Origin of the sequence: Variovorax sp. Varisp85, assembly GCF_047304045.1 — a bacterium.
Classification (GTDB): Bacteria; Pseudomonadota; Gammaproteobacteria; order Burkholderiales; family Burkholderiaceae_C; genus Variovorax.
This window is the reverse complement of sequence record NZ_JBGLYN010000052.1, coordinates 1-42763: the sequence shown is the minus strand read 5'-3', so window position 1 is coordinate 42763 and position 42763 is coordinate 1. Positions and strand designations below refer to the sequence as shown.

Sequence of the window (42763 nt, the reverse complement as noted above, 5' to 3'; positions counted from 1 at the left end):
GCTTGGGGCCAATGAGGCCGGGGGCGGGGGTGCTGTCATGGATAATCGATTCTACAAATCCGCCTGGCGCGGCAATCCCCCTTGGCCGGCTTCCGACCGCTGCGGGTTGCTGCCGGCCCCTGCAACCCGCCGGCCTGCCGCGCCGTCTCCCGACGATCCTTCGTTCCGAACCGATGCCTACGACCCAAAGCCCCCACGCTTGGCACCTTGTGCGCTCGCTGCCGCTCTCCCTCGGGGAGTCGGTGGCTTCCCTCGGAACAGCGGGGCGGGTGGCTTGATGCGCCGGCGTGTCGCCCTGCGGCGCTCCACCCCGCCGCTGCCGCTGGCCGTTCTGTCGCTGGCCCTGATGCACGCGCATGGCGCGTCCGCGCAGCAGGCCGGCAACCTCGACGGGCCGCTCACGCTGAAGCGCACGCCGCTGCTGACCGAAACCCTGACGCCCGCGGACCGCAGCCAGATGCCCAGCATCATCACCGGCGACCGCATCTCCGGCCGGCCCGACCTCGAGACCGTGGTCGAAGGCAACGCCACGCTGCGGCGCGGCGCGGTGTCCATCACTGCCGACCGGCTCGAGTACTACCAGCCGGACGACCGCGCCAAGGCCACCGGCAACGTGCGGGTCAACCAGGCCGGCAACGTGTACGAAGGCCCCGAGCTGCAGCTCAAGCTCGAGACCTTCGAGGGTTTCTTCAACAACGTGCGCTACCAGTTCCTCGCGAACGAAGCGCACGGCGAGGCCAAGCGCATCGACTTCGTCGACGCCAACGTGTCGGTGGCCCGCGAAGCCACCTACACCACCTGCCGCCGCGAGGACTTCCCGGGCTGGATGCCGGCCTGGCTGCTCACCGCGACCACGATGACCACGGACACCGAGGAAAACGAGGGCGTGGCCAAGAATGCGCGGCTGAGCTTCATGGGCATCACCACGCCGCCGATTCCGAGCGTGAGCTTCCCGCTGTCGAACGAGCGCAAGAGCGGCCTGCTGCCGCCCACCATCGGCATCGACAACATCAACGGCATCGAGATCGCGCAGCCGTACTACTGGAACATCGCGCCCAACCGCGACGCCACGTTCACGCCGACGGTCATGAGCAAGCGCGGCGTCGATTTCAGCAACGAGTTCCGCTACCTCGAGAAGGGCTACAGCGGAACGATGCGCCTCGACCTGATGGGCAGCGACCGGCTCGTGGGTCAGCGCTACAACGAGCTGCGCGCCAGCCAGCTCCAGCAGCTGGCCAAAGGGGAGATCCAGGCCAAGGACCTGACCCCGGCGCCCGGCAGCACCAAGCGCTGGGGCTTGTGGGCCACGCATCACCAGGACTTCGATGCCAAGGCGCTGGGCCTGGATTCGTTGTCCGCCAATATCGCCATCAACAGGGTGAGCGACAACGACTACTGGCGCGACTTCACGCGCACGCCGTCGCTCACGCAGCGCCAATTGCCCAACGACGCATCGCTCAACTGGAGCAAGGGCGACTGGAGCGGCATGGTCCGCACTCTGAAATACCAGAACCTGCAGTACAACCTGTCACCGATCGTGCCCGCGTACGACCGGCTGCCGCAGGTCACGGCCAACTACAACAAGTACGACTGGCACGGCTTCGACGTGGCGCTCAACCTGGACTACACGCGCTTTCGCGTGAACACGATCCTGGCGGGGCAGCCCGGCTACGACGCCACCCAGCAGTCGCAACCCGACGGCGACCGCGCCTCGGCCGTCGCCTCGATCAGCCGGCCGTTCATCACGCCGAGTTCGTTCGTCATTCCCAAGCTGATGCTGAACGCGGCCTCGTACAACTACTACCTGCCGCAGTCGGACATTCCGAAGCTGACGCTCAACGGGGTCCAGTACGTCAATGGCGTGCCCTACAACGCCAACTCGCTGTATTTCTTCCCGACCTCCAGCAACCGGACGGTTCCGACCTTCAGCCTCGACAGCGGCCTGATCTTCGAGCGCGACGCCAGCTACTTCGGCCGCGCCTTCCGCCAGACGCTGGAGCCGCGCGCGTACTACGTCTACACGCCGTACCGCAACCAGAGCATGCTGCCGAACTACGACTCGGCGGCCAACGACTTCAGCTTCGCGACCATCTACACCGAGAACGCGTTTTCGGGCGGCGACCGCATCTCGGACACCAATGCCCTCACGCTGGGCGTGACCTCGCGCCTGATCGATCCGGCAACCGGCGTCGAGGCCGCACGCTTCGGCATCGCGCAGCGGCTGCGCTTCAGCGACCAGAAGGTCACGCTGCCCGGCGGCACGCCGGTGACCGACCGCAAGAGCGACCTGCTCGTGGGCGCCCAGATCAACTGGACGCCCAAGTGGAGCCTGGATACCGTCGTGCAGTACAACCCCGACACGCGCAAGTCGGAGCGATCGGCCATCAGCGCGCGCTACAACCCCGAGCCGTACCACAACCTGAGCGCGGCCTTCCGCTACCAGGCGCCCAGCACCCCGACCGCGACCGACGGCAACAAATCGATCGACGTGGGCTGGCAATGGCCGATCAACGACCTCTGGGGTGACAAGGGCAAGAACCTCGGCCCCGGCAAGGGCCAGGGCGGCGGCCGCTGGTATGCGGTCGGCCGGCTCAACTACAGCCTGCAGGACAAGAAACTCACGGACGGCGTGCTCGGTTTCGAGTACGACGGCTGTTGCTGGATCGGGCGCGTGGTGCTGCAACGCATCACCACGGGCCAGGTGACGGCGAACACCCGCATCATGTTCCAGCTCGAATTCGTCGGCTTCTCGAGCATCGGCTCCAGCCCCATGCAGGCCCTGCGGCAGAACATCCAGCGCTACGAACCCTTGCGCCAACCGGGCGAGGCGCCGAGCCGCTTCACCAATTACGACTGAGACGACTGAGCGACGCCATGAAATACATCCGTTCCATCATCACCCTGGGCTGCCTCGCGGCAATCGCTGCAAGCTCGGGCGCGCAGGGCTACCGCGCCGGCAGCGGCATCACGGACATCATGCGCGCCGGGCCGCGCCTGGGCCCGCCCGCAGCGCGTGCGCCGGCGGCTGCGCCCGCTGCGGCGCCCGTGCAGCGCTCGGCCGAATACATCGTTGCGCTGGTCAACTCGGAGCCGATCACCAACACCGACGTGCAGACGCGCGTGTCGCGGCTGATCAAGGAGAACCCCGACGCCGAACGCGTCCCCCGCGGCGAGCTCACGCGGCTCGTGCTCGAGCGGCTGATCACGGAACGTGCGCAGCTTCAGCTCGCGAAGGAAGCCGGACTCAAGGTCGACGAAGTGGCCATCGACCAGGCCGAGCAGACCGTGGCGCGCCAGAACGAGATCAGTCTCGTCGAGCTGCGCCGCCGCGTGGCCGACGAGGGCATCGCGCTGCAGGATTTCCGCAACGACCTGCGCGATCAGCTGCTGCTCACGCGCCTGCGCGACCGCGAGGTCGAATCGAAGATCAAGATCAGCGACGCCGAGGCCGACGAATACCTGCGCGACCAGCGCAACCTCGCCGTCAAGAATGCGGCGCTGGAAAACCTCAACCTCGCGCAGGTGCTGGTGGCCGTTCCCGAGAACGCCACCGACGCGCAGGTGGCCGCGGCGCAGAAGAAGGCACAGGACCTCGCACAGCGCGCCCGCTCCGGCGAAGACTTCGCCAAGCTGGTGCGCGAGAACTCCGATTCGCCCGACCGCGCCAATGGCGGCGCCATCGGCATGCGCAGTGCCGACCGCTATCCGTCGCTGTTCGTCGAAGCCACGCAATCGACGGCGGTAAACGGCATCGCCGGGCCGGTGCGCTCCAGCGCCGGCTTCCACGTGCTCAAGGTGCTGGCCAAGGCGCAGATCGGTTCGGGCGACGCGACGGTCACGCAGACTCAGGTGCGCCACATCCTGCTGCTCAACGATCCCAAGCGCACCACGGCGCAGGCGGTGGCACAGCTGGCCGAATTCAAGCGCCGCGTGCAGGCCGGCACCGCCGACTTCGCCGGCCTGGCCCGCGACAACTCGCAGGACGCCAGCGCCAAGGCAGGCGGCGACCTCGGCTGGTCGCGCCCGGGCCAGTTCGTGCCCGAATTCGAGGAAGCCATGGACCGGCTCGCGCCGGGCCAGATCAGCGACCCCGTGGTGTCGCGCTTCGGCGTGCACCTGATCCAGGTGGTCGGCCGCCGCGATGCCAAGCTCAGCCAGTCGGAGCAGCGCGAAGCCGCGCGCGCCGCGCTGCGCGAACAGCGCGTGGACGAAGCCTTCACCACCTGGGTCCAGGAAGTGCGTGCGCGCGCCTACGTCGAATACCGCGATCCGCCCCAGTCTTGATGGCACACCCCCAGGCTGCGCGCACTTCGTGTCGCTTCGCCCACCCCCTTGCAGGGGGCAACACCTGCGGCCCGGCAAAGCCGGTTCCGCGGTGTTCCTGGCGTAACTTCCCTTTTTCCTCGTTGACGGTGGCTTGACGGTATGGCTCAGCACATCGCCAGGAAGCGGTTCGGGCAGCACTTCCTGTCCGACGGGGGGATCATCGATGCGATCGTGAGCGAGATCGCACCGCAGCCCGGCGATCCGATGGTCGAGATCGGCCCGGGGCTCGCGGCGCTGACGCAGCCGCTGGTCGAGCGGCTCGGCCGACTGACGGTCATCGAGCTCGACCGTGACCTGGCCAAGCGCCTGCGCGAGCACCCGCAGCTCGATGTCATCGAATCCGACGTGCTGAAGGTGGACTTCGCCGAACTCGCGGCCAGGGCGTCGAAGCCCCTGCGCGTGGTGGGCAACCTGCCCTACAACATCTCCACGCCGATCCTGTTCCACCTGCTGGGCTATGCCCACCTGGTCGCCGACCAGCACTTCATGCTGCAAAAGGAAGTGATCGACCGCATGGTGGCGAAACCCGCCACCTCGGACTACAGCCGCCTGAGCGTGATGCTGCAGTGGCGCTACGAGATGGAAAACGTGCTGTTCGTGCCGCCCGAGAGCTTCGACCCGCCGCCGCGCGTGGACAGCGCCGTGGTGCGCATGGTGCCGCTGGCCGAACCGCCGGCCGTGGATGCGGCGCGGCTCGGCGAGATCGTGCAGGTGGCTTTCAGTCAGCGCCGCAAGATCCTGCGGCACACGCTGGGCAAATGGCTGGAAACGCACGGCTACACAGGCGAATTCGATGCGCAGCGCCGCGCCGAGGAGGTGCCGGTAGCCGAATACGTCACCCTGGCCCAAGCTGTTCCCCCATGAAAAAGCCCCGCAGAAGCGGGGCTTTTTCAATCCCATGGTGCCGCCGATCCGGCTTTGCCGGTCGGCCAGCACCGCCCCCGGAAGGGGGTAGGCGAAGCGACACGAAGTGCGCGCAGCCTGGGGGGTGAACCGATTACGCGGCGGCGAGCCAGTAGCCAGCGTTGAAAGGGCTGCTCATGCGCAGCGCCAGGGGCGACACGTCGACCAGTTTGTCGGTCGGCATTTTTTCACCGGCCGGCTCGGTGCCGGCGGCGGCCGTTGCGGCGGCGTTGGGGTTCACTTCGATGCCATCGAGGGTTTCAGCGTTCGGCTGAGCCTCGTTCGCCCGTTCTGCTTGGCTGGTAGATGCAGAACGGGCTACAGAAAAGAATAGAAGCACCGGAACGGGACCTTGCGGTCGCCCCAGTAGTCCGAGGCGTCGCGGAAGATGTCGAGCAGCTGCTCGCGCGCTTCCTTGTCGAACTTGGCGTTGGCCGGAATCTGCTCCAGGACGATGACGAAACCAGGCTGTGGGCCCGATTTATGCAACGGGTCCGTCATGCAGTCGTACAGCGCGTCGAAGTTCTTCCCGAAGTGGGCCGGGAACGTGAACTGCTGCGCGATCAGGTCGAGCACGTCCTGCTTGGTCTGGGCGTTGCCCAGGTTGGCGTACAGGAAGTGCTGGCCGGCTGCGTTGGCAGCGTCCTGCAGGTCGCTCACGCGGAACGCGCGGATCGATTGCACGATGTTCGGGCGTACGGCACGAAGGGATAAGGTCATCTCCGCTGGTCTTTCCATAGTCATCATCATTTCTTCGGGGCGCTTCGGGGCGCCGCCCAGGTCGTTTTCATCGCTCATGGCGCAATCCGTCTGAAACTCGCATAGTGATCTGCCGTGTACCAGCAGGCCTCGGGCGCCGTGCGCTGCTCGCCGCCGCAGACGATCCGTTGTGCACCACGATTGCGTGAACCGGGCGTCTGCACCGTGTACTCGCGGTAGTGGCCACGGCGCGCCGGCGGCAAAAGACGCTCGCGATTGCCGAACACGGTGCCGTCCTTGTCATGCCGGAAGGGGCCGCCACTGAGGATGGCCTGGTAGGTTCGCTGGCCTTGCACTGGCAAGTCGGACAGTGCAATTGTTTCCTCGGCGGACGTTTTTCCGGCGCCGAACCATCCGCGGGCCTCGGCCCCCGTCGTCAACGCTGCCAGCATCAGGCTGGTGAGCGCAAACTTTGTGAACGAGGACGTGATCGAGGCGTAAGCCGCCATGGGGCACCACAAGAAAAGAGCGGGGGGTTCGAATCGGCGATCAACGTCGGGGTTAACCCGCAAATTCAAGCCCGCGAGTGTGCACCACGCTGGCGAAAATAGCAAGCGACTGCTCAAAGTTTGAGCAGTCGCAAGGGGAGTGAGTGGTACTTTAAGTTGGCGACCACTCTCGCCAAAGGGCCTATCTTTCGGCGTTTGCGTCAGCCACTGTCAAGGCTGTCATGTTCACGATGCGTCGAACAGTCGCGCTGGCCGTGAGAATGTGCACAGGTTTGGCCGCGCCAAGCAGAACCGGGCCGATCGCGATATTGCCGCCAGCCGCCGTCTTGAGCAGGTTGTACGAAATATTGGCGGCATCGATGTTCGGAAATACCAACAGGTTGGCGTCGCCGGCCAGTGCGCTGTGCGGCATGACGATCGCGCGCTGCTTGCTGTCGAGCGCCACGTCGCCGTGCATTTCGCCATCCACCTCGAGCCAGGGGGCCTGCACGCGCAGCAGTTCGAGCGTCTTGCGCATCTTGATGGCGCTGGGCTCGTTGCTGGTGCCGAAGTTGGAGTGCGACAGCAGCGCCGCCTTCGGCTTCAGGCCGAAGCGCATCATTTCCTCGGCCGCCATCGTCGTGATCTCGGCCAGTTCCTCGGGCGAGGGGTCGTAGTTGACGTGCGTGTCGACCAGGAACACCTGGCGGTCCGGCAGGAGCAGGCCGTTCATGCAGGCGTACACCGGCACGTCCTGCGGCGTGCTTTCGCAGCCGCCAGGACGCTTGCCGATCACCTGGTCGATGTAGTGCAGGTGGATCAGCGTGGTGCCCCAGGTGCCGCAGATCATGCCGTCCACCTCGTCCTTGTGCAGCAGCATCGCGCCGATCAGCGTGAGGCGGCGGCGCATCTCGATCTTGGCGGTCTGCACCGTCTGGCCCTTGCGCTCGGTCATGCGGTGGTAGGTCTGCCAGAAATCGCGGTAGCGGTGGTCCTGCTCGACGTTGACGATGTCGTAGTCGAGCTCTTCCTTCAGGCGCAGGCCGAACTTCTCGATGCGCTGGGCGATGATGGCCGGGCGGCCGATCAGCGTCGGACGCGCAATGCCCTCGTCGACCACGATCTGCGCGGCGCGCAGAACGCGCTCTTCCTCGCCTTCGCAGTACGCCACGCGCTTCTTCGACGCGCGCCGGGCGCTGTCGAAAATCGGCTTCATCGTGGTGCCCGAGGCATAGACGAAGCTCTGCAGCCTGTCGCGGTAGGCGTCCATGTCCTTGATCGGACGCGACGCCACGCCGCTATCCTCGGCCGCCTTGGCCACGGCGGGCGCGATCTTCATCATGAGACGCGGATCGAAGGGCTTCGGAATCAGGTATTCGGGGCCGAAGGACAGCTTTTCACCGACGTAGGCCGCAGCCACGCGCTCGCTCTGCTCGGCCTGTGCCAGGTCGGCAATGGCGTGCACCGCGGCGATTTCCATCTCGTCGGTGATCGTCGTCGCGCCGCAGTCGAGCGCACCGCGGAAGATGTACGGGAAGCACAGGACGTTGTTGACCTGGTTCGGGTAGTCGGTACGGCCGGTGGCCATGATGACGTCGTCGCGCACCGCATGGGCGTCTTCGGGCGCGATCTCGGGATTCGGGTTCGCCAGCGCGAAGATCACCGGGCGCTTGGCCATCCTGGCGACCATCGCGGGCTTCAGTACGCCGCCGGCCGACAGGCCCAGGAACACGTCGGCGCCCTCGATCACCTCGGCGAGCGTGCGCGCGTCGGTCTTCTGCATGTACTGGCGCTTGTCGTCGTCCATCAGCTCGGTGCGGCCTTCGTAGACCACGCCGGCGAGGTCGGTGACAAACACGTTCTCGCGCTTCAGGCCGACCTTCAGCAGCAGGTTCAGGCAGGCCAGCGCCGCGGCGCCCGCGCCCGAAGCGACCAGCTTGACTTCCTCGATCTTCTTGCCCGCCACCTTCAGTCCGTTGACCATGGCGGCAGCCACCGTGATGGCCGTGCCGTGCTGGTCGTCGTGGAACACCGGGATCTTCATGCGCTTGCGCAGCTCGCGCTCGACGTAGAAGCAGTCCGGGGCCTTGATGTCTTCGAGGTTGATGGCGCCGAAGGTCGGCTCCAGCGACGCGATGATGTCGACCAGCTTGGCCGGGTCCTTCTCGTCGATCTCGATGTCGAACACGTCCACGCCGGCAAATTTCTTGAAGAGAACGCCCTTGCCTTCCATCACCGGCTTGGACGCCAGCGGGCCGATGTCGCCCAGGCCCAGCACGGCGGTGCCGTTGCTGATGACGGCCACGAGGTTGCCGCGCGAGGTGTACTTGAACGCGTTGGCCGGGTCCTTGACGATTTCCTCGCAGGGCGCGGCAACGCCGGGCGAATAGGCCAGCGACAGGTCGCGCTGGTTGATCATCTGCTTGGTCGCCGCGATGGCGATCTTGCCGGGCACGGGAAACTCGTGGTACTCGAGGGCTGCACGTCGCAACTCGGCGCGTTTGTCTTCGGGCGTGGGAGTCGATGAGGTCGAGGGGGTCGAATCTGACATGTGCCGTAGCTCCTGGTGGCGCTTCTTCTGGGGGCGCCGATTGTAGACCTCGCTGCGCACCGGCCATACGTCGCATGGCCGGTGGTAGCCATGGCGAAAAGCCGGGTGCGCCGTCAAACCGGTGTGGCAATATGCACGGTTCGGACAAAACCTGAAAAAACGAGGAGCGACCATGGCACTGATGGATTTCATCAAGAAGCAGTTCATCGACATCATCCAGTGGACCGAGACCGGCGACGGCACGCTGGCCTGGCGCTTCCCGATGGCCGAGATGGAAATCCAGAACGGCGCCTCGCTCACCGTTCGCGAATCGCAGGTTGCCGTCTTCGTCAACGAAGGCAAGGTGGCCGACGTGTTCGGCCCCGGCATGTACAAGCTCACGACGCAGACGCTGCCCGTGCTCACGTACCTGAAGAACTGGGACAAGCTCTTCGAGTCCCCCTTCAAGAGCGACGTCTATTTCTTCAGCACCCGCCAGCAGGTCGACCAGAAGTGGGGCACGCCCCAGCCGATCACCATCCGCGACAAGGACTTCGGCGCCGTGCGCCTGCGCGCCTTTGGCAACTACAGCTTCCGCATCGGCGACGCCAAGGCCTTCCACACCGAGATCTCCGGCACGCGCGACATCTATTCGGTGGCCGACCTGGACGGCCAGTTGCGTGGGCTGGTACTGCAGAACATCAGCAACGCCATCGCTTCGAGCGGCGTGCCCTTCCTCGACCTCGCGGCCAACCAGATCCAGTTTGCGCAGGCGCTCGCCGCGCAGCTGGTGCCCGAGTTCGGGAAGATCGGCATCAAGCTCGAGAACATCACGGTGCAGAACGTCTCGCTGCCCGAAGAGCTGCAGAAGATCCTCGACCAGAAGATCGGCATGGGCATGGTCGGCAACGACATGGGCAAGTTCATGCAGTACCAGACCGCGCAGGCCATTCCCAAATTCGCAGAAGGCGCCGCTGGCGGCAGCGGCATCGCGGGCGACGCGATGGGCCTGGGTGCCGGCGTGGCGCTCGGCCAGGTGCTGGCGCAGAACCTCGCGCAGGGCCTGAGCCCGAATGCGGCCGCCCAAGCTGCGGCGACGCAGCAGCAGCCGGCCGTGGCCGTGGTGAGCCCCACCGACGTGATGACCACGCTCGAGAAGCTCGGCGAACTCAAGGCCAAGGGCATCCTCACGCAGGAAGAGTTCGACGCCAAGAAGGTGGAACTCCTCAAAAAGCTCGTCTGACCCCAGTATTGGTCTAACCTCCAGGCTTCGCGCACTTCGTGTCGCTTCTCCTCCCCCCTTGCAGGGGGCAACACCGACGGCCCGGCAAAGCCGGTTCCGTGGTGTTTCCCGCAACTGCATCCGTGGTTACAGCCGTCGATCTCCTGAGCCGCCATGGCTGAGGAAACCGGCAACCAACGCTACTACCGCGCGCCCTGCCCTGGCTGCGGCGCGCCCGTCGAATTCCGCTCGGCGCAGTCGACGCACGCGGTCTGCCCCTACTGCCAGAGCACCGTCGTGCGACAGGGCGACACGCTCGCGCGCACCGGCAAGATGGCCGAGCTGTTCGACGACTTCAGCCCGCTGCAGCTGTTCGCCGCCGGCCGCATCCAGGACAAGCCCTTCACGCTGATCGGCCGGCTGCAGTACACCTACCCCGGCGGCCGCTGGACCGAGTGGATCGCCGCGCTCGACGGCGACCGCACCGGCGTGCTCAGCGAGGACAACGGTGCCTACGTCTTCGCGCTGCCCTTCGACCTGCAGCGCACCGCACCGCCCTGGAACGAACTGCGCGTGGGCGCCACCACCGCCTTCGCGGGCCAGAGCTACGCCGTCACCTCGAACGAGCAGGTTGCGCTGACCTCCGCGCAGGGCGAACTGCCGCACCTGCCCGAGCTCGGCCGTTCCTTCGCGATGGTCGAGCTGCGCAACGACAAGGGCCTGGTCCTCAGCATCGACTACGGCACGCAGCCGCCCGCGAGCTACCTCGGCCGCTCGGTGCAGCTCGAAGACCTGCAGCTCACCGGCCTGCGCGAGGAATCCGCAAAGGACGAAAAGGGCCGCAGCTTCAACTGCCCCAACTGCGGCTCGCCCGTCACCGTCAACCTCGCCGACAGCAAGAGCATCACCTGCCGCTCGTGCAACAGCATCATCGACCTGTCGCAAGGCATCGGCGGCGAGCTCAAGCACGCCACGCAGGACGAGCCCGTGCGCCCGCTCATCGCGCTGGGCAGCATGGGCCAGCTGCAGGGCGCGCAGTGGCAGGTGGTCGGCTTCCAGCACCGCATGGGCAGCGCGCCCGGCGACGACGAGTTGTTCGGCTGGGACGAGTACCTGCTCTACAACAAGAAGCGCGGCTTCAGCTTCCTGGTGGACGCCGAGGACGGCTGGAGCATGGTCAAGCCGACCACCGGCGCGCCCGTGATGGCCGAGAGCGGCAACACCGCCACCTACCTCAACAAGCGCTACCAGCAGCAGTACGCCTACAACGCCGAGACCACCTACGTGGCGGGCGAGTTCTACTGGCAGGTCGAGCGCGGGCAGAAAACCTTCAACCGCGACTTCGCCAGCGGCGGCGCACTGCTGTCGATGGAGCGCTCGGCCAACGAACTCACGTGGTCGTCGGGCAGCAAGCTCGACAGCGGCCTGGTGGCCACCGCCTTCAAGCTCGACGCGCGCAAGGACATGTTCAAGCGCACCGACGCGCTGCCCGTGAGTGCCGCATCCGGCATGGGCTGCGGCACCATCGTCCTCATCGTCGTCGTGATCATCATCGTGCTGATCATCATGAGCACCTGCAGCAGTACCAGCGGCTCCACGGGCGGTTACCGCAGCTCGGGCGGGTCATACGGCGGCTATTCGAGTGGCGGCGGGCACAAATGACCGCCCCCCAGGCTTCGCGCACTTCGTGTCGCTTCGCCTTCCCCCTCACCGGGGGCAACACCTGCAGCCCGGCGAAGCCGGTTCTGCGGTGTTCCCCGACTTGGGGGGCGCCAGTTCTGGCGCGCGTTGTGCGGTGACTGGGTGCAAACTGAATCAACTTTGACTGGAGGTCCTCATCATGGGATTTGAATGGCTGAAACCGGGCGTGGTCCTCGGATCGCTCGTGTATGCGCTGATCGGCGTCCTGGTCTTCTGGCTCTGCTTCCTGATCATCGACAAGATCACGCCGTATGACCTGTGGGGCGAGATCGTCGAGAAGCAGAACGTGGCGCTGGGGCTGGTGGTTGCCGCGATGAGCCTCGGCATCAGCATCATCGTCGCCGCAGCAATCCATTGAGCGACGCGGCCCTGCCCGCGCGCACCCCGGATGCGCGGGGGCCGCAACCCGTGGAGATCGCGCTGCTCGCCAGCGTGTTCGTGGTCGCCGCCTGCGGGCTTGTCTACGAATTGAGCGCGGCCGCGCTGAGCAGCTACCTGCTCGGCGACTCGGTGCTGCAGTTCAGCACCATCATCGGCACCTACCTGTTCGCGATGGGTGTGGGCTCATGGCTCTCACGCTATTTCGAGCGGCAGCTGCCGGCGCACTTCCTTCGCATCGAACTGATGGTGGCGCTGATCGGCGGTGCGCTGCCGGCGATCCTGTTCCTCGCGAATGCGTACGTGCCGAGCGCCTTCCGGCTGCTGCTGTACGGCCTCGTGACGGTCGTGGGCACGCTGGTGGGGCTCGAGATTCCGCTGGTGATGCGCATCCTGAAGCGCAACATCGTGCTCAAGAACCTCGTGTCGCAGGTGCTCACCTTCGACTACCTCGGCGCGCTTGCGGTGTCGGTGGCGTTCCCGCTCGTCCTCGTGCCGCAGCTCGGCATGATCCGCACCGGCCTGCTGTTCGGCTTCATGAACGCGGCCGTGGCGGTGTGGGCGCTGTGGTTGTTCCGGCATGAACTGCGCCGCGTCGGCGCGCATGCGGTCGCGTGCTTTCTCGCGCTGGCCGCGCTGGTCGCGGCCTTCGCCTGGGCCGATCACATCACCACGCTGGCCGAGGACAAGTTCTACCAGGACCGCATCGTCTTCAGTGCCACCTCGCCCTACCAGCGCATCGTCGTCACGCGGGGGCTGCTCGGGCACCGGCTGTTCCTCAACGGCAACCTGCAGTTCGCCGAGCGCGACGAATACCGCTATCACGAGGCGCTCGTGCATCCGGTGATGGCCGCGCAGGGCGCGCCGAAGAAGGTTGCCGTGCTGGGCGGCGGCGATGGCATGGCGGTGCGCGAGATTCTCAAGTACCCCTCGGTCGAGTCGGTCACGCTCGTGGAGCTCGACCCGAACATGACCCAACTCTTCACCGAGCACGAGACCCTGGCCGCGCTCAACGGCCACTCGCTCTCGTCGCCCAAGGTGAAGATCGTCAACACCGACGCCTTCCAGTGGCTGCAGCAGCCCGGGGACACCTTCGACGTCATCGTGGTGGACTTTCCCGATCCGACCAACTTCGCCATCGGCAAGCTCTACACCAACAGCTTCTACGCGCTGCTCGAGAGGCGCCTTTCGGCCAGCGGCTATGCGGTGATCCAGACCACCTCGCCGCTGGTGGCGCGCAAGAGCTACTGGACCGTGGCCACCACCATCGAATCGGTGGGCCTGCGTGCCACGCCGTACCACGCGCATGTGCCGAGCTTCGGCGAATGGGGCTACATCATCGCGAGCCGGCGGCCCTACCGCATGCCCGATGCGCTGCCTTCGGGCCTGCGCTTCCTCTCGCCTTCCACCTTGCCGCTGATGTTCGACTTTCCGCTCGACATGGCGCGCGTGCCGGCCGAAGTGAACCGGCTGTCGAACCAGACCCTTGTCACCACCTACGAGCAGGAGTGGGGCAAGGTGATGGCGCACTAGCTGAGTCATGCAACGGCGCGAATTTCTCGGAATGGCGGCAGGCGCGCTGGCGCTTGCCGGCTGCGAGGCGCCGCCAACGCCCATCGAAGGTGGCTTCACCGGCATCGACATGGCGCGCGGCCACGCGATGCGCGATGGCGCGCTCAAGAGCCAGGCGCCCGCCGTCGTGAAGCGCACGCGCGTGGTGATCGCAGGCGGCGGCGTCGCGGGCCTTGCGGCTGCACGCGCCCTGCGGCTCTCGGGCATCGACGACTTCACGCTGCTCGAGCTCGAGGACACCGCCGGCGGCAACGCACGCGGCGGCGTGGTCAACGGCATCGCCTGCCCGCTCGGTGCGCACTACCTGCCCGTGCCGGGCGACGACGCGCGCGAAGTGCAGGACCTGCTCGAGGAACTCGGCCTGCGCCGCCGCGTGGCGGGCCGCTGGGAATACGACGAGGCCACGCTCTGCCACAGCCCGCAGGAGCGCCTGTTCTTCCGCGGCGAGTGGCAGGACGGCCTGTTGCCCATGCACGGCGTGGGCGAAGGCTCGCTCGCGCAGTACCGCAAGTTCGCGCAGCGCATCGATGCGCTGCAGCACGCGGCGCATTTTGCGATTCCCACGCTCAAGGTCGCCGTCACGCCCGAGCTGCTGGCGCTCGACGCCATCACCTTCGCGGGCTGGCTCGACAGCGAAGGATTCAGCGACGCGCAGCTGCGCTGGTATCTCGACTACTGCTGCCGCGACGACTACGGCGCAGGCATCGAACACGTCTCGGCCTGGGCCGGCATCCATTACTTCGCGAGCCGCCACGGCTTCCATGCGCCCGGCGATCCCACCGGCAGCGTCAACGATTCGAGCCCCGAGCGCGACGGCATCCTCACCTGGCCCGAAGGCAACGGCTGGCTCACGAAGCAGCTGGCCAGGCCGCTCGGCGACCGGCTGCGTACCGGCCAGGCCGTCACGCGCATCGCCGAGGTGCGCGACGGCGTCGAGGTCGACGCGTGGGATGCGGCCACGAAATCGCTCGTGCGCTGGCAGGCCCAGCGCTGCATCGTCGCGCTGCCCGTGTTCATCGCCGCGCGCGTGGTCGAGAACCCGCCGGCCGTGCTGAAGAACGCCGCGGCCCACGTGCGCTACGCGCCCTGGCTCGTGGCCAACATCCACCTGCGCGGCCCGCTGGCCGACCGCCATGGCGCGGCGCCGAGCTGGGACAACGTGATCCACGGCACGCGCGGCCTCGGCTACGTCGACGCGCGGCACCAGTCGCTCGACCCCACGCCGCGCGGCACCGTCCTCAGCTGGTACCGCCCCCTGGGGCCGAGCGGCTACGACGCGACGGACGGTCGCAAGCTGCTGTTCGATCGGCCGTGGAGCGGCTGGCGCGACGACCTGCTCGCAGAGCTGTCGGTGCCGCACCCCGACCTGCCTTCGCTCGCCGCGCGCATCGACGTCACGCGCTATGGGCACGCCATGTCCATCCCCAAACCGGGGCTGCTGGCGCAGATCGGCTCGCAGCGCACGGCACAGGACGCGGCGCACCGCGGCAGCGTCGTCGCGGGACGCCTGTCGTTCGCGCATGCCGACTGGTCGGGCTACTCGATCTTCGAGGAGGCGTTCACGCGTGGGCACCTCGCGGGAACGGGCGCGGCGGCGGCATGAGGCGTCCGAGGTGCAGTCACGCCGACGGGGTGCTCTGCGCAGCGAAATAAAGGAGGAGGCCGCAGGCCGGTGGACATTCGCGGACGGGGCACCCGGTGTCCTTCGCACTCACCCTGAAAAAACACCCAGCAAAGCAAACGCACCATGAATCCTTGAATTGGCCCCGGCGCAGCCCCGTGCAGTTTTCACGCGGACTTCACACACGGCGCCATTGCTTCACAGACGGTCGGCAAACTCGCGAACGCCAACAAAAACATCGGGGGAGCTTCCATGCTTCAAGTCGCCAACAGAAAACTCGCGTCGCTCAGCGACGTGCTCTTCACCGGGCTGGGCCGCGTGCTCGGCTTCCTGCGTCCGCTGGCCCGCGGGCTCATCGGTTCCTGGCGGCCGCCGGGCTGGCTGCGCATTGCCGGCGCCTTCGTGCTGCTCGGATTGCAGTGGCTGCAGCAGCGGTTGGCGTGGCTGGTGCTGCTTCTCCTATTGGTGCTGGCCGGTTGGATGGCGAGCCCCCATGTGTTGAAGTGGTGGCACGGCCTCACGCCCGACCGCGTCGAGCCCGTCGTCGCCACCGCGAAGACCGAGCCGCCGCAGCGCACCCAGATCGAGCTCGACAAGGGGCCGAACCCCTTCGTCATGAACTTCTCCGCCTCGGTCGCGCCCATTGCGCGCGTCGGCCAGGAGGCCACCGGCGTCACCATCGAGCCCGCCATTGCCGGCCGCTGGAGCTGGACCAAACAGAACCGCCTCGAATTCCTGCCCGTGCAGGACTGGCCCATCGGCCAGCCCTACAAGGTGCAGATCGCCGGCAACGCGCTCGCGCCGCACATCGAGATGGCGCAGCGCAAGTACGAGTTCACCTCGCCCGAATTCACAGCCCAGATCGCCAGCGCCGAGTTCTACCAGGACCCGGTGCAGGCCAACGTACGCCGCGCGCTTTTCCAGGTGCGCTTCTCGCACCCCGTCAACACGGCCGAGTTCGAAAAGCGCCTGGTGCTGACCTACGACCAGCCCTGCAGCAGCTCGATCTTCAGCGTCGGCAAGTGCGCGAGCGAGAAGTTCACGGTCAGCTACGACAGGTTGCGCCTCAATGCCACCCTGCAGTCGGAGCCGCTGCCGATTCCCGAGAAGACGCGTCCAGCGATTCTCAGCCTCACGGCTGGCACGGTCGCGCAGAAGGGCGGTCCCGCGCTGCGCAACGACCAGTCCCGCGCGGTCGACATCCCCGGCCTCTTCAGCCTGGCCATCGCCGGCATCGAGCCCACCATCGTCACCGGCGAGAACGGCGAACCCGAGCACGTGATGCACGTCACCGCCTCGATGCCGGTGCACGAACGCGAAATGGCGCGCGTGCTGCAGGCTTGGCTGCTGCCGGCCACGGAAGAAGCCAAGGGCGATCCCGACGACAAGTTCGACTGGTCGGCCGAGCCCGCGAAGATCACCGACGCCGTGCTGCGCCGCGCGAAGAAGATCAGCCTGCAGCCCATCGCCAGCGAGCGCGAAGTGACCGAGATGGTCAGCTTCCGCATGCCGCAGGCCGAGGGCGGGCGCTACCTGCTGGTGCGCGTGGCCAAGGGCCTGAAGACGCCCGGCGGCTACCAGCTCGGCGCGGCGCGCCAGGACGTGCTGCTGCTCAAGACCTTCGCGCCCGAGCTCACCATCATGAGCCAGGGCTCGCTGCTCGCGCTGTCGGGCGAGCGCAAGCTGCCGATCCTGGTGCGCGACCTGCCCGGCATCCGCCTCGAAATCGGCCGCCTGCTGCCGCAGCAGCTGCAGCACCTGGTGACGCAGACCAATGGTGATTTCGCGCATCCGCAGTTCTACGGCGGCCTGCAGTCGGACAACCTCGTCGACCGCTTCCAGAAGGAGATCCCGCTCAGCATCCCCGCCGGCAAGGCGCACTACGAGACCGTCGACTTCGCCGAGTACCTGCGCAGCGACGCGTCCGACCGGCGCGGCGTGTTCCTGCTCAAGGTACAGGGCTACGACCCCAAGGCCAAGAAGAAGCCCGAAGGCGATGCGCAAGCCCAACCCGAGGACGAACAGCAGCAGTCCCCGGACGAGGAAGAAGGCAACGGCGAGGGCGGCAACCCCGAGCAGCAGCTCGACCAGCGCCTCGTGCTCGTCACCGACCTGGGCATCGTCGCCAAGAAGTCGCTCGACGGTACGCGCGACGTGTTCGTGCAGAGCATTGCCAACGGACAGCCCGTGGCCGGTGCACTGGTCGAAGTGTGGGGCCGCAACGGCATGATCGTGGCGTCGCAGGCCACCGACGCGACGGGCGCGGCCAAGCTGCCCAACCTCGCCGGCTACCAGCGCGAGAAGGCACCGGTGGTGCTGGTCGTGCGCAAGGACGGCGACCTGAGCTTCCTGCCCTTCAACCGCAGCGACCGCACGCTGGACATCTCGCGCTTCGACGTCGGCGGCCTGCGCGCGGCCGGCGTGCCGAACCAGATGACGGCCTACGTCTTCAGCGATCGCGGCATCTACCGCCCGGGCGACACGATGCACATCGCGATGATGGTGAAGGCCGGCAACTGGGCCACCTCGCTGCGCGACCTGCCGCTCGAAGCCGAGATCATCGACGCGCGCGGCCTCAGCGTGCGCCGCGAGAAGCTCAAGCTCGGCCCCGGCGGCGCCGCGGAAATCGCCCACACCACGCAGGACAGCTCGCCGACCGGCAACTACACCGTCAACCTCTACCTGCCGCGCGAATCGTCGCCCGGCACGCCCGAGGTCGAAGGCCTGCTGATCGGCAGCACCACCGTGAAGGTGCAGGAGTTCCTGCCCGACCGCACCAAGGTCACGGCCAAGCTCAGCAGCGAAGTGGCCGAAGGCTGGGTCAAGCCCAAGGACCTGAAGGCGCTGATCGACGTGCAGAACCTCTTCGGCACGCCCGCGCCCGACCGCAAGGTGGAAGGCACGCTCACGCTGAGCCCCGGCTTCCCGGTGTTCCGCGCGTTCACCGACTACGCCTTCTTCGATCCGCAGCGCGCTGCCGACAGGCAGGCCGACGATCTGGGCAGCGTGCAGACCAGCGCCGACGGCAAGGCCGAATTCGACCTGCGCCTGTCGCGCTTCGACGCCGCCACCTACCAGGTGCACGTGCTGGCCAAGGCCTTCGAGCCCGAGGGTGGGCGCAGCGTGTCGGCCGAGGCGCAGACGCTGGTGAGCGACATGCCCTACCTTGTCGGCGTGAAGGTCGACGGCGACGTCGGCTACGTGAGCAAGGGCGCCGCTCGCAGTGCCACCGTGATCGCGATCGACCCGCAGGCCAGGAAGACAGCCGTGCCCGGCCTGAAGATCGAACGCGTCGAACGCAAGGTGCTGTCGGTGCTCATCAAGCAGGACAGCGGCCTGTACCGCTACGAGTCGCGCCGCAAGGAGATCGTGCTCGACGAGAAGCCCTTCGCCATCGTTGCCGCCGGCAACACCGTGGCGCTGGACACCGGCGCCCCCGGCAACTTCGCCTACGTGGTGCGCAACGCCGACGGGCTGGAGCTCAACCGCGTGGAATACAGCGTGGCCGGCAACGCCAACGTCTCGCGCTCGCTCGACCGCAATGCCGAACTGCAGCTCACGCTCGACCGCAAGGACTACGAGCCCGGGCAGGAGATCGCGGTGAGCATCCGCGCGCCCTACGTGGGCGCCGGCCTCATCACCATCGAGCGCGACAAGGTTTACGCCCATGCATGGTTCAAGACCGACAAGACCGCCTCGGTGCAGAAGATCGTGCTGCCCAAGGACTTCGAGGGCACCGGCTACATCAACGTGCACTTCGTGCGCGACCCGGCCTCGGACGAGGTCTACATGAGCCCGCTGTCGTACGGCGTCGTGCCCTTCGCCACCGCGCTGACCAAGCGCACCGCCAACCTGCAGCTCACCAGCAGCGAACTGGTGAAGCCGGGCCAGACCGTGAAGATGAAGCTCACCAGCGACAAGCCCACGCGCGCCGTGGTCTTCGCGGTGGACGAGGGCATCCTGCAGGTGGCGCGCTACAAGACGCCCGATCCGCTCAAGCACTTCTTCCAGAAGCGCGCGCTCGAAGTCGGCACGCTGCAGACGCTCGACCTGATCCTGCCGGAGTTCAAGAAGCTCATGCAGGGCGCCGCGCCCGGCGGTGACGGCGAAGGCGAACTCGGCAAGCACCTGAACCCGTTCAAGCGCAAGCGCGACAAGCCGGTGGCCTTCTGGTCGGGGCTGGTGGATGTGAACGGCAGCCGCGAGTTCAGCTACGCCGTGCCCGAGAGCTTCAACGGCAGCCTGCGCGTGATGGCCGTCGCGGTGAACGACGAGACCACCGCCGCCAAGAGCACCCGCACCGTGGTGCGCGGCGACATGGTGATCCTGCCCAACGCGCCGCTCGCCATGGCGCCCGGTGACACGGTCGAAGTGGGCGTGGGCCTCGCGAACAACATCGTGGGCTCGGGCAAGGAAGTGCCCATCGCGCTCACGCTCACCGCCTCCGGCGGGCTCGAAGTGGTGGGCGATGCCACACAGACGCTCAAGGTCAACGAGCGCGGCGAGGCGAGCACGAAGTTCAGCGTGCGCGCCAAGCCGGGCGAGCAGGCCGTGCTGGGTTCTTCGGCGCTGGTGTTCACGTCGACGCACAAGAACTTCAACGCGCGCCTGTCGACCGAAGTGAGCGTGCGGCCTGCATCGCCCTTCGTCACGCTGGTGCAGGCCGGCAGCTTCCAGCGCGCGGGAGAAATCTCGAGCCAGGCCGATCTGTACCCGAACTTCCGCCAGAGCGACGTGGCCGTGTCGGCCGCGCCGTGGTCCTTTGCCACCGGCCTCATGCAGTACCTGGAGGCCTACCCGCACGGCTGCACCGAGCAGATCACGAGCCAGACCTTCCCGGCAGTGCTGCTCTCGGGCCGTCCCGAGCTGGTGAAGGAAATGGCGCGCGGGCGCACGGCCGAGCAGGGTCCGCTGCCCGAGGCGCGCAAGACCTTCGAGCGCTACCTCGTGCAGCTGCGCGCACGGCAGACGGCCGACGGCGGCTTCTCGCTGTGGCCCGGTGCGGGCACCGACGCCTTCGCCACGCTGTACGCCGTGCACCTGCTGGTCGAGGCCAAGGACCACAAGCTGCCCGTGCCGCAAGACCTGCTGCAGAAGGCCAATGCCTACTTGCAGGGCTGGCTCGGCAGCGGCGACGCATCGCTCGACGGCTGGCGCCAGCGCACGCAGGCGGCCTACCTGCTGACGCGCCAGGGCATCATCGCGCCGGCCGCACTGGCCAACCTGCGCGAAGCATGGCGCAGCAAGCAGACGCAGGGCTGGAGCGACGACCTCGGCGCCGTCTACCTTGCCGCGAGCTACCAGCTCGTGAAGCAGGAGCAGGTGGCCAACGAGCTGCTCAACCCGGTGTGGGCCGACCTGCTCGCGCGCACCGAGAAGAAGCAGCGCCGCAACGTCTGGGGCACCTACTACGACCCGCTGGTGCACGACAGCATGACGCTGCACCTCGTGGGCCGCCACTTCCCGTCGCGCCTGAAGACGCTGAAGCCCGCAGTATGGGAAGGCATGGGCGCGATGGTGCGCGACGGCTGGTACAACAGCCTGTCGTCGGCCTCGATGCTGCTCGCGGTCGACTCGTACTTCGAGGCCGTGGGACAGAACGTGGAAGGCAAGCTCACGGCGAGCACTGTCAATGCGCAGGGCCAGGCCGCCGCACTCGCGCTGGGCGCGGTCAACCCGATCACGCGCGCCGCGGTGCCGGCCGGCACCGCCAAGCTGAAGCTGTCGAACGACAGCGACTTCAACCTGTACTACAGCTGGGCCGAACAGGGCTTCGAGCGCAACGTGCCCGCCACCGCGGTGAACAAGGGCCTCGAGATCTTCCACGAAGTGCTCGATGCCAAGGGCAACCCGATCGCCAAGGCGAAGCTCGGCGAGGAGGTCACGGTGCGGGTGCGCGTGCGCAGCCTGGAGCGGGCGAACATCAACGACGTGGCGCTGGTCGACGTGCTGCCCGGCGGGCTGGAGCCGGTGCTGCAGGCCGTGGGCGACGACGACGATGCGAATGCCGACGCGCCGATCTGGAAGAAGCGCCTCGGTGGCGGCGGCTCGTGGAAGGTGCAGTACGCGGACATCCGCGAAGACCGCGTCGTGTTCTACGGCAGCGTCAACAAGGACCTGCTCGAAGTGACCTACAAGGCGCGCGCCACCAACGTGGGCGACTACGTGGTGCCGGCCGCGTACGGCGAGGCGATGTACGACCGGCGCGTGTTCTCGCGCTCGGCCGGTGCGCGCTTCCAGGTGGTGGCGAATTGATCGTGACGCGCTCTTGCCTTGTCCCCTCTCCCGCGTGCGGGAGAGGGTTAGGGTGAGGGTGCGGCGCTTCCTATGACCTCCGCGCTCGATCCATCGCCGATGCCCTCACCCCAGCCCTCTCCCGCAAGCGGGAGAGGGAGGAAGGCCGTCATCGCCCTTGCGGTCTTCGTCGTGCTGCTTGTCCTTCTTCGCCTGTGGCCCCACGCCCCGCTGAGCGAAACCGTCGGCAGCTCGCGCGCCGTCTATGCGCAAGGCGGCGAGCTGATGCGGCTCACGCTCGCGGCCGACGAACAGTACCGGCTCTGGGTGCCGCTGGAGCGCATCTCGCCCACGCTGGTCGATGCGGTGCTGCTGTACGAAGACCGGCGCTTCTACACGCACCCCGGCGTCAACCCTGCCGCGCTGGCGCGAAGCGCGTGGCGCATCGCCAGCGGCGAGCGCCGCCAGGGCGGCTCCACGCTCACCATGCAGCTCGCGCGCCGCGTGTACGGTATCGACAGCCGCACGCCCACCGGCAAGGTCGCGCAGATCTTCGCCGCGCTGTGGCTGGAGGCGCGCTTCAGCAAGCACGACATCCTCGAGGCCTACCTCAACACCGCCCCCTATGGCGGCAACATCGAAGGCGTGCAGGCGGCGAGCCTCATCTACTTCCGCAAGGACGCCGCCAAGCTCAGCCTGCCCGAGGCGCTGACGCTCGCGGTGATTCCGCAGAACCCCGTCAAGCGCATCGCCGAGCGCGGCCGCAACGCCGAGCTGCAATCGGCGCGCGAACGCCTGTGGGCGCTGTGGGCCGAGCGCGATCCGGCGGCGAAGCAGCACGCGCCCGACGCGCAGCTCGCGCTCTCGGCACAGTCGCGCGGCAGCCTGCCTTTTCTGGCACCGCACGCCACCGACATGCTGCTCGCGCAGGAGCGTGGCGTGCAGGAAGTGCGCACCACCATCGACCTGCGCATGCAGGCCACGCTCGAACGCGTGATGGGCCAGTACCTGCGCGCGCATGCCGACGTGGGCATGAACAACGCGAGCGCGCTGCTGCTCGATGCGTCGACGATGCAGGTGCGCGCGATGATCGGCTCGGCCGACTTCCGCAACGACGCCATCTCGGGGCAAGTCAACGGCGTTCTGGCCAAGCGCTCGCCGGGCTCCACCCTCAAACCCTTCATCTACGCGCTGGCGCTCGACCAGGGGCTGTTGCATCCGAAGACCATGCTGAAGGACGCGCCCACCTCCTTCGGCCCCTACACGCCTGAGAACTTCGACCACCGCTTCGCCGGGCCGCTGCCCGCGCAGGAGGCACTGATCCGCAGCCGCAACGTGCCCGCGGTGGCCGTGGCAGCGAAGCTCTCGAAGCCGGGGCTCTACGACTTCATGCGCCTGGCCGGCGTGCAGAAGCTGCAGGGCGAATCGCACTACGGCCTCGCGCTGGTGCTCGGCGGCGGCGAGGTCACGCCCGAGGAGCTGGCTGGCATGTATGCGACGCTGGCCAACGGCGGCATCTCGCAGCCGATCCGCTACACGCAGCCCGCGCCCGGCGAGCGGCCCGTGCAGCCGCTGCGCTTGCTGAGCGAGGAAGCGTCGTTCATCACGCTCGACATGCTGCGCCACACGCCGCGCCCCGACACCACGCTGCCCGCACGCCCGGCCATCGCGTGGAAGACGGGCACGTCCTGGGGCTTTCGCGACGCGTGGACGGCCGGCGTGTTCGGCCGTCACGTGCTGGTGGTGTGGGTCGGCAATTTCGACGGCACCAGCAATCCCGCGCTGGTGGGCGTCGACGCCGCCGCGCCGCTGTTCCTGCGCATGGTCGATGCGCTGCGCGCCGAGCGGCTCGACCCGGGCGAAATCGCATCGCGCCAGCCGGCGGACCTGCGCCAGATCGAGGTCTGCGCCGCGACGGGCGGCCTGCCCGATGCGATGTGCCCGGTGCGCACCATGACATGGTTCATCGCCGGCAAGTCGCCGATCCAGGTCAGCAACCTGCACCGCGCAGTGTGGGTCGACGAAACGACCGGCAAGGTGGTCTGCGGCCCGCAGCCCAATGCGCGCCAGCAGGTGGTGGAGCAATGGGGCAGCGACATGCGCCGCCTGTTCCGCCAGGCCGGACTGCCACGCGCGAGCGCGCCGGCGGACGGCTGCGAGAAGGATGGCGATGCGCCGGAAAGCGCGCCGCTCATCACGTCGCCCTTGCGCGGCGTGCGCCACACGCTGCGCGTGAAAAAGCCCGAGCCGCTGGTGCTGCGCGCCGAGGCTGCCGCGGGCACGCAGGCCATCTACTGGTTTGCCGACGACGCGCTCATCGGCCGCGCCGCGCCCGGCGAAGGCATCACCTGGATGCCCGATCTCTCCGTATCGGGGCGGCGCTATGTGCTGCGCGCGGTCGACGACCAGGGCCGCGCGGAGTCGCGCGAAGTGACGGTGGACGTCGCTCCTTGAAAGGATGTCATGGCCGCGTCATGCCGCCTCGGCATGGTCACGCGTTTTGAACTCGAACGCCTTCCTTTCCATGACGCGCATCGCCTCCCTGTCTTTCATCGCTCTTGCCGCTGCACTCGCGTGCGGCGGCGCGACGGCCCAGACCGCCTTCCCCTCCACGCTCGCCGGCCACGCCGTCCTGCCCGCGCAGAGCTTCGTCGCTGCGCCCAAGGACGCGCCGGCCGACCTGCAGGCCAGCGGCAAGTTCACGACCGGCAAGCGCGTCGAGGCGATCGGCTCGGTCGAAGGCCTGTCGGCCGGCCGCGGCACCGGCGTGTCGCTGCCCTTCAAAGGCCAGCCGCTGCAGGGCCACTCGGGCATCAAGAAGATGGACGACGGCAGCTTCTGGATCCTCACCGACAACGGTGCCGGTACCAAGGCCAACTCGCCCGACTTCATGCTCTACCTGAACCACTACAAGGTGGACTTCAAGAGCGGCAAGTTCAACCGCCTGAACACCATCTTCCTGCATGACCCGGACAAGAAGGTGCCCTTCCGCATCGTCCACGAAGGCACCAAGCAGCGCTACCTGACGGGCGCCGACTTCGACCCCGAGAGCTTCCAGTTCGCCGGCGGCGCGCTGTGGATCGGCGAGGAGTTCGGACCCTTCCTGATCAAGGCCGACCTCAAGGGCAAGGTGCTCGCCGTGCACGACACGCTGGTCGACGGCAAGGCCGTGCGCTCGCCCGATCACCCCGCAGTGACCACGCCAGGCATGCCCGGCGGCGCGGTCGATTTCCAGATCAAGCGCTCCAAGGGCTTCGAGGGCATGGCCTCGTCGAAGGACGCAAGCAAGCTCTACGCGCTGCTCGAAGGCCCGGTGTGGAACGCCGAGGCCAAGGACTACGAACGCGTCGACGGCAAGGAAGCGCTGCGCGTGCTGGAGTTCGATGTGGCCGCCGAGAAGTGGACGGGCCGCCACTGGAAATACGTGCTCGAAGCCAATGGCAACGCCATCGGCGACTTCAACATGATCGACGCAACCACCGGCTTGATCATCGAACGAGACAACGGCGAAGGCACGAGCGACAAGGCTTGCCCCGAAGGCCAGAAGCGCACCGACTGCTTCCACGACATCGCGAAGTTCAAGCGCGTCTACAAGGTCGAGCTGAACGACGCGAACGCGGGTGGCCCGGTGCGCAAGATCGGCTACATCGACCTGCTGAACATCGCCGACCCCGACAAGCTCGCACGCAAGCCGCTGAACGACGGCGTGCTGAAGTTTCCCTTCTTCACCATCGAGAACGTCGACGTGGTGGACGCCACGCACATCGTGGTCGGCAACGACAACAACCTGCCGTTCTCGAGCAGCCGCGAGCCGAACAAGGCGGACGACAACGAGCTGGTGCTGCTGGAAGCGGGCGCGTTGCTGCAGGCGAAGTAAGCGGCGCCTGCCGCGAGGGCATCGGCACCGCCTTGCTGTCTTTCAGGTGTCCGTGCCGCGCTGCTGCACCAAGGTCATCGCGAACTGGCCGTTGCCGACCGACCAGTCCGAGTAATCATTTTCGTGAGTGAAGATGAAAACGTCGGCTGGTGCGATGCCAGCCTGGTGTTCCAGGTTGTGCGCGATCTGGCCATAAAGTGTCCGTTTCATCGCATCGCTGCGCCCCCGGCGCATGGTGATCTCGACCACGATCACGCGATCGGAACGTGCCACGCCATTGAACCTGCGATCGAAAAAGAAATGGTCGGCCCTGTACGGGTTCACCAGGTTGAACAGCTCGTCCTCCGGCATCCCGATACTGCCGACCAGTGCGTCGTGGATGCCTCGCACGATGGCCTGGCATTGGGCGGGAGGCGTGTCTTCAGGGACGGCGGTGCGAATGAAAGGCATGGTGACGGACTCCAGCAAAAGCGATGCATGCCGCCGGACGATTCCGGACAGGTCATGCGCCGTTTGTAGGCGCCGCAAAGCAAAAAACGAACCGATGAATTTGCCGGTGCTATGTGCAATAAAGTCACTTCACCATGAAACAGCATCTTCGCCACATGAACGCGCTGCGCGCCTTCGAAGCGGCCGGCCGTCTGGGCCGCATGACCCTGGCCGCCGACGAGTTGCATGTCACGCCTGGTGCGATCAGCCGGCAGGTGCGGCAACTCGAGGATGCGCTCGGCGTCGTGTTGTTCGAAGGGCCGAAGAACCGGCCCGTGCTGACCGTTGCCGGCAAGTACTTGCAGCCGACCCTGTCGGCGGCCTTCATGCAGATCGAACAGGTGGTGGATGCCATGCTTGAGCGGCAGCACACGACATTGGACGTCTCCTGCCTCAGCACCTTCACGATGCGCTGGCTCATTCCGCGGCTCTACGATTTTCATGCGAGCCAGCCGGACATCGGCGTGCGGCTCAAGGCCACGGACCAGAGTGCGGCAACGCCGGTGTCGCGCAGCGACGTCGCGATCTCGGTGGTGCAGGACGAAGACGAGGAGGCGGCGCCTGCCGATGTGTTCCTGTTCGACGAACTGCTCGGCCCCGTGCTGGCTCCCGGCCTGGCCGACCGGTTGCGGCTCGGCGAGCCGGCCGATCTCGAGAATCGGGAGATCCTGCAGACGCGCACGCGGCGCAATGCCTGGTCGATGTGGAGCGCATCGGTCGGCAGCGCGGTGCGAGTTTTGCCCGGCACGGAGTTCGAGCACTACTACTTCACGCTGGAGGCTGCGATCGGCGGCCTGGGCATCTGCATCGCGCCCTGGCATCTCGTGATGGACGACGTGCGGGCGGGACGATTGACCGCGCCCTTGGGCTTTCATGCCAGCGGCTACCGCTATGTCGCCAGGCGCAACGGCACCCGGGACGAGGCGGCGCGACTGTTTTGCGACTGGCTTCAGGCCCAGGCCATGGCGATGCCACAGCCCGGGCCGCTCGGCCCGCGGGCCGTCAGGCCCGCATCAGCGCCTCGATCTCGTCCGCCTTCACGGGCACGCCGCGCGAGATGAGCTCGCAGCCGGTGGCCGTGACGATCGCGTCGTCCTCGATGCGGATGCCGATGCCGTGGAACTGCTCCGGTACGCCGTCGGCGGGCCGCACGTAGATGCCGGGCTCCAGCGTCAGCACCATGCCCGGATGCAGGATGCGGCTCGGGCGGTTCTTGATGACCTCGTTCGACAGCGGATCCTTGCGCTCGCTCACCTCGCCAATCTGCGTGGGCTCGACGTAGCTGCCGCAATCGTGCACGTCCATGCCGAGCCAGTGGCCTGTGCGGTGCATGTAGAACTGGAAGTAGGCGCGCGAGTCGATCACGTCGTCCACGCCGCCCACCTTGTTGGCGTCGAGCAGGCCGAAGTCGAGCATGCCCTGCGCCAGCACCTTCACCGCGGCGTCGTGCGGATCGGTGAAGCGGTTGCCGGCCTTGGTGACGGCGGCCGCGGCGTCCTGGCTGGCCAGCACGAGGTCGTACAGCGCGCGCTGCGGGCCGGTGAACTTGCCGTCGGCCGGGAAGGTGCGGGTGATGTCGCTCGCATAGCCGTCGAGTTCGCAGCCGGCGTCGATCAGCACCAGCTCGCCCTTGCGCAGCGGTGCCGCATCGGCGCGGTAGTGCAGCACGCAGGCGTTGGCGCCGGCCGCGACGATGGAGTAGTAGGCCGGGTACTGCGAGCCGCCAAGGCGGAATTCGTGCAGCAGCTCGGCGTCGAGGTGGTACTCGCGCGCGTCCTTGCCCTCGCGCAGCATGCGGGCCGAGAGCTGCATCGCGCGCACGTGGCCGCGGGCGCTGATCTGCGCGGCGCGGCGCATGATGTCCTGCTCGTGCGCGTCCTTGATCAGGCGCATCTCGTCGAGCGGGCCGCACAGGTCGCGCTGTTCCTCGGGGCACAGCGCGCCGTAGCGCACGCGGGCGCGAACCGACTGCAGCCAGCCGTCGATGCGGGTCTCGAGGCCCTTGTGGATGGCGAATGGGAACCACACGGTCGAGCGGTTCTCGAGCAGCTTCGGCAGCCTGGCATCGAGGTCGGCGACCGAGAAGGCTTCGTCGACACCGAGTGCCGCGGGTGCCGCGTCGGGGCCGAGGCGGTAGCCGTCCCAGATCTCGCGCTCCAGGTCCTTCGGCGCGCAGAACAGCGTGGCGCGGCCATCGCCCGCCAGCACCAGCCAGGCATTGGGCTCTGTGAAGCCGGTCAGGTAATAGAAGTAGCTGTCGTGGCGGTAGAGGAAATCGGTGTCGCGGTTGCGCGGGCGTTCGGGCGCGGTCGGGATGATCGCGATGCCGTCCTTGCCCAGCTGCGAGGCGAGGCGCGCGCGGCGCTCGGCGTAGATCGTGGTGGTGGCTGCTGAAGTCATCTGCTTGGCGTGTTCAGTTGGGCGAGTCGTTCGGGGGTGCCCACATCGGTCCAGGGGCCGGTGTAGAGCTCGGCGCTCACGAGTTCATTGTCCATCGCGGCGCGCAGGATCGGTGCCAGCGGGGCTTTGCGGCCGGCCGGGTTTCCGCTCGGGATGTCGCAGTACGGTGGCGCGAAGAGCTCGGCGCGGTACAGGCCGATGGTCGAGAAGGTGAACTTCCGGTCGGCCGTGTTGAGCGCGAGGCCCCCGGCGGACAAGCCGAAATCGCCCTTGGGGTTGTGCGCGGGGTTCGGCACCAGCCACAGGTGCGCGAGCTTGCCGCTGGCGACGAAGCGGTCGACCGAGTCTTGCGTGAAGGCGAAGTCCGGCGCGAACACGTCGCCGGCCGCGACCCAGAACACCTCGCCGAGCAAAGGCAGCGCACGCACGATGCCGCCGGCCGTCTCCAGCGCGCCGCCGAAGTCGCGGCCCTCGTCGGAATATGAAATCGACAGTGCCGATGGCCCCTGCAACAAGGGCTTGGCGCCGAACCGCTCGGAGATCTGCGTGCCCAGCCAGTCCGTGTTGACCACCAGCTCGGTGAACCCGCCCGCGGCCAGCGCTTCCATCGGCCACTGCATCAGCGGCTTGCCGCGCACTTCGAGCAGGGGCTTGGGAGTGATGTCGGTCAGCGGCCGCATGCGTTCGCCGCGCCCCGCGGCCAGGATCATGGCCCGCACGGAAATCGAAGCTGCGTTCGTCATCGGCTGATTCTTTCGGGAAACACCGAGGAGCCGGCTTTGCCGGGCCTCTGGTGTCGCCCCCGGTAGGGGGTGGGAGAAGCGGCACGAAGTGCGCGGAGCCTGGGGGCGAGTGTCATTTCCGCCCGCGCTGCAGCTCGTTGCGTTCGCTGTGGAGGGGCTGGAACAGCGCCACCAGGCATTCCATCAGCGCATGCGCCTTGGCCGAGTGGTCGCCGCTGAAATTGCAGACGTACACGTCGAGCGTCACGCCGCGCTGCTCGGGCCAGGTGTGGATGCACAGATGCGATTCGGCCAGCAGCACCGTGGCCGTGACCCCGCCCGGGCCCTGCGGCGTGGCCGGAAAACCATGGACCAGCCTGCCCACCGCCTGCAGCCCGGCGGCGTCCACCGCCTTGAGGCAAACGGCGCCCAGGGCCTCCTGGTCGGTCAGCCATTGAAGGCCGCATTGGCAGTCGTGAAGGTCGGCGGTGAGGTGCAGCCCGTGCATGGGGCGCAACTCTAGCAGTCCGGCCGCTGCACAAGAGAGCATCGGGCGGGCGTTTGCCCTGTATCGGCGGGTGTCCGGGCTCGCCCGGTAAAATCGCGGGTTCCCCCTATCTCCTCCCACCCTTTTCCCCCGAAAGTCCACCGCAAATGGCAAACCACGCCCTGATGGCCAACGCAATCCGCGCTCTGGCCATGGATGCCGTCCAACAAGCAAATTCCGGACATCCGGGCGCACCGATGGGCATGGCCGACATGGCCGTCGCACTCTGGGGCGAACACCTGCGCTACAACCCCGCCAACCCGCACTGGTTCGACCGCGACCGCTTCGTGCTGTCGAATGGCCATGCATCGATGCTGCTGTACTCGGTGCTGCACCTCACGGGCTACGACCTGCCGATGGAGGAAATCAAGCACTTCCGCCAGCTGCACAGCAAGACCGCCGGCCACCCCGAAGTCGACGTGACGCCGGGCGTTGAAACCACCACCGGCCCGTTGGGCCAGGGCATCACCAACGCCGTGGGCTTCGCGCTGGCCGAGAAGCTGCTCGCTGCCGAGTTCAACCGCAATAGCCACAACGTCGTCGACCACCACACCTACGCCTTCCTGGGCGACGGTTGCATGATGGAAGGCATCAGCCACGAAGCCTGCGCCCTCGCTGGCGCCTGGCACCTGAACAAGCTGATCGCGCTGTACGACGACAACGGCATCAGCATCGACGGCCAGGTCAAGCCCTGGTTCATCGACAACACCGAAGAGCGCTTCAAGGCTTACGGCTGGAACGTCATCGGTCCGATCGACGGCAACGACGCCAAGGACGTGTCCAAGGCCATCGCCAAGGCCAAGAAGGAAGAATCGAAGCCCACGCTGATCATCTGCAAGACGACCATCGGCAAGGGCAGCCCGAACCGCGCCGGCACCGCCAAGGCGCACGGCGAGGCGCTGGGCGCCGAAGAAATCAAGCTCACCCGCGACGCGATCGACTGGCACTACCCGCCCTTCGAAGTCCCGGCCGAGGTGTACGCCGACTGGGACCACAAGGCCGAAGGCGCGAAGACTGAAGCCGCCTGGAACGACAAGTTCGCCGCCTATGCCGCCGCGTATCCCGAGCTGGCCGCCGAGTTCACCCGCCGCATGAAGGGCGAGCTGCCCAAGGACTTCCACCAGGTCGCGTTCGACACCGTGGTCGCCGCCCACACCAGGGGCGAGACCGTCGCCAGCCGCAAGGCCAGCCAGCTCGCGCTGGAAGCCTTCACCGCTGCGCTGCCCGAAATGCTCGGCGGCAGTGCCGACCTGACCGGCTCGAACCTCACCAACACCAAGAGCACCGCCGCGCTGCGCTTCGACGCCAAGACCGGCGCAGTCGTGCTGAACGCGCCCCCCGCGCCGGTGGTGCTCCAGGGCGCCGAAGACGAAGCCGCACAAGGCGCTGCCGTCGAGCCGCCGCACGGCGAGATCGGCCGCCACATCAACTACGGCGTGCGCGAGTTCGGCATGGCCGCCATCATGAACGGCGTGGCGCTGCACGGCGGCTACATCCCCTACGGCGGCACCTTCCTCACCTTCAGCGACTACAGCCGCAACGCCATCCGCATGGCCGCGCTGATGAAGCGCCGCGTGATCCACGTGTTCACGCACGACTCCATCGGCCTCGGCGAAGACGGCCCGACGCACCAGTCGATCGAGCACGCCGCGTCGCTGCGCCTGATTCCGAACCTCGACGTCTGGCGTCCGGGCGACACGGCCGAAACGGCCGTGGCCTGGGCCGTGGCGCTGCAGAACCAGTCGCGCCCGACCGCGCTGCTGCTGAGCCGCCAGAACATCGCCTACGCACCGAAGAGCGAGCTCGGCGACATCAGCCGCGGCGCCTACGTGCTGTCCGAGCCCGAAGTCGTCGGCCTCAAGAGCAAGAAGACGGCCGCCGTCATCATCGCCACCGGCTCCGAGGTGCCGCTCGCACTGGCAGCGCAGAAGCTGCTGGCCGAGAAGAAGATCGCCGTGCGCGTGGTGTCGATGCCCTCGACCACCACCTTCGACCGCCAGGACGTGGCCTACAAGAAGAGCGTGCTGCCGAAGAAGATTCCGCGCATCGCCGTCGAGATGGGCTGCACCGGCGGCTGGTGGAAGTACGGCTGCGCGGCCGTCGTCGGCATCGACACGTACGGCGAGTCGGCACCGGCGCCCGCGCTGTTCAAGCACTTCGGTTTCACGGCGGAGAACGTTGCCGCCACCGTGGAAGCGGCGCTGCGCGACTGACGTCGCACAGCCCGCTTTCCCGTCCGATCACGATTTTTCAACCTTTAGGAGCAAGTCAGATGGCTATCAAACTCGGTATCAACGGCTTCGGCCGCATCGGTCGCAACGTGCTGCGCGCAGCGGTGCAGAACTTCAAGAACGACATCGAGATCGTTGCCATCAACGACCTGCTCGAGCCGGACTACCTGGCCTACATGCTCCAGTACGACTCGGTGCATGGCCGCTTCAAGGGCGAAGTCACGGTTGAAGGCAACACGCTGATCGTCAACGGCAAGAAGATCCGCCTCACGCAAGAGCGCGATCCGTCGCAGCTCAAGTGGAACGAGGTCGGCGCCGACATCGTGCTCGAATCGACCGGCCTGTTCCTCACGAAGGAAACGGCGCAGAAGCACATCGACGCGGGCGCCAAGAAGGTCATTCTGTCGGCGCCGTCGAAGGACGACACCCCGATGTTCGTCTACGGCGTGAACGACAAGAAGTACGCCGGCGAAGCCATCATCAGCAACGCCAGCTGCACCACCAACTGCCTGGCTCCGCTGGCCAAGGTGCTGAACGACAAGTGGGGCATCAAGCGCGGCCTGATGACCACCGTGCACGCCGCCACCGCCACGCAGAAGACCGTGGACGGCCCGAGCAACAAGGACTGGCGCGGCGGCCGCGGCATCCTGGAAAACATCATTCCCTCGAGCACTGGCGCCGCCAAGGCCGTGGGCGTGGTGATCCCCGAGCTCAACAAGAAGCTCACGGGCATGAGCTTCCGCGTGCCGACCTCCGACGTGTCGGTGGTCGACCTGACCGTGGAGCTGGTGAAGGAAGCCACGTACAAGGAAATCTGCGCCGAAATGAAGGCACAGAGCGAAGGCGCGCTCAAGGGCGTGCTGGGCTACACGGAAGACAAGGTGGTGGCCACCGACTTCCGCGGTGACCCGCGCACCTCGATCTTCGACGCCGAAGCCGGCATTGCGCTCGACGGCACCTTCGTGAAGCTCGTGAGCTGGTACGACAACGAGTGGGGCTACTCGAACAAGTGCCTGGAGATGGTGAAGGTTGTTTCGAAGTAAGGCTTCGAGGCTTCAATGAAGAACGCGCCTGGGGGCGCGTTTTTTCATGGTGCGTTCAACGCAGTTTCTCGTTCCTGCGAACCTCGCTGCTCAATTGCGACGTCAGCCGCGTCGCAGCCCTTCGCGCCGCCAGCCCGAAGTCGCCCTTGAACTCGCCGAACTCCGCCGTGCCGTTGCCCGAGGCGCGGATACGCGGCCTGCCCCGCCGGCACGGCGACGATGTTCGCGTGGCTCGAATCGAAGGCAGTCTCCGCACGGTAGGTCTTGCGCAGGCGCTGGCTTGCGCCTGCGGCCTCAGGCAGGTTCGAGCACGTGGATCAGCTTGCTGTCGACGAATTCCTTGGTCTTCTCGCCGTGGGCTTTCATGTGCGGGGCCACGGCATGGGCCTGCAGGTGCGCCAGCGTTTCCCACTTCTCGACGACGACAAAGGTGTCGGAGCCGAAGCTGGCCTTGGACGTCGGAATGCCTTGCGCATCGACCGTGGCGGCGTATTCGATGCAGCCCGCTTCGGCCAGCACGGCCGCGCGGTTCCCGGCGAAGGCTTCGAGCAGTCTGGCGCGCTGGCCGGGCTTGGCGGTGATGACGGCGACGACGTGAATCATTGAAAGAGTCTCCAGTGGGTAAAAGATGCGACGGTCGAATCTAAGAGAAACGGTGCCGCCGTGCAGGTCCGGTCCGCGACAACACCACGGCCTCGTTCCTGGCATCGCCTGCATGTTCTTCCCGCTGGCCGCGCGGTCTCGCCATGTGTCTGTCCGATTGTTGAATGCAGGTTAACGATGGATTGACTTCGAGCGCGAATCGTTGGGTGCACCCGCTCCTAAAGTGGCAGCTCCCCAGCAGCATTCCATGAAGGACATCGATGAGCAGCTACAGCATTGCCACCATTCCCGGCGACGGCATCGGCAAGGAAGTGATCCCGGCCGGACGCGAAGTGATGGAGGCGCTGGCCGCAGCCTCCAACGGCGCGCTGAATTTCACCTTCGAGGATTTCGGCTGGGGCGGCGATTACTTCCGCGAGCACGGCGTGATGATGCCGGCTGATGGCCTCGACGCGCTGCGCAAGAAGGACGCCATCCTCTTCGGCTCCGCCGGCGACCCGCACATTCCCGACCACATCACCCTCTGGGGCCTGCGCCTGAAGATCTGCCAGGGCTTCGACCAGTACGCCAACGTGCGCCCGACGCGCATCCTGCCGGGCATCGACGGCCCGCTCAAGCGCTGCGGCCCGGACGACCTGAACTGGGTCATCGTGCGCGAGAACTCCGAAGGCGAGTACGCCGGCGTCGGCGGCCGCGTGCACCAGGGCCACCCGATCGAAGCCGCCACCGACGTGAGCATGATGACCCGCGCCGGCGTCGAGCGGATCATGCGCTTCGCCTTCAAGCTGGCCCAGTCACGCCCCCGCAAACTGCTGACCGTCATCACCAAGAGCAACGCCCAGCGCCATGCGATGGTGATGTGGGACGAGATCGCGCTGCAGATCTCCAGGGAGTTCCCGGACGTCACCTGGGACAAGGAGCTGGTCGACGCCTCGACCGCGCGCATGATCAACCGGCCGGCATCGCTGGACACCATCGTCGCGACCAACCTGCATGCCGACATCCTCAGCGACCTCGCTGCCGCGCTGGCGGGCAGCCTGGGCATTGCGCCCACCGGCAACATTGATCCCGAGCGGCGCTATCCCTCGATGTTCGAGCCGATCCACGGCTCGGCCTTCGACATCATGGGCAAGGGGCTGGCCAATCCGGTCGGCACCTTCTGGTCGGTCGTGATGCTGCTCGAGCACCTGGGCGAAGTCCAGGCCGCGCGCCGCGTGATGGAGGCCGTGGAGCACGTCACCGCGAACCGGTCGCTGCACACGCGCGACCTCGGCGGCAACGCCACCACTGCGCAGGTGACGCGTGCCGTGTGCGAGCACATTGCCAGTGCGCGGCAAGGCCTCCCGGCCTGAACCCAGGCCCCGGCCGCGGCGCGCCTCGATGCAGCCGGGCACGACAACAACGAGCCAGAGACAAGACCATGACCGCTTCTTCTTTCCCTTTCATCCAGGGCAGGCGCACCGTGCTGCGGGCCGGCGCCCTGGCGCTGGGCCTGGGCACTGCCGCACTGGCCTTCGCGCAGCCGGCTGCCTGGCCCACGCGGCCCCTCAGCCTCGTCGTGCCCTTCCCGGCCGGCGGCACCACCGACGTGTTGGCCCGTGCGCTGGCCGAAAAGCTGTCGCAGTCCCTCGGCCAGCCTGTCGTGGTCGAGAGCAGGCCCGGCGCGGGCGCCACGCTCGGCGCCGATTACGTCGCCAAGGCCAAGCCCGATGGCTACACGCTGCTGATGGGCGCGGTGCACCACACCATCGCCACCAGCGTCTACAAGAAGCTGCCCTACGATTTCCAGAAAGACCTGGCGCCGATCACCGTCGTGGCCATGGTGCCCAACGTGCTGGTCATCAACGCGGCCAGCACGCCCGCGAAGAACGTGGCCGAGCTGGTTGCGCTCGCCAAGGCCGCACCCGGCAAGCTGGCCTATGGCTCCAACGGCAACGGCACGGCGCAGCACCTGATCGGCACGCAGTTCCAGGCCAGCACCGGCACCACGCTGCTGCACGTGCCGTACAAGGGCAGCGGCCCGCTCACCACCGACCTGCTCGGCGGGCAGGTGGCCATGTCCTTCGACACCATCACGCCGGTGCTGCAGCACATCAAGGGCGGCAAGCTGCGCGCGCTGGCCGTGACCACCGCGCGCCGCTCGTCGGTGCTGCCCGACGTGCCGACGCTGGAAGAGGCGGGTCTCAAGGGTTTCGACATCGGCACCTGGTTCGGCGTGCTCGCGCCGGCGGCCACGCCGAAGGAGATCGTTGCGCGGCTCAACATCGAGATGGTGAAGATCATCAGATCGCCCGACTTCGCGCAGCGCATGCAGGCCATCGGCGCCGAGCCGCTGGGCGGCACGCAGGAAGAGATGGCGCGGCAGATCCGCGAAGAAACCGCCAAATTCGGGAAGCTCGTGAAGGAAGGCGGCGTGGCGATCGAGTAGGCCGATGGGCCGGCGCCGTACGGAGCAGTTCGTTACGCGGAAGACACACCTCGGGGGCGCCGGCACCGTGCGGAGGCCATAGGATCGGGGCCTTCGAATTCATCGTTGCCGTCCTGCCCATGTTCATCGTCACCCTCACCTACACCCGCCCCCTCGAAGAGGTCGATGCGCTGATGGACGCGCACATGACCTGGCTCAAGAAGCACTACGAAAGCGGGTTGTTCGTGGCGTCGGGGCGGCAGGTGCCGCGCACGGGCGGCGTGATCCTCGCGCGCTCGGGCGACCGTGAAGGGCTCGAATCGGTGTTGGCGCGCGACCCGTTCGTGCAGGGTGGTGTCGCGCGGGTGGACGTGACCGAGTTCGTGCCGAGCATGACCGCTCCCGGCATGGAAGCCCTGAAAAAATTCTGATTGCCCGCCCCCGGTCAGCCTGCGGGGGTTTCCTTGCGGCCGTCCGGATGGAGCGCGAAGCGCGCAGCCTCGCGGCCGTGCACCGGCGCCGGGTCGTTCCACGGCCAGCCGCCGAACTGCGTGCGGCGGTAGTCGGCCATGGTCTGGCTGATCTCGGCCTGCGTGTTCATCACGAAGGGGCCGTACTGCGCCACCGGCTCGGCGATCGGGCGGCCCTGCAGCACGAGGAATTCGCTGGCTTCGTCGTCGCCGTTGACCAGCTCGACCGCGGCATCCGCGCGCAGCTCGACGGCGGCCGGGCCTTCGATGCGCTGGCCGGCGAGGTACGCCATCGCACCCTTGAAGAAATAGAGCATCCGTCGCGTGCCCTCGCCCGTGGCGGCCGGCAGCGTCCATTGCGCGCCGGGCGTCATCTTCAGCGTCCAGATCGCCACGTCGGCACCGGCCTGCGCGGCCCATGAATCGGGTGGCGGCGAGAGCGGGTGGATCGGCTCCTGGCCGGCCGCTGCATCGCCGAGGCGGCCTGCGATCACCGCGACCTCGGTGCGCCCGCCCTTCGCGTCATCGGATGCGAAGCGCGGAATGGCCTCCGACCAGAACATCGTGAAGTGCGGCTCGGCCATCTTGTTCTTCGCGGGCAGGTTGAGCCAGATCTGGAACAGCTCGAGCGGATTGGCCGCGCCGTTGTCGAGCAGCGGGAACATCTCCGAATGCACGATGCCCTTGCCGGCCGTGAGCCATTGCACGTCGCCGCCGCCGAAGCGCGCGGTGGCGCCCAGCGAATCGGAATGGTCGACCAGCCCCTTGCGCACGATGGTCACGGTCTCGAAGCCGCGGTGCGGATGCGAGGGAAAGCCCGGCACCGTATCGCCGTGGTACATGCTCCAGCCGTCCTTGCGGCTGAAGTCCTGGCCGATCTGGCGGCCGGCCAGCGACGCCTCGGGGCCCATGCGGCCGTTGGCCTTCGGGTAGGCGTCGTCGTGGTACACGCAGAACAGGAACGGGTCGATCGTCTGCCACGGGAAACCGAGGGGTGCGATCTTCACGATGGGGCTGTTGCGCTCGTTGTTGTTGTTGTCGGACATGCGGTTGTTCCTTTCCAGGTGAGGCTCGGCCGATGATGCCTTGCCGGTGCCTGGAATATCGGGCCGCCGCCGCCTTCCGGTAGACGCCTTCCCTGCAACAGTGAAGAGCGCGTATGGAACGATCGGCATCAGGGGTTCTGATGCGTCACCGCGGCGTTGGGGTCCATGTACATCAACTCCCAGAGGTGGCCGTCGATGTCCTGGAAGCCGTGGCCGTACATGAAGCCATAGTCCTGCGGCTCGCGCGGCACCGTGCCGCCGGCGGCCACCGCCTTGGCGACCATGGCATCGACTTCGGCGCGGCTCTCGCACGACAGGCACAGCAGCACTTCGGTGCTCTTGCTGGTGTCGGTGAGGCTCTTGGTCGTGAAGGTCTTGAAGAAGTCCTCGACCAGCAGCATGGCGTGGATGCTGTCTTTCTGAATCACCATGCACGCCGCATTCGCATCGGTGAACTGTTCGTTGAAGGTGTAGCCCAGCGCGGCGAAGAAAGCCTTGGACTTCTCCAGGTTCTTGACGGGGAGGTTCACGAAGATCTGCTTGTTGGCCATGGTGTTTCCTGTGTCTATGAAGGGGTGGATCAACTGCTTGCCGGCATGTTTGTGTACGCCGTCCACAAAAGATATCAAAGAAAATGGACGGCGTCCACATCTTCTTTCGATCGAGCGGATCGGGCGCACAACGGAGCCGTTGCGGGGAGCGAAAAAGACGGAGCATCATGGCCGCATGGAAATCGAGTTCAAGTTCTGCATTCCCGCCGGCCGCCTGAAAGCCGTCGAAGCCGCCCTGAAGCGCGGCGCCGTCGTACGCACCCGCCTGCAGGCCCGCTATTTCGACACCGCCGACCAGCGGCTGGCCGCCCACGGCATGGTGCTGCGGCTGCGCAAGGAGGGACCGCGCTGGGTGCAGACGGTGAAGGCCACCGGCGACAACGCCCTGCACCGCCTGGAGCACAACGTCGACCTGGGCACGGCGGGCGCGGCGCCGCAGATCGATCCGCAGCGCCACCAGGGCACGCCCGTGGGCGACCGGCTCGCGAAGTTGCTGGCCGACGGCGGCGGCGCGCCGCTGGTCGAACGGCAATCGACCGACATCGTGCGGCTCACGCGCGACGTGCGCGTTGCGGGGCCCGATGGCGCGGTGGTGGAAATGGCACTCGACGTCGGCAAGGTCGCCGCGCATGCGGGCACGGCCGGGCAACGCGAATCGCCGGTGTGCGAATTGGAGCTCGAGCTGAAGCGCGGCGACGTGCAGGGCCTCGTGTCGCTCGCACGGCGTTGGTCGCAGCAGCATGGGCTGTGGTTCAGCACCGTGTCCAAGGCGGAGCGCGGGGCGCGCTTGCTGGCGGCGCAGGAGACCGTGGAGGCGGTGAAGGCCGAAGCGCCGCGCTTCGGCGCGCAGCACCCCGACGGGCGGAGCGTTCAGCAGGCCGTGGTGGCGTCGTGCCTGGCGCAGATGCTGCCCAATGCCAGCGAGATCGCGGCGGGCAGCACGGACGAAGAGCAGATCCACCAGTTGCGCATCGGCATTCGCCGGCTGCGCACGGCGCTGCGCGAACTGGCGGAGCTCGACACGGCTTCGGGCCTGTTCGACGCGGCCAATTGGGAGCCGCCGCTGGTCGAGGCCTTCCGCGCGCTCGGGGCATTGCGCGACCGAGAACAGGTCGTGAAGCTCGCGCAGCCCCGGTTGAGCAAGGCGGGCGCGCCGGATTTCGACCCGCTGGCCGGCGACGACACGGCAGCCCACACCCCCTCGCCCGGCGACGTCGTGCGCGCCCCGGCATTCCAGAACGTGCTCGTTTCGCTGATCGGCTTTACTGCCGCGAAGCCCGCGGAAGCCTCATCGGAATCCGCGCCGATCGACGCCGATGCAGCCCACCGCCTGCTGCGTGAACACCTGCGGCATCTGCACAAACAGGTGCGGCGCGACGGCAAGCGCTTCGAGTCGCTCGACGCCGAAAGCCAGCACCGCGTGCGCAAGCGGCTCAAGCGCCTGCGCTACCTCGCCGAGTTCGTGGCGCCGCTGTTCGAGAAGGGAGACGGCAACGCCGCCGGGCGCTACCTGAAAGCACTGCGCCCCGCGCAGGACGCGCTGGGCGAGTTCAACGACGAGGCCGTGGCGCTCGCGCTGTACCGCGAAGCCGCCGCGCGCGATGCGCGTGCGTGGTTTGCGGTGGGCTGGTTCAGTTCAAGGCGCGCGGCCGGCGCGAGCGCTTGCCGCAAGGCGCTGGAGAAGATCGGGGATGCGCCGCGGTTCTGGAAGAAGAGCTGAACGGCCGGGCGCCTCTCGGGTTCAGTGATGGTGCCCGTGCGCCCCATGCACATGCCGGTGCTCGATTTCCACCGGCAGCGCCGTGCGCACGTCCGTCACCTGCAGGCTGAACTTCAGTGCCTTGCCGGCCCACGGATGGTTGCCGTCGAGCAGCACGACCGGGCCCTTGATCTTGGTGACCGTGAAGACATGCTCGCGCCCATCGTCGAGCCGGCCCTGCAGCTGCCCGCCCACCTTCACGCCCGGCGGAAAGTCGGTCTTGGGAATGCTGCGCACCAGCGTTTCGTCGCGCTGGCCGAAGGCGTCTTCGGGCGCGAGGTTCAGCACGGTCTGGTAGCCCTTTTCCTTGCCATCGAGCGCTTCCTCGATCTTCGGCAGCGTGTTCTCGTACCCGCCATGCAGGTAGGCCATGGGCTCGGGGCTGGCTTCGATGAGCTTGCCCTGGGCGTCGGAGACCTTGTACTTGATGGTGACGACGGTGTCTTTTTCGATTTTCATGGGGTGGCATTTTCAGTGGAAACGAAAAAGGCGCCAGCGCTCAGGCCTTCCGTGGAGGCAGTGGCTCCTGCAGCACGTCGATCTGGTCGAGCTTGCCGATCACCAGGTCGATGAACGCCGACACCGCCAGCGGCAGGTGCTTGCGGCTCGGATACACCACACTGAGCCCTCGCCCGGTGTACCGGTACTGCGGCAGCACGCGCACCAGCCGTCCCTCCTGTTCGTCGCGCGTCGCCATCGCCGGCGGCAGCTGCGCGATGCCCAGCCCGGCCAGCGCCGCCTTGCGCAGCGCCTGCGCCGTATTGCCGGTGAATCGCCCGGTGACCTGCACTTCTTCCTCGACCCCATCGGGTCCCGCCAGGCGCCAGGTGGTGGTGCTGGCAGCGTGCGGCGGTGTCACGCAGTCGTGGTTCGCGAGGTCCTGCAGGTTCCGGGGCTCGCCGCGCCGCGCGATGTAGTCGGGACTTGCCAGCAGGCCGCCGCTGCGCGTTGCCAGCCGCCGGCCGATGTAGCCCGAATCGCGCAGCACGCCGCCCCGGAAGGCCACGTCGATCTGCTCTGCGATGAGGTCTGCGCTCGCATCGCTGAGCACGAAGTCGAGCTTGACCAGCGGATGCGCCGCCAGAAAGTCCGAGACCCATTCCATCGGGAAGAAATCGAAGAAATCCGCCGGCGCGGCCACGCGCACGAGGCCGCTGGGCTCCTGCCCTCCGGCAACCAGCGCCTGCCCGGCCGCCACCAGCCCGTCGATCGACCCCGCGCACTGGTCATGAAACTCCCGCCCGGCGCTGGTCAGCGTCAGCTTGCGGGTCGAGCGCTGCATCAGCCGCGTGCCGAGCTGCGATTCGAGCTGCTGGATGCGCCGGCTCACGGTGTTCGGCGGCAGGCCCTGCCGCCGGGCCGCTTCGGCGAAGCTGCCGTGGCGCACCACCTGCACGAACAAGGCGATGTCGTTGAGGTCGAGCATGAGGGCTGATTCCTTCGATCTGTGGACGAGTGCAATCCGACTGTACCGTCTAGTCGATCAATGGGGGCGTACCTAACCTTGTGCCCATGACTTCCACATCACTTCCTTCTCCCTCCTCCACCCCGGTGCAGCGCCGCATCATCTGGGGCGTCCGCATCCTTCTGGCGCTGGCTTTCGGCGCCGCGGGCGCCGCCAAGCTGGCCGGAGTGCCGCAGATGGTCCAGGTGTTCGAGGCGATCGGCTTCGGCCAGTGGTTCCGCTACCTGACCGGACTGGTCGAGGTCGGCGGGGCATTGCTGCTGCTCGTACCCGCGACCGGCTTTCTCGGCGGCCTGCTGTTGGCCGCGACCATGGTCTGCGCCGTGGCCACGCACCTGGGGCTGATCGGCGGCAACCCCGCGCCGGCGGTGGTGTTGGGGCTGCTGTCGGGCTTCGTCGCCTGGCGCACGTGGCCCGCGTCCCGGCCGGCTGCCGCGGTCGCCTGACCCCTTTCTTCCATATGGTTTTGGAGCACCCCATGCACACAGAGGCATTTCCAATGAGCACCACCATCGACACCCGGGCCCGCGCCATCGTCTACCGCACGCGCGGCTCGCGCCATGGCGGCATCACGCGGCTGATGAGCCCCGGCGACCTGGGTGAATTCCTCAAGCCCTTCGTGTTCCTCGATCTCTTCGGCTTCGACGTCACGGGCGGCCACAAGGGCTTCGGCCTGCACCCGCACTCGGGCATCGCCACGTTGACCTGGCTGATGGAGGGCGACACGCTCTACGAGGACACGACCGGCGAGCGAGGCACGCTGCTCGGCGGCGGCGTCGAGTGGATGCGCGCCGGCAACGGCGTATGGCACACCGGCGCACCCGCGCCGGGCGTGGAGCGCGTGCGCGGCTTCCAGCTGTGGGTGGCGCTGCCGGCCTCGGAAGAGAACGCACCGGCGCAGAGCATGTACCTCGCGCCCTCGCAGGTGCCGAAGGAAGGCCCGGCGCGCGTGCTGCTCGGGCGCTACGGCGCGGCGCAGAGCGCGATTGCCGCGCCGGCGTCGATGAACTACCTGGCCGTGGAGCTGAAGGACGGCGAGCGTTGGCGCTACACGCCGCCCGCGGGCCATACGGTGGGCTGGGTCGCGGTCAACGCCGGCGGGCTCGAAGCGGGCGACGACACGGGCGGCCCGATCGGCGCTGGCGAACTCGCGGTCCTCGAAGAGTCCGGCGAGGCCATCGACTTCGTGGCCCGTGGCGATACGGCCTTCGTGCTGGGCTCGGCCGTGAAGCATCCGCACGAGCTGGTGATGGGCCACTACTCGGTGCATACCAGCAAGGCGGCGCTCGACCAGGGCGAGGCCGAGATCCGGCGCATCGGCGCGCGGCTGCGCGCAGAAGGCCGCCTGCCCTAGCACTTCATCGGTGCGCCTGGGCGCACCACTGACATATCCAGCCACGCCCGGGGGGGGGGGGGGGGGGGGGGGGGGGGGGGGGGGGGGGGGGGGGGGGGGGGGGGGGGGGGGGGGGGGGGGGGGGG

The 42763-nt window shown here is 67.4% G+C and carries 33 protein-coding genes; 20 read left to right on the top strand and 13 right to left on the bottom strand.

Annotated features, from left to right (window positions below; translation table 11 throughout):
- Window positions 1-277: 277 nt before the first annotated feature.
- The 3 genes from ACCC97_RS19825 to rsmA all read left to right on the top strand — a co-directional run bounded on the left by ACCC97_RS19825 (window position 278) and on the right by rsmA (window position 5190).
- On the top strand, window positions 278-2857 hold the full coding sequence (locus ACCC97_RS19825; RefSeq protein ID WP_413334552.1) for an LPS-assembly protein LptD: 2580 nt from the start codon (window positions 278-280) through the stop codon (window positions 2855-2857).
- Between the two features lie 17 nt (window positions 2858-2874).
- The gene (locus ACCC97_RS19820; protein WP_007834884.1) at window positions 2875-4284 is read left to right on the top strand and encodes a peptidylprolyl isomerase; all 1410 of its coding nucleotides are present in this window, start codon (window positions 2875-2877) and stop codon (window positions 4282-4284) included.
- Between the two features lie 141 nt (window positions 4285-4425).
- Window positions 4426-5190, top strand: a complete 765-nt coding sequence (gene rsmA, locus ACCC97_RS19815) for a 16S rRNA (adenine(1518)-N(6)/adenine(1519)-N(6))-dimethyltransferase RsmA (protein ID WP_007828527.1) — start codon at window positions 4426-4428, stop codon at window positions 5188-5190.
- Window positions 5191-5323: 133 nt separating this feature from the next.
- Here the strand turns inward: rsmA and ACCC97_RS19810 are convergent, their stop codons facing one another.
- From ACCC97_RS19810 to ACCC97_RS19795, 4 genes are all read right to left on the bottom strand, one after another.
- The gene (locus ACCC97_RS19810; protein WP_162130814.1) at window positions 5324-5470 is read right to left on the bottom strand and encodes a hypothetical protein; all 147 of its coding nucleotides are present in this window, start codon (window positions 5468-5470) and stop codon (window positions 5324-5326) included.
- Between the two features lie 77 nt (window positions 5471-5547).
- The gene (locus ACCC97_RS19805; RefSeq protein ID WP_157610139.1) at window positions 5548-5973 is read right to left on the bottom strand and encodes a barstar family protein; all 426 of its coding nucleotides are present in this window, start codon (window positions 5971-5973) and stop codon (window positions 5548-5550) included.
- 50 nt (window positions 5974-6023) lie between these two features.
- The gene (locus ACCC97_RS19800) at window positions 6024-6437 is read right to left on the bottom strand and encodes a ribonuclease domain-containing protein (protein WP_007828532.1); all 414 of its coding nucleotides are present in this window, start codon (window positions 6435-6437) and stop codon (window positions 6024-6026) included.
- A gap of 181 nt (window positions 6438-6618) precedes the next feature.
- Window positions 6619-8967 carry an NADP-dependent malic enzyme gene (locus tag ACCC97_RS19795; RefSeq protein WP_007828534.1) on the bottom strand — a complete coding sequence of 783 codons (2349 nt, stop codon included), beginning with the start codon at window positions 8965-8967 and terminating at the stop codon, window positions 6619-6621.
- A 172-nt stretch (window positions 8968-9139) separates the two neighbouring features.
- Here ACCC97_RS19795 and ACCC97_RS19790 point away from each other — a divergent pair, with 172 nt between their 5' ends.
- From ACCC97_RS19790 to ACCC97_RS19755, 8 genes are all read left to right on the top strand, one after another.
- A complete protein-coding gene (locus tag ACCC97_RS19790; RefSeq protein ID WP_007828536.1) occupies window positions 9140-10189 on the top strand; it encodes an SPFH domain-containing protein in 1050 nt (349 codons plus the stop codon).
- Window positions 10190-10342: 153 nt separating this feature from the next.
- Window positions 10343-11830 carry a DUF4178 domain-containing protein gene (locus ACCC97_RS19785; protein WP_007828538.1) on the top strand — a complete coding sequence of 496 codons (1488 nt, stop codon included), beginning with the start codon at window positions 10343-10345 and terminating at the stop codon, window positions 11828-11830.
- A gap of 178 nt (window positions 11831-12008) precedes the next feature.
- Window positions 12009-12227, top strand: a complete 219-nt coding sequence (locus tag ACCC97_RS19780; protein ID WP_007828540.1) for a DUF350 domain-containing protein — start codon at window positions 12009-12011, stop codon at window positions 12225-12227.
- Window positions 12224-13780 (top strand): polyamine aminopropyltransferase, encoded by a 1557-nt coding sequence (locus ACCC97_RS19775; RefSeq protein ID WP_413334549.1) that lies wholly within the window; start codon window positions 12224-12226, stop codon window positions 13778-13780. The genes ACCC97_RS19780 and ACCC97_RS19775 overlap by 4 nt, the downstream gene beginning before the upstream one ends.
- Window positions 13781-13787: 7 nt before the next feature.
- Window positions 13788-15422 carry an FAD-dependent oxidoreductase gene (locus tag ACCC97_RS19770; protein ID WP_413334547.1) on the top strand — a complete coding sequence of 545 codons (1635 nt, stop codon included), beginning with the start codon at window positions 13788-13790 and terminating at the stop codon, window positions 15420-15422.
- 270 nt (window positions 15423-15692) lie between these two features.
- Window positions 15693-21695, top strand: a complete 6003-nt coding sequence (locus ACCC97_RS19765; RefSeq protein WP_413334545.1) for an alpha-2-macroglobulin family protein — start codon at window positions 15693-15695, stop codon at window positions 21693-21695.
- 99 nt (window positions 21696-21794) lie between these two features.
- Complete coding sequence (gene pbpC / locus ACCC97_RS19760; RefSeq protein ID WP_413334543.1) at window positions 21795-24128, top strand: penicillin-binding protein 1C; 2334 nt, start codon at window positions 21795-21797, stop codon at window positions 24126-24128.
- 70 nt (window positions 24129-24198) lie between these two features.
- Window positions 24199-25551 carry an esterase-like activity of phytase family protein gene (locus tag ACCC97_RS19755; protein ID WP_007828548.1) on the top strand — a complete coding sequence of 451 codons (1353 nt, stop codon included), beginning with the start codon at window positions 24199-24201 and terminating at the stop codon, window positions 25549-25551.
- A 42-nt stretch (window positions 25552-25593) separates the two neighbouring features.
- Here the strand turns inward: ACCC97_RS19755 and ACCC97_RS19750 are convergent, their stop codons facing one another.
- Window positions 25594-26001 carry a tautomerase family protein gene (locus ACCC97_RS19750; RefSeq protein ID WP_007828549.1) on the bottom strand — a complete coding sequence of 136 codons (408 nt, stop codon included), beginning with the start codon at window positions 25999-26001 and terminating at the stop codon, window positions 25594-25596.
- A gap of 134 nt (window positions 26002-26135) precedes the next feature.
- Here ACCC97_RS19750 and ACCC97_RS19745 point away from each other — a divergent pair, with 134 nt between their 5' ends.
- Complete coding sequence (locus ACCC97_RS19745; RefSeq protein WP_413334541.1) at window positions 26136-27101, top strand: LysR substrate-binding domain-containing protein; 966 nt, start codon at window positions 26136-26138, stop codon at window positions 27099-27101.
- On the opposite strand, the gene ACCC97_RS19740 is transcribed toward ACCC97_RS19745, so the two are convergent.
- From ACCC97_RS19740 to speD, 3 genes are all read right to left on the bottom strand, one after another.
- Window positions 27043-28440 carry an aminopeptidase P N-terminal domain-containing protein gene (locus ACCC97_RS19740; RefSeq protein ID WP_413334539.1) on the bottom strand — a complete coding sequence of 466 codons (1398 nt, stop codon included), beginning with the start codon at window positions 28438-28440 and terminating at the stop codon, window positions 27043-27045. The genes ACCC97_RS19745 and ACCC97_RS19740 overlap by 59 nt on opposite strands.
- On the bottom strand, window positions 28437-29150 hold the full coding sequence (locus tag ACCC97_RS19735; RefSeq protein WP_413334554.1) for a nucleotidyltransferase family protein: 714 nt from the start codon (window positions 29148-29150) through the stop codon (window positions 28437-28439). The genes ACCC97_RS19740 and ACCC97_RS19735 overlap by 4 nt, the downstream gene beginning before the upstream one ends.
- 145 nt (window positions 29151-29295) lie before the next feature.
- Window positions 29296-29670, bottom strand: coding sequence for an adenosylmethionine decarboxylase (gene speD / locus ACCC97_RS19730; RefSeq protein ID WP_007828556.1), 375 nt, complete (start codon window positions 29668-29670; stop codon window positions 29296-29298).
- A 146-nt stretch (window positions 29671-29816) separates the two neighbouring features.
- Here speD and ACCC97_RS19725 point away from each other — a divergent pair, with 146 nt between their 5' ends.
- Window positions 29817-31922, top strand: a complete 2106-nt coding sequence (locus ACCC97_RS19725) for a transketolase family protein (RefSeq protein WP_413334537.1) — start codon at window positions 29817-29819, stop codon at window positions 31920-31922.
- A gap of 59 nt (window positions 31923-31981) precedes the next feature.
- The gene (gap, locus tag ACCC97_RS19720; protein WP_007828559.1) at window positions 31982-32983 is read left to right on the top strand and encodes a type I glyceraldehyde-3-phosphate dehydrogenase; all 1002 of its coding nucleotides are present in this window, start codon (window positions 31982-31984) and stop codon (window positions 32981-32983) included.
- Window positions 32984-33277: 294 nt separating this feature from the next.
- On the opposite strand, the gene ACCC97_RS19715 is transcribed toward gap, so the two are convergent.
- Window positions 33278-33586, bottom strand: coding sequence for a putative quinol monooxygenase (locus tag ACCC97_RS19715; RefSeq protein ID WP_007828561.1), 309 nt, complete (start codon window positions 33584-33586; stop codon window positions 33278-33280).
- Window positions 33587-33846: 260 nt separating this feature from the next.
- Between ACCC97_RS19715 and ACCC97_RS19710 the strand changes: the two genes are divergently transcribed.
- The 3 genes from ACCC97_RS19710 to ACCC97_RS19700 all read left to right on the top strand — a co-directional run bounded on the left by ACCC97_RS19710 (window position 33847) and on the right by ACCC97_RS19700 (window position 36424).
- Entirely contained in the window at window positions 33847-34938 is a 1092-nt protein-coding gene (locus tag ACCC97_RS19710; RefSeq protein WP_007828563.1) for a tartrate dehydrogenase, read from the top strand.
- Window positions 34939-35006: 68 nt separating this feature from the next.
- A complete protein-coding gene (locus ACCC97_RS19705; RefSeq protein ID WP_413334534.1) occupies window positions 35007-36014 on the top strand; it encodes a Bug family tripartite tricarboxylate transporter substrate binding protein in 1008 nt (335 codons plus the stop codon).
- A 119-nt stretch (window positions 36015-36133) separates the two neighbouring features.
- A complete protein-coding gene (locus ACCC97_RS19700; protein ID WP_007828567.1) occupies window positions 36134-36424 on the top strand; it encodes a YciI family protein in 291 nt (96 codons plus the stop codon).
- Between the two features lie 14 nt (window positions 36425-36438).
- On the opposite strand, the gene ACCC97_RS19695 is transcribed toward ACCC97_RS19700, so the two are convergent.
- Window positions 36439-37509: a pirin family protein gene (locus ACCC97_RS19695; protein WP_413334532.1), complete on the bottom strand. Its 1071-nt coding sequence runs from the start codon at window positions 37507-37509 to the stop codon at window positions 36439-36441.
- A gap of 128 nt (window positions 37510-37637) precedes the next feature.
- Window positions 37638-38060 carry a VOC family protein gene (locus tag ACCC97_RS19690; RefSeq protein ID WP_007828571.1) on the bottom strand — a complete coding sequence of 141 codons (423 nt, stop codon included), beginning with the start codon at window positions 38058-38060 and terminating at the stop codon, window positions 37638-37640.
- Window positions 38061-38235: 175 nt separating this feature from the next.
- Here ACCC97_RS19690 and ACCC97_RS19685 point away from each other — a divergent pair, with 175 nt between their 5' ends.
- A complete protein-coding gene (locus ACCC97_RS19685) occupies window positions 38236-39780 on the top strand; it encodes a CHAD domain-containing protein (protein ID WP_413334530.1) in 1545 nt (514 codons plus the stop codon).
- Between the two features lie 21 nt (window positions 39781-39801).
- Here the strand turns inward: ACCC97_RS19685 and ACCC97_RS19680 are convergent, their stop codons facing one another.
- Complete coding sequence (locus tag ACCC97_RS19680; protein WP_007828578.1) at window positions 39802-40278, bottom strand: FKBP-type peptidyl-prolyl cis-trans isomerase; 477 nt, start codon at window positions 40276-40278, stop codon at window positions 39802-39804.
- Between the two features lie 40 nt (window positions 40279-40318).
- Window positions 40319-41245 carry a LysR family transcriptional regulator gene (locus tag ACCC97_RS19675; RefSeq protein WP_413334528.1) on the bottom strand — a complete coding sequence of 309 codons (927 nt, stop codon included), beginning with the start codon at window positions 41243-41245 and terminating at the stop codon, window positions 40319-40321.
- Between the two features lie 86 nt (window positions 41246-41331).
- Between ACCC97_RS19675 and ACCC97_RS19670 the strand changes: the two genes are divergently transcribed.
- Together ACCC97_RS19670 and ACCC97_RS19665 are read left to right on the top strand one after the other, a co-directional pair.
- Window positions 41332-41730, top strand: coding sequence for a DoxX family protein (locus ACCC97_RS19670; protein ID WP_413334526.1), 399 nt, complete (start codon window positions 41332-41334; stop codon window positions 41728-41730).
- A 53-nt stretch (window positions 41731-41783) separates the two neighbouring features.
- On the top strand, window positions 41784-42638 hold the full coding sequence (locus ACCC97_RS19665; protein ID WP_413334524.1) for a pirin family protein: 855 nt from the start codon (window positions 41784-41786) through the stop codon (window positions 42636-42638).
- Window positions 42639-42763: the final 125 nt, after the last annotated feature.

What these genes read in the sequence shown, in the direction of transcription:
- ACCC97_RS19750 (WP_007828549.1), bottom strand. Translation starts at nt 26,001, where the DNA reads ATGCCTTTCATTCGCACCGCCGTCCCTGAAGACACGCCTCCCGCCCAA.
- pbpC (WP_413334543.1), top strand. Translation starts at nt 21,795, where the DNA reads ATGCCCTCACCCCAGCCCTCTCCCGCAAGCGGGAGAGGGAGGAAGGCC.
- rsmA (WP_007828527.1), top strand. Translation starts at nt 4,426, where the DNA reads ATGGCTCAGCACATCGCCAGGAAGCGGTTCGGGCAGCACTTCCTGTCC.
- gap (WP_007828559.1), top strand. Translation starts at nt 31,982, where the DNA reads ATGGCTATCAAACTCGGTATCAACGGCTTCGGCCGCATCGGTCGCAAC.
- ACCC97_RS19785 (WP_007828538.1), top strand. Translation starts at nt 10,343, where the DNA reads ATGGCTGAGGAAACCGGCAACCAACGCTACTACCGCGCGCCCTGCCCT.
- ACCC97_RS19745 (WP_413334541.1), top strand. Translation starts at nt 26,136, where the DNA reads ATGAAACAGCATCTTCGCCACATGAACGCGCTGCGCGCCTTCGAAGCG.
- ACCC97_RS19795 (WP_007828534.1), bottom strand. Translation starts at nt 8,967, where the DNA reads ATGTCAGATTCGACCCCCTCGACCTCATCGACTCCCACGCCCGAAGAC.
- ACCC97_RS19790 (WP_007828536.1), top strand. Translation starts at nt 9,140, where the DNA reads ATGGCACTGATGGATTTCATCAAGAAGCAGTTCATCGACATCATCCAG.
- ACCC97_RS19780 (WP_007828540.1), top strand. Translation starts at nt 12,009, where the DNA reads ATGGGATTTGAATGGCTGAAACCGGGCGTGGTCCTCGGATCGCTCGTG.
- ACCC97_RS19735 (WP_413334554.1), bottom strand. Translation starts at nt 29,150, where the DNA reads ATGATCCTGGCCGCGGGGCGCGGCGAACGCATGCGGCCGCTGACCGAC.
- ACCC97_RS19820 (WP_007834884.1), top strand. Translation starts at nt 2,875, where the DNA reads ATGAAATACATCCGTTCCATCATCACCCTGGGCTGCCTCGCGGCAATC.
- ACCC97_RS19705 (WP_413334534.1), top strand. Translation starts at nt 35,007, where the DNA reads ATGACCGCTTCTTCTTTCCCTTTCATCCAGGGCAGGCGCACCGTGCTG.
- ACCC97_RS19680 (WP_007828578.1), bottom strand. Translation starts at nt 40,278, where the DNA reads ATGAAAATCGAAAAAGACACCGTCGTCACCATCAAGTACAAGGTCTCC.
- ACCC97_RS19715 (WP_007828561.1), bottom strand. Translation starts at nt 33,586, where the DNA reads ATGATTCACGTCGTCGCCGTCATCACCGCCAAGCCCGGCCAGCGCGCC.
- ACCC97_RS19765 (WP_413334545.1), top strand. Translation starts at nt 15,693, where the DNA reads ATGCTTCAAGTCGCCAACAGAAAACTCGCGTCGCTCAGCGACGTGCTC.
- speD (WP_007828556.1), bottom strand. Translation starts at nt 29,670, where the DNA reads ATGCACGGGCTGCACCTCACCGCCGACCTTCACGACTGCCAATGCGGC.
- ACCC97_RS19825 (WP_413334552.1), top strand. Translation starts at nt 278, where the DNA reads ATGCGCCGGCGTGTCGCCCTGCGGCGCTCCACCCCGCCGCTGCCGCTG.
- ACCC97_RS19770 (WP_413334547.1), top strand. Translation starts at nt 13,788, where the DNA reads ATGCAACGGCGCGAATTTCTCGGAATGGCGGCAGGCGCGCTGGCGCTT.
- ACCC97_RS19800 (WP_007828532.1), bottom strand. Translation starts at nt 6,437, where the DNA reads ATGGCGGCTTACGCCTCGATCACGTCCTCGTTCACAAAGTTTGCGCTC.
- ACCC97_RS19710 (WP_007828563.1), top strand. Translation starts at nt 33,847, where the DNA reads ATGAGCAGCTACAGCATTGCCACCATTCCCGGCGACGGCATCGGCAAG.
- ACCC97_RS19675 (WP_413334528.1), bottom strand. Translation starts at nt 41,245, where the DNA reads ATGCTCGACCTCAACGACATCGCCTTGTTCGTGCAGGTGGTGCGCCAC.
- ACCC97_RS19700 (WP_007828567.1), top strand. Translation starts at nt 36,134, where the DNA reads ATGTTCATCGTCACCCTCACCTACACCCGCCCCCTCGAAGAGGTCGAT.
- ACCC97_RS19665 (WP_413334524.1), top strand. Translation starts at nt 41,784, where the DNA reads ATGAGCACCACCATCGACACCCGGGCCCGCGCCATCGTCTACCGCACG.
- ACCC97_RS19670 (WP_413334526.1), top strand. Translation starts at nt 41,332, where the DNA reads ATGACTTCCACATCACTTCCTTCTCCCTCCTCCACCCCGGTGCAGCGC.
- ACCC97_RS19805 (WP_157610139.1), bottom strand. Translation starts at nt 5,973, where the DNA reads ATGACTATGGAAAGACCAGCGGAGATGACCTTATCCCTTCGTGCCGTA.
- ACCC97_RS19695 (WP_413334532.1), bottom strand. Translation starts at nt 37,509, where the DNA reads ATGTCCGACAACAACAACAACGAGCGCAACAGCCCCATCGTGAAGATC.
- ACCC97_RS19690 (WP_007828571.1), bottom strand. Translation starts at nt 38,060, where the DNA reads ATGGCCAACAAGCAGATCTTCGTGAACCTCCCCGTCAAGAACCTGGAG.
- ACCC97_RS19740 (WP_413334539.1), bottom strand. Translation starts at nt 28,440, where the DNA reads ATGACTTCAGCAGCCACCACCACGATCTACGCCGAGCGCCGCGCGCGC.
- ACCC97_RS19755 (WP_007828548.1), top strand. Translation starts at nt 24,199, where the DNA reads ATGACGCGCATCGCCTCCCTGTCTTTCATCGCTCTTGCCGCTGCACTC.
- ACCC97_RS19725 (WP_413334537.1), top strand. Translation starts at nt 29,817, where the DNA reads ATGGCAAACCACGCCCTGATGGCCAACGCAATCCGCGCTCTGGCCATG.
- ACCC97_RS19685 (WP_413334530.1), top strand. Translation starts at nt 38,236, where the DNA reads ATGGAAATCGAGTTCAAGTTCTGCATTCCCGCCGGCCGCCTGAAAGCC.